The sequence below is a fragment of the Chryseobacterium caseinilyticum genome (assembly GCF_014837145.1).
In the GTDB taxonomy this organism is placed as follows: Bacteria; Bacteroidota; Bacteroidia; order Flavobacteriales; family Weeksellaceae; genus Chryseobacterium; species Chryseobacterium caseinilyticum.
Genome location: NZ_JACYFS010000003.1, coordinates 101,494 through 159,164, shown reverse-complemented (window position 1 = coordinate 159,164; position 57,671 = coordinate 101,494). Strand labels below are relative to the sequence as shown.

Genomic DNA, 57,671 nt, shown 5'->3' with positions numbered 1-57,671 from the left:
CTCAACAGAGTAAGGGAAAGAATTTCTTTTTGCAAATCGAAAATTTCTAATTTTTTTGAAATGCTATCCTCTTTTTGTCTGGCTTTTATCATTCTTGCTTCATCAGGATTTGCTTTCCACTGCATCATCGGAATTCGCGGGACTTTTGGATTTTTTTTTAAATCAATACCACAGACTTTCTGCCAATCTTTAACAAACTTATCAACAAAGCCTAGTTTTGACATCGCTGGATCTTTCCTTCTCTTTTCGTCGTTTAATTTTCTTTCACAATAGTATAAATGACCGTGAGAATTATGGGTAACTTCTCCGTCTTTGCCCCCATGAAAACAAAATGTGAAATCATGATTATTATTAAATTTCTCCCTAAGAAATTCTTCAATAACTTTTTCTTTTTTAACTTCTGGCCATTCATTAGGAAACATTAGAATTATTTTACTAAGAACCTTTCCATTTTTTCTCTTAGAAAATTCAAAGTTTTCAATTTTTTGCCATTTGTCCAGTAGAAAATTGACGTTACCATCTGTTCTATTTGTGAAACCTAAAGTGCTATCGTAAATACGATAACACTCTCTTTTTCTCGTACCATATTTGAGTGAATCTTTTGCAGCCATTTTGGTTTTGTTACTTTTTCTAAAAGTAGCCCGTGAAGTTTTATTGTGCAGCTTGCGAAACTTTAAAACTTCCTAAGGGCGTTATCTCTTTTTTTCAGTCTGTTAATTTTGTTTTATTTACAAATAGTTTTTCGTCAATAATAACCTCTATAGTATGCCAGCTTTTTTCATCAATTAAAATTTTGCGCAGTTCCTCCCAATTGTCTGAGAACATTTCTCCGCCAAAAGTATAGAAGGTATGAGATCTTTTTTTTCTAAGTTCATTAGAGTTCGATTTTTTCAATTTATTTTCAAGCGCTAAAAGCCTTTTTTTCTTTTCTTGTATTTCGGCTAGACGCTCTTCTTGTGTTTTTCTTTTTCTAGGTTTAGGATTTGGTTTATAATCTTCAGGGTTCATATTGTTTTAATTTTTTTTATTGAAACTAGGTAATCATTAAGGTCAATGTGTGGAAATATCTTCGAGGACTTATTTTTTGCATGAGGAAAAAATTTAAGTAGAGAATCTGTTCCTTTTAATCCTGCCTTATCGTTGTTGAGAAGAAGGATGTGTTCATTGTACTTTTGAAGATGTTGGATGGCCGTAGAAATAAGAGTGACAGAGTTTAATATAAGAATGTCATCAGTGAAGTTTCGGCTTAGCTCAATAAGGCTAAGGGCTTCTGTGAATCCTTCTACAACAAATACTTTTTTACTGCCATTATTGATAATGGTAATGTCTTTTTTAAAAATTGAACCTTTATAAAATGCATTACGAAGTTCCCAACCACCGCTAATATTCTGTTGTCCCACGGCGTATAGGGTTTTTGAATCTACAGTAAAGTTTATTTCTTTTACATATTGATATGTTCTGTCTGAAAGTCCTCTACCGGACATATATTTTTTCAGGTTTTTGTTTTCAATTGGTTTTATCGAATTAATTTTATAATTTGAATAAGTAAGGATTTCAGGAGAATGAAATTTTGAGAATTTTTTGTTGGTTGCCCAATTCAAGATTTCAGACACCGAATAAGAAAAATATTTTTTCATAAAGTCTATATTATTACCGCCAATTCCTTCTGAGTACAAATACCATATATTTTTTGTTCTGTTTACTTTAAATGAGCATTCCGACTCTTTTCCAAAAGGATTTAAAAACCAGACCTCTCTTTCGTTCTGTTTTTGTGGTTGATGACCAATAGATATTAGGAGTTCCTCGCAAGGAATCATTTTAAATTGAGCGCAATTCATTATTTTTTTTTTTTTTTGACTAGCAAAAAATTCTTTTAATAAAAAAAGAAACTTTTAAATAACTTTTATAATACCTTTTAATTGTAGCCTGGAAAGCCTTTCTGTAAAGGGTTTTCGGATGTTTTTCACGAGTGGAATACCGCAAGTAGCAGGAGCGGAATACCGCAATTGACAGGAGTGGAATACCGCAAAATCATCATTTTTGGCAGGAGCGGAATACCGCATCAGTAGATGAAATCTTAAGTTTGACTCTCAAAATCAGCTTTTTTTGTGGATAACTTTTTAAACAGGAGTGGAATACCGCAAAGTCTTCATCTAAAAACTTAGTTTTAACATTTTGTTAACTTCAGAGAGCGGAAAACCGCATTTGCAAGGAGTGGAATACCGCAAACTCAGGAGTGGAATATCGCAAAGCCTCTATAAAATAATTTGATATGCATTTGGTAATCTTTTTCCAGTTTCGGTATTCCTATGTAGTTGAATTATGATGCTTTGCATTTCTTGCAAAAAGTTAATCCCTTTAAATTGAGTTGATGAGTTGCCATTTGCACGATTGTTTTTCTTAAAAATAATATATGCTTTTTCAATCTCAATTCTTGTCGCAATGATTTCCTTATAGTTATAGGAAAACCTTTCAAGGTTGATACTCTCTAATGAGTATCTCTTTACAAAATATCTAAACCTTTGTATTATCAATCTCTTTTCATTTAATTTTTGACTCAAAACATCATCTTTTATGTTCTTAGTATTATAGCGAATGATAAAAATTAATTCTTTTTCGTATTTATAATTAAACGAAACCTGATTATAGATGTTTAGCTGTAACCTTATAGGTATTAAAAATTTGACACAGAAATCGTTCGCTTTCTTATAGTTAACACTGAATTTTTGGTTAAAGGTTTCTAGTTTTACATGTGTTCCAGCTTCTGGTATTTTAGCTAGCCAAATTGCAAATAATACGTGTTTATTATTTCTAATATTGTAAACCAGTTGATAGAGTAAATTGTTGTAATCTGATAAAACAACAAGTTTCTTAAGCCAAAAACTACTTACCAAAAAAGATGTGTAGCCTCTGTCCTCATAAGATGGTAAAGAAATTAGTCCTCCAAATGTTTTAATATCTTTCCCAGCCAGATTTTTTGATACATACCATCCCATTTTGAATGTTGCTAAATATTCATACGCCTCAACAACTTGTTTGCTGGATCTCTTTTCTGAAATTTTACTATTTCTAATTTTGAATGTGGCAAAAATATTATGATCTGTTTCATACTCTGCATCAAAAAGAGATAACTGCCTAGGTTGATTATCAGGCATAAACTGATGATTTCTGATGATTGAAATAATATTGAAAATAATTCTCAATGCATTAATTGGAATATCAGATGCAACATTATCTTGGAATAAAAAACTATCTACAAAATGATTGCTAATCCGAATAACTTCTGCAGATTCATTTTCATAATAATCTTTTTTCGCAATCTTCCTAGTTTGATTGTTAGGCATAAGTTTTAATTCTAGAGTGATTATTAACCTGCTTTATTTTGGTTGCGTTTTCTTCCGTAATCCAGTAGTTCCTTTTTCGAATAAAAATAACGACCACTAAAATTGTAGTGGGGTAAATCCTTATTTTTTCTGTGGTTAATAATTGTAGGAATTGACATGTGCAGAAATTTTGCTGCTGCAGTCTGCGTAATGAGGTCTTCAGTCTGGTCTTCCTCTTTTCTTTGAGGGAGTACAAAATTCTGAGCCTTGGCGAGAATGATCTCAACCATTTTTTCTAAATCACCCTTTGAGTGTGAATAAAGTTGTAATGACATTTTATTGAACTTTAATTGGTTTTTCTAAAGCCAAAGTTCTTTAAGATTGAAACGCAAAAATCAATTCCGTTAAAAAACGGGATTTTAAAAATAATTAAATTACTGATTATTAGATATTAAAATTTAGTGTAGAGAGTCGTTAGCGGACTAAGGAATTTAGCTTACTTTGCAAAGTTTGATCTAAATCAAACATTTTATCTCTATGGGCTTTATCTATGGAGGAATTAGTATATTCTTCAGGTTTTTCAGCAAAATTCGTCAGCAAATATTTTAAATTTGAAACCGAATAATCAAACTCTTGACCTTTATATTTTGAAAAAAAGCGCATAATGTACTTGATGTTTTCAACGGTTAGTTTATTAGTAGTTGGAAAATCTGTCTTTGAATCCTCAACTAGAAACATTATTAAAGCTTTAAAATCTTTTTTTAATTCTTTATTTCCGGACAAAACCGTGTCTATGAAACCATTGGGCAAAATAATGGCCTTGTTACAATTAATATTGATTTTAAGTAAATTTTTGTATTTATTGCCATTAATGAGCTTCTTTAAATCATTGTTCAAAGCATTATTTTCTTCTAGTTCAGCATTGTGTTTTATCATTTCCATATGGCCATGAAAACTCTCCAAAACTCTAATCCCAATATCAAAATAATATTTTTTATCATAGTCTTTTATAAACTGCAGATCAGGTAATTTAAAATCAACTGTAATACTGAAAAATGTAATATAGTATTGATAATCAAATTTATGATGTTTCCTCGGTTGAAAGAACTTTTCTAAATATATAAGCGCTTCATCATTATCATCTATATATAAAATCGCTCTCTGTCTGAAATCATAGAAGTTGTAACACTTGGTGTAGTTGCACTTAGTTCTTGAAAATATCTCTTCAAAAATCAAATAGAATTTGTTATTTATAACCTGAAAATACTCAATAATATTACTTCTATCTAAGCAGTTTAATTTATTAGAAATATATTTAAGGTGATTCTCCAATTCACTATTGCCCTTGAATAAAAATGGATAAAAATTTAGAAATTCAATATCATTAAAAGCGGTTTCATAATTTAAAACTTGTAATTTTCCATTATCGGAATGATCGTGATGTCTATTTAATACTCGCCGTATTGTTTTGTAAATTTCGATATTAAAAAATATGTCAATATAACATATTATGCTGTCAATATTTGTAAGATTATATTCAATATTTACCTCTTCAGGAAAGTACCGATTAATCGGAACAACTGAAACTCCGTCTTCAAAAACTTTATCATATATGGATGATGTTTCGTGACTGTAAGCATAAGTCTCTATCTGGAATAATAATCCCATTACTGATAAGAGATGTTCTGAATTTTTAGTTAAGATTTCCTGATTTCTGTTTATAAATTTTTCGTGCTCTTTAAATAAGAAAAAAAATTTTTCTGAAGGATTTAGGTATGAAATCTCTTCGTACTTTTCTAAAGCCGAAATGGTCTGTTTATCCTTTTCTAAATAGGAACGCAATATACTTGCAGAATCATCACTGATGTACTTCAGTATAGTAAAACCATTTATTTCCATGCCTTGTCCATTTGATCGTCAGTAAATGCCTCAGTAACCTTCATGTACTTATCTAAAACTACATCTTTCTTGATGTTTGCAATCTTCTTAATAGCCTTTGGTTCCATTCCCAATAGAAGAGAATTAGTTATAAATGTTTTCCTTGCCGTATGGCTAGTAATAAATTTGCATTTAGGTAGAGTTAAAGTTTCTTTCTTGTTGCCAACAAACCAATGAATTGTGAAAGGCTGGGTAATTTTAGCTAATTCGCAACATTCTTTGATGTAATCGTTAAATTTTTGCGATGAAATATGTGGCAAAGGCTCATAGATTGTGCCTTTGTATTTTGCTAGAATTTCTTTCGCATATTTTGTAAGTCTGATTGCGTGATTTTGTGTTTTGGTTTTTTGAATAGAAAGAACTATATGTTCTTCTGAAATATTCGCTAAATGTAATTTTGACAAATCGGAAAATCGAAGACCGGTAAAACAACCCATGCAATAAAAATCTCTTACATGACTTAATCTGTCAGTGTCAAATTTGTGATTGTACAGTTTCATCAATTCATCAAATGTGAGGTATACAATGTCGATATCGTGCTCTGCAGCAACAAACTTTTCATAATCCCGATTTGAATGAAAGCCTTTTTCTTCAGACCATTTTAGAAATGATTTTAAAACCTTAATAATCTTTGCAAAGTAGTTTTGTTTAACTTCTTTTTCTTTGTAAGCATATTCCATTAGTGTTTCAAAGAAAACCGAATTTATCTGTTCAAATGAAATTGAAATTCCGGAATCATTGCTAAAATTCTCAATAAAGTTTCTGACAGTTGTTTGCCCTTTGGTTGTGTTGGGAGTTTTAGTCAGCTTTCCTTTCTCAATATATTCATCAAAGCATTCAAAGAAATCAAATTTGTTTTCAATTAATTGCTCTTTCACATCGTAAAGCTCATTAAATTTTTCTCTAGTAAAAGCAATATCGTTAACTCTGAAATAAAGCAGTATTTTTTGAACTTTATCTTCTATTTTCTGCAAGTCGTCATTAATCAGCTGATAATTATTGCTGGATTCTTTTTTCAAATTTGGCTTTACTCTGTGACCTGTCCAATGATTTTCTAAAACGTTTAAACCTGTGTTTTTTCTTATTCTTTTGCCCTCAATCCTGATGGTGGCCTGAATTGGAATTAAACCATTTTTATTAATCTTTTCTTTTCTTAATTCGAAAACTAACTTCATTCTGTGTTTAAATTTTATAAAATAAAATAAAGGGTGGCTAAAAGGGTGGCTAATTTTAAATTTAAAATGGATTAAGGTTGAAAAATTAGCTCTGTCTAAATCATCTACATATCAAAGATATTGAATATAAACGAATTAAAAAGAAGAAAAATACATAAAATAAATATAGTACCCCCGTCTGGGGTACTTAAAAAGACTGTTAATCATTGATTAACAGTCTTTTTTTGTTTTTAGGGGTGGCTAAAAAGGTAACATATCCTTTTTGTTTTTTGAAGATTACTACCCCTTGAAAGATTCTCAATTAATCTTTATTATTATCTATTCAGCATAATTTTTTTTCCATTTCGAAATCGTGTTTCTGCTCATTTTAAAATCTCTCGCGACTTGAAGATTACTTAATTTATTTTTTTTCTGGTATTCAATAATCTGTTTGATGTCTGCCTGGCTGTAAGTCCGGTGTTTTTGATTGAAAATTTCTGCATCTTTCCCCGAATTACCAAAAATAATGGTGTTGAGCTTAATGATGTCAAGTGCGGAGAGATCATCTTTTTCCAGTAAGTTTTTGCAGGCAACTCTCTTGTCGGGATGTTTTAAGTCGATAATATCACTGAAAATCAGTTTGTAGTTTGGTCCTGGATTTTTCATAAATCTTTTGGTGCTAAAAATGAAACAACTTTGAATTCGGGATTTTTTCCCTCAAAATAATACACATTGATGAGCTCTTTCCAAAGAAAATATTTGCTTATGGAAATATCAACTACTTTATCATCTTCAAAAATAAATACGATCTCATCATTATAGAAACTTGGCTTAAATTTTCTGAAAAACCATACTTCACTGTCAGATTTTCTGGCCGGCCTTCCAAATGAAATTAAAATTTCATTTTTAGATTTATGAAGATAATTTGCAATCAGCTTTTTAAGTTTTCGTACTTGTTGATCCATTTGTATAACGTGGTTTTCGGTATTCTGTATTTTTCGACGGCACTGGCTTTCGTTATTTGCCCGCAACTGATCTGTTCAAGTATAAAACTGATCATCTCCTGCGTGTAGATATGCTTTCGGAAGACTGGCAGGGACGTTTTTGTTTTTGCACCCTCTGAGCTTTTGTCTGCAGATGAAGATGCAGCGGGAGAGTAGAGAATCAGATGCTGACTGTAAATTCTGAAGAAGTCATACTCCAAAAGTTTACACCATTTTAAGAGAACGTCAGAATTAAGGCTTGGCGATGAAAGCATTGTCTTGATTTCTTCCTCAGTACTTGCCATGAAACTGCAGATTCTTGAAAATTCTGTTTTATTTTCTCTTATTTTCTGCTCAATAAGAGAACCGATGTGAATATTTTTAAAGTCCAAAATTTGTGATTTATAATTTGAATTCAAAGAACGTTCAAACTATTGGAAAATAAAAAAACAGGGGGGTCTATTGTGATACTACTTTCGTTTAACTAATTGATAAACAATTTATTAAAATTATTTTTTAGCTAAATTTTTAAACCAGAGTTCAGTGCTTTCTTCTGCAGGAATATTGAGTTTTGTTCTCAGATTGTGCTTTCTGTTACGGACCGTGCTTAATGTCCGGAACGTAAAAGTTGCTATATCTTTGGTAGTGAACCCTAAAAAAATATAGGAACAGAGAGTAAGTTCTGAAACCCTGAGTTTAGAATCAATCTGTAAAAGTTTGCTGATTACTTCAGGATATATTTCCTGAAAACGGGTGAAAAATTCGGGGCTGTTACTTTTGGCGAGGAGAATAATTTCCTCGAAAGCTTCATTTACTTTTAGTTGCAGCTGAGAGTTTTCTTCTTCTTTAGAATACAGTTTTTCTTCATCCGCTCTGCTCTTTTTAGAGTATTTAATTTTCAGAAAGATAAAGATACCTGCTGATAAGAACAGAATTATGGCTATAATCAGATAAAGTTGAGTCTTTGATTTTTCTGAAACTTCTTCTTTTTCTTTAATAAGTTTTTTTACGGGGATTTCCTGTATTTGGGTGCTTACAGTTGCCAGACTGTCATTTAAAGAGGTGTATTTTTCGAGGTTTTCTATAGCTTCTGTGTTGTTTTGGGATGCTTTGTGAGCTTCGTATAAAAGTTTGTGAATATCCCGCACATCCTGTGGTTTTTTTAATTGCTTACAAATCTCCAATGCTTCTTCATAGCATTCAATTGCCTTTGCAAAATCTTTTCTTTCCATATAATACCTTCCAAAATTTCTCTGCAACACTGATTTTTGATAGACAGGAATTTTTTTGGTTTCATAGATTTTTTTGCCCAGATCCAAATAGTATTTTGCGGAATCAAGATCTTTGTTATATGAGATAAAATACTTTGCTATTCTGGAAGCAGTAAATGTGTTGGAGGACGCCTTGTGGGCGTTCTGAATATCCTTGTAGAAAGCTTTAATATTCTTATTCTCCTCGTGAATAACACTTCGTAGACCGTAAAAATACTGCAGGTGGCCGGCATTTGCTTTCGGATTTCCTTTCGCAATATCAATCGCGATACTGTAATTTTCTATTGCTTTTTCATTAAACCCCAAAGCATTATAATTTCTGCCGCATTCCCCGTAAATTCTGGCGTTAAGTGAGGGGTTGTCGAGATCTTTACACTTTTCGAGGGCAAGATCGAGATAGTGCATACTTTCTTTGATCCGGTAAAGATTGCTGCTGGTATTGGCGGCAAAAAGATATGCTTTTGCTGCATCCTCGTCTGCATTCAGGCTTTCATATTCGCGTATTACTTTTTTACAGAGTTCCAGAGACTCTTGTAGCTGTCCGTTTTTGAACAGACGTACCACATGATTGTCAAAAACAGAGTCTGTTGCTTTTTTAGTATAGATTTGAGCATCAGCAGAGATGAAACCGATGAAGAATATACAGATTGTAATAAATACAGTTTTAGTCACTTTGATTGAAGTTTTTTAAATTCCGGTAAAGCACATGCTTTCAGGAGATAAAAATTTTTAAGTCTCCAAGATGTTTAGGAATTTTACTGAATAAATTTAAGGAAAACTTCCTGATCATCTTCAGGAAAATAAAATAATGGCCGGCAAGCTGCGCGAAATCTTATCTCATCTCTCCCTCCGCGGGTTGAAATATCATTGTGTTTTTTAGCAGAAGAACAGGCCATTCTTCTTTTTTTGCGGAGGGATATGATGAGAATTCTGTATGAGAAATTTTCATTTTTCAGTTTCCATCAGATTGTGTTTTTGGGTTGGCAAAGAAATCTTAAATTTTCCTATTTAACATAATAATTGGTACCCTATTTAGTATCTATTTTGATTTAAATATTTGATTTTTAGATATATAAAATTTAATTTTAAATCTTAATCATTGATATCCTGTTATTTCCCTGCAGAGAATAAATTGAATTTGTACTGTTTTAGTTTTAATTATCACGCCGTAGATCAATAGATTTTTTTCCTTTTTAACAGCGAAAATGGGGAGAGTGAAATTATTGGAGATTAGAAATAAAAAAATAAACCCAGGAAGAACTCTGGGTTTAATTATTAATATGTGCTGTTTGTTTTTTTATAAAGCAAGGTGATGAGACTCTTATTTTCTCAACATTTCTGTGTGGGGAATCCCGTCTTCCAGATATTTTTTTCCGGTATCTTCAAAACCAAACTCACCATAAAATTTCAGCAGATAATCCTGAGCCGAAATTCTGATTTGTGAAGTTCCAAAACGGTTTTCAATTGTTTCAACAGCGTACTTTATAAGCTGTCTTGCCAGATTTTTACCTCTTGCTTTTTCTGTAGTTAAAACTCTGCCGATGGACGTTTCAGGATATTTAATTCCTCGGTTAAAGATTCTGCAGTTGGCTAAAACTTCCCCGTCTTCCTCAGCCCAAATGTGCACAGCTTTCTGATCGTAATCATCAAGATCAGGATAAGGACAGTTTTGCTCTATCACGAAAACATCTATCCGCGCTTTGAGCACAGCATAAAGTTCAGGAACGGTAAATTCTTCAAACGTTTTGATTTTCCAGATAATATTACTCATCGAAGGTCACGCTGTTGTTGATTAGAAATTCATTCGTAGTCTGGATGAAACTCAAAATTTCTGCACAGCCTTCTTTTTTTTCTGCAGAAGTCACGTAGATTTCCGGAAGATCAGCCCATGTCTTGTGCAGTTCGGTTTTGTAATCTTCAATATTTTTTATCACTGCGTTCGGCTTCAGTTTGTCTGCTTTTGTAAATACAATCGAAAACGGAACTCCACTCTCACCACACCACTGTATAAACTCGAGGTCAATTGTTTGTGGTTTGTGTCTGGAATCTACTAAGACAAAAAGGTTAACAAGATTTTTTCTGTTCAGAATGTAATTGGTAATCAGTTTTTCGAAGTCTTTTCTGATTGATTTTGAAACTTTTGCATAACCATAGCCTGGTAAATCTGTCAGATACCAGGTTTCGTTTACCAAAAAATGATTGATAAGCTGTGTCTTACCTGGAGTTCCCGAGGTTTTTGCCAAATCTTTATGATTCATCATTGCGTTGATGAGAGAAGATTTCCCAACGTTGGATCTGCCGATAAAAGCATATTCCGGCATATTGGGTTCGGGGCATTCCTGCCATTTTCCGCTGCTTTTTACAAAGGTGGCTGTTTTAATGACCATAATATATATTTTAGAAAAACAAACCATTAAGAAATTTCTTAATGGCTGTCTTATTTTTTATTAAACTTTATTTTTTAACCAGGCGTAAAGAATTTCATTAAATTCATCAGGCTTTTCCATCATTGCTGCGTGACCACATTTATCAATCCAGAATAATTCTGAGTTGGGGATAAATTTGTGCATATCGATGGCAACTTCAGGTGGTGTTACATTATCCTGTTTTCCCCAAATCAGACACGTAGGTCTTAAAATTTTTGGAAGATCATTCAACATATTGTGTTTGATGGCGCTTCTTGCCAGCATAACAGTTTTGATTCCTTTCATCCTGTCATTTACCACACTGAAAACTTCATTTACCAGTTCTTCAGTAGCTACCGCAGGATCATAAAAAACTTCTTCAGCTTTCTTTCTTATATACGAACGGTCGTTTTTTCTTGGAAAACTGTCCCCGAATGCTCTTTCATATAAACCTGAACTGCCGGTAAGTACAAGGTTTTGTACCAGATCAGGTCTTGCCAAGGTTAATATTAAACCCACATGACCGCCCATAGAATTACCGACAATGGTAACAGGTTTGCCAATATTCGTTTCAATAAATTTGATTACATATTTTGCAATCGTTGTAAGATTAGTACTGAGAACCGGCAGATCGTAAATAGGTAATTGAGGTACGTAAACCTTAAACCCTTTTTCTGAAAAAAAATTTATCATTTTATCAAAATTACTCAATCCACCCATCAGCCCGTGTAGCAGCACAAGCGGGTGGCCTTCACCAGCCTCTATAAACGTATATTTCTTCTCTTTTTTTGTAATAAATTTCATATCGCCTTTCTAAGCCTTGCAAAAATACAAATTAAACACCAAAAATATTTTGATGTAACTAATATAAACTAAAAATAATATATCCAGACTATTGTTGACAGATTATTTCATAGACTTTTTATTATGCATTGAATATTTAAATAATATTACGATTTCAGAAAACCATTTATCTTATTGATTTGCAATACCAAACGAAACTTATTAACATTAAGTCAAAAAGTGGGAAAAAGTGGGAGGATTTGGAAAAATATTTATAATTTTGTCCCAAATGAGAAATTTCATTGGAACATATGAGTGCAAAATAGACGACAAGGGTCGCCTGAAAGTGCCTTCGTCGCTGATAAAGCAGATGGAGAACTTTGAGGATAAAACCTTTGTGGTAAAGCGTTCCGTGTTTCAACCGTGTCTTGAAGTTTACCCTATGAAAGCATGGGATAAACTGATGGATAAGATTAATAAACTGAATAGATTCATCAAAAAAAATGCGGATTTTATCAGAATGTTTACTGCCGGAGTGAAGACTGTGGAGCTTGATAGCGCAGGAAGGATGCAAATTTCTAAAGATCTTACAGTTTTTGCCAATCTTCAAAAAGATATTGTGGTGACAAGTGCAGGAGAACTTTTTGAAATTTGGGATAAAGAAGCATACGAAAAAGTAATTGCGACCAATGAAGACGACTTTGCAAGTCTTGCAGAAGATGTAATGGGCGCTTTTGATGAAGAATAAATAAAGTATACACAAATGAGCATATATCACAACCCCGTTTTATTGAAGCAAAGTGTGGATGATTTGGTGACGAATCGTGACGGAATCTATGTGGACTGCACATTTGGCGGCGGTGGACATTCCAACGAAATATTGAGTAGACTTTCTGAGAAAGGAAAGTTATACGGATTTGATCAGGATTTGGATGCACTTAAAAATAATATTGAAGATCCGAAATTTACTTTAATCAATCAGAATTTCAGATTTCTTGAAAATTCACTTTTGATGTATGGGGTTTCTCAGGTGGATGGTATTCTGGCTGATCTCGGTGTTTCTTCTCATCAGTTTGATGAAGCTGTAAGAGGTTTTTCTACGAGAAGCAATGCTCCGCTGGATATGAGAATGAATGTGATGCAGAGTCTCGATGCAAAAAAAGTGATCAATGATTATGATGAAGAATCTTTGGCAGACATTTTTTTCTATTATGGAGAATTGAGAGAAGCGAGAAAATTAGCTCGCGACATCGTTCATCACAGAAAGAATAAAACTATTGAAACCACCGAAGATTTGAAAAAATTATTCAGTTTTCTTCCTCCACATAAAATCAATAAGTTTTATGCCCAATTGTTTCAGGCGATAAGAATTGAAGTCAATCAGGAGCTGGAAGTTTTAAAGGAAATGCTTGTGCAGTCCTACAAAATGCTAAAACCGGGAGGAAGATTGGTGGTGATTTCCTATCATTCTCTGGAAGATCGTCTGGTAAAAAGATTCTTGAAAAACGGAATGTTTGAAGGAGAACCACAGCGCGATATCTACGGAAATTACCAAAAAGCATTTGAGCTGGTAAAGAGCAAAGCAATTATTCCCGATGATCAGGAAATTGAAGAAAACTCCAGAGCAAGAAGTGCAAAAATGAGAACAGGAATAAAAATATAAGTAATAAGCAATGAGTAATAAGCAATGGAAATTACTCATTACCAATTACTCATTACCCATAAAAACGTGGCAAAGAGAACAACATATAAACCTCAGAAAAAACTCACTTTTATAGATATTGTAAAAGGGAATTTTCTGAACCGTGATGAGGTAAAAGCCCATTACAAATATTTTCTCCTGCTGTTTGTCTTGATGATGGCGATGATTTACACCAATCACCTTGTTGATCAGAAAATAAAAATCGTCAATGTATTAAAAGAAGAAACTGAAGAATATAAATCGAGGAACGCTTATGCTCAAAGCAAACTCATCAAAGTAAAAATGGAATCGGAATTGGGAAAAGAAGTCGCTCAGGACTCTCTGATGACGCTTGAAAACCATCCGCATAAATTATTAATAAAACTGGACAGTACTGATGCAAAAGCAAAATGATTACGACAACAAACGTAAGAAAACTTTACGTTGGGGCTACCTCTTTGCAGTGGTGGCTTTGTGCGTATTTGCACTTTTCTTCGGAAGAATCGTGATGCTTCAGAATACCAATGTTCAGGAAATTAAAGACGATTATATCAACAACAATTACCGTACGGCAACTTTAAAGGCTGCCCGTGGGAATCTTTTTGCTGCAGACGGCTCAATTCTCGCGACTACAGTAATGAGATATGATATCTATCTGGATTTCAAAACAATACGGGATACGGTTTATACCAACAATATTGGTGCTCTTACCGATTCACTCAGCAAAATGTTTGGCAAACCGAGAGCAGAATACCGCAAAAGATTTGACGAGCAGCGGAAGAAAGTAAATCAGTACTATTCTTTGGTAAAAGGTTTAGACTTCGATCAATACGACAGAATCAGAAAATTCCCAATTTTTAAAAGAGGGAAAAATAAAGGAGGTTTTATTGTAGACAGAAATTACAAACGCGAGCTGGCGACTTCAGAAATAGGTTCAGGAACAATAGGAATGGACAATGGACAGTACAGTTCAGGACTTGAAGGCGCGTTCTCAAAATATTTGAGAGGTACAGACGGAAAACGTCTCGAACAAAGAATCAATTCTTCGCAGTGGAAACCTATCGATTACTGGAAAGTGGAGGAACCTGTTGACGGACAGGATGTTTATACAACGATCGACCTCAGAATTCAGGATATTGCACATTCAGCATTAGAAAAACAACTGATCAATTTTGAAGCGAAACACGGTACGGTAATCGTCATGGAAGTGGAAACAGGTAAAGTTCGTGCTTTGGTTAACCTTCAGAAAGATGACGAAGGAGAGTATGTGGATTCTTACAACTATGCCATAAAAGATAATATCGAACCGGGATCTACTTTTAAAGTAATTTCACTTTTAGCTGCAATGGATGACGGTTTCATCGATGAAAAAACAACTGTCAACGTTGGAAACGGAATTTGGTCTTACGCAAAACAGAGAATTACAGACGGTCATGGTGGCGGAACTTACGATATCAGTGATGTTTTGGCAAAATCCAGCAATGTAGGAACAGCTAAACTGATCACTCAATATTATGCTGATAAGCCTCAGATATTTTTAGATCATTTAAAAAGATGGAAGCTTTTCGATAAAATGGATATCGAATTACCGGGAATCACAAAACCAAGAATTCTTACTCCAAAAAGTAAAAGTTGGAATGCGGCAACTCTGGCTTCAATTGGCTACGGATATGCCACCAATATTAATCTTCTGCAGCTTGCAACTTTCTATAATGGTGTTGCCAATAAAGGAAAAATGGTAAAACCGCTTTTCATTGATAAAATCATGCAGAATGGGAAACTCACCTTTGAAGCGCAGCCTCAGGTCATGGTAAAAAAGATGGCTTCAGAGAAAGCAATTCAGATGATGACAAGTGCTTTAACGAAAGCTGTTGAGAAAGGAACCGGAAGAAGTATTTTCACACCGAATCTAAAAATGGCAGGGAAAACCGGAACTGCAAGATTCGAGTACTGGTTGCCTGGCCCTATGAAATACAGAGCATCATTTGCAGGGTTTTATCCGGCAGATAATCCCAAATATACTTGCTACGTCATGATCAGCGAGCCAAATGTTTCAAAGGGGTTCTACGGAGGAACTGTTTCTGCGCCTGTATTTAAAGAAATCGCAGGGAAAACATTCCTGAAGACACCGCAGAATATTGAAAAAGAAATGTTGGTCGACAGAAAGGTTAATTTGAATAAAATGGTGGCTCCAAATGTGAAAGTTGCGGTCAATAACAAGCAGATGCCTGGCGTTGTAGGATTAATTGGAAAAAATGTCATTCCACAACTTGAAAATTTAGGTTACAGGGTGGAATTTAAAGGAGTAGGACGGATTAAAGAACAGTTTCCACTTGAAGGAACGATCATCAGCAAGAATCAGAGAATTTATTTGTCTCTGCAAAATTAAGATTTAAAATACTTTATACAGCGAAGCAACAGAGTTGAGACATGCTGACAATAAGTAAAAGATATTAAGAGGTGTGAAGCACCGGAATGTAGGTTTATGGAATTAAGCAAATTATTAGAAAGAATCCAAATTCTGGAAACAATAGGAAATCCTGAAAAAGAAGTTTCAGCTTTGGTATTCGACAGCAGAAAAGTGACCCAAAACTCTTTGTATATTGCAGTGAGAGGAACGGTTGCGGATGGTCATTCCTACATTGCATCATCTGTTGAAAAAGGAGCAACAGTTATTGTCTGCGAAGAGTTTCCGGAAAATTTAGATGAAAATATTACCTACATCAAAGTAAAAGACTCATCAAAAACTTTAGGCCATCTTGCTTCCAATTTTTACGGAAATCCGTCAGGAAAATTAAAGTTAATCGGGGTTACCGGTACCAACGGGAAAACCTCTGTTTCCACTTTGCTGTTTGATGTTTTTAAAAACTTAGGCTACGATTCAGCTTTACTTTCAACGGTAGAAATCAGAATTGGAGATGAAAAAATTCCTGCAACACACACTACACCTGATGTGATTACCATCAATCAGATTTTGGCAAAAGCAGTAGAAGCGGGTTGCGAATTTGCTTTTATGGAAGTCAGTTCACACGGTATTTCTCAAAACAGAATTGAGGGTTTAACCTTTAAAATCGCCGGTTTTACCAATCTTACACACGATCATTTAGATTATCATAAAACGTTTGACGAATATTTAAAAACGAAAAAAAGATTTTTTGATGAACTAAATAGCGAGGCGGTTGTCATTACGAATCTGGATGATAAAAACGGAAATGTGATGCTTCAGAACACAAGGGCTGCGAAGAAGTCTTATGCTTTGAAAACGATGGCAGATTACCACGGAAGAACTTTGGAAGTTGATTTCAGCGGAATGCTTCTCAATTTCAACGGAAAGGAATTCTGGACAACCTTAACAGGGAAGTTTAATGTTTACAATTTACTTTTGGTTTTCGGAATTGCTTCTGAATTAGGTTTTCAGCAGGATGAAATTCTTCAGGCCATCAGCATTTTGAAAAGAGTCAACGGAAGATTTGAAACTTTTAAATCCGACGGCGGAATTTTCTTCGTCGTAGACTATGCTCACACTCCTGACGCATTGGAAAATGTACTCGACAGCATCAACGAAATCAGAACCAAAAACGAAAGACTGATCACAGTTTTCGGTTGCGGAGGCGACAGAGATCATTCCAAAAGACCTGAAATGGGAAATATTGCCACTAAGAAATCAACTCTGGCAATCATCACTTCAGACAATCCGAGAACCGAGGATCCTGCAGCAATAATAAAAGAAATTGAAGCAGGCGTTGAACCTCAGAATTTCAGCAAATACACTTCAATTCCCGACAGAAGAGAAGCGATAAAAATGGCTATAAAATTTGCCGAGCCGAAAGACATCATCGTCGTAGCCGGAAAAGGCCACGAAAATTATCAGGAAATCAATGGTGTAAAGCATCATTTTGATGATAAGGAGGTCATCACTGAACTATGGCAATTAATGAGCAAATAAAATTAAATAAAAGCAATATGCTGTATTATCTATACGAATATCTAACGAGCCAGGGCATCCACATTCCAGGAATGGGAATGATGAAGTACATCTCTTTCCGTGCAGGAATGGCGGTGTTGCTGTCTTTGTTGATTGCTCTTATTTATGGTAAAAACATCATCAATTATCTGAGAGGAAAACAGATGGGCGAACTGGTGCGTGATTTGGGATTGGACGGACAAAAACAGAAAGAAGGAACTCCGACAATGGGAGGTTTGATTGTTATTATCGCGACTCTTATCCCTGTACTGCTGTTCACCAGAATTACCAATGTTTATATCGTTTTGCTGATTGTTTCGGTAGTCTGGATGGGCGCGATTGGTTTTATTGATGATTATTTAAAGAAAGTAAAGAAAAATAAAGACGGTCTCAGCGGGAAATTTAAAATCGTTGGACAGGTCGGTTTAGGACTGATTGTGGGCGTTACCATGTATTTTCACCCCGATATTACGGTAAAAAGAAAATATGCGGATGCTAAAGTAGTGAACAGAAATAATGTAGAACAGAATTTTTCACCAACTGAAAAAATCACCGTTTCCACAGTTCCGTTTACCAAAAACAATGAGTTCGATTACAGTGGAATTTTGTTCTGGATGGATGATGCAGAAGCTCATGAATGGGCTTGGATTGTTTTCATTCCAATAGTAATTTTCATAGTAACAGCTGTTTCCAACGGTGCCAATATCACCGACGGAATTGATGGTCTGGCGGCCGGAACGAGTACGATTATTCTACTCGCGCTGGCATTTTTTGCTTACGTTTCAGGGAACATCATTTTTGCAGATTATCTCAACATAATGTTCCTCCCCAACATGGGTGAAACGACAATTTTTGCTGTCGCCATGGTGGGTGCAGTGATTGGGTTTTTCTGGTACAATACGTATCCTGCTCAGGTTTTCATGGGAGATACCGGAAGTTTGATGCTTGGTGGTGTAATTGCTGTTTTGGCGATTATTTTAAGGAAAGAATTAATGATTCCTGTTTTGTGCGGAATCTTTTTAATAGAAAACATATCTGTAATGCTTCAGGTAGTGGTTTTCAAATACAGAAAAAGGAAATTTGGGTTGGAATATGCCCAAAATAACAGATTGTTTAAAATGTCTCCTCTGCATCATCATTATCAGAAAGACGGTTTTCACGAAAGTAAAATTGTTAACAGAATGATTATCATAGGGGTTATGATGGCAATTGTTTGTCTCATTACATTAAAAATGAGATAGAAAATAGCGGGAGTTGGAAGCAAGAAGCTAACAGCAAATAGCAAAAAGCAAGTTTATGAAAATAGTTGTTTTAGGAGGTGGAGAAAGCGGTTGTGGTGCTGCTTATTTGGCTAAAAAGAAGGGTCTGGAAGTGTTTCTTTCAGACAAAGGTGCCATTAAGGATAACTACAAGCAGTTTTTAACTGAAAATGAAATCGAATTTGAAGAGGAAAACCACGATGAAGAAAGAATTTTAAATGCAGACTGGATTGTAAAAAGCCCGGGAATTCCCAAGAAGGCTGACATGATCACTAAAATTCATGACAGAGATATCAGACTTTCTTCTGAAATTGAATTTGCCGCAGAATTCACAGATGCGAAGATCATTGCCATCACAGGAAGCAACGGAAAAACAACTACAACGTCGCTTATTTACCACATCCTTAAAAACGATGGATTAAATGTAGGTTTGGGCGGAAATATAGGCTACAGCTTTGCAAAACAGGTGGCCGACGAAAACCACGAATATTATGTTTTGGAAGTAAGCTCTTTCCAGCTCGATGATATTCAGAATTTCAGACCGTATATTTCTTTGTTGTTGAATCTGTCTAAAGATCACCTCGATCAGTACAATTACAACTACGAAGAATATGCTTTGGCAAAATTCAGAATAGCTGAAAATCAGGAGAATGATAATTTTTTCATCTACAATAAAGATGACGAAATGAGCAAAAATATTCTGGAAAAGTTTGAAATTAAGGCTAAAATGATCCCGTTTTCTACCAAAGAAAAATTGACTGAAGGTGGTTTTATTAACGGAGAAAATATTCAGATCAATTTGAAAGATCAGTTCACCATGAAAATTGATGAATTGTCTTTATTGGGAAATCATAATGTTGCCAACAGTCTTGCTGCGTCGATCGCCGGTAAAATATTGGAAATCAACAATGAAAGCATCAGGAATTCTCTGATGACCTTTCAGGCAGTTGAACACAGACTCGAAATGGTTACTGAAATTGATGGCGTAAAATACATCAACGACAGTAAGGCAACCAATGTTAACGCTACCTATTTTGCATTAGAAAGCATGAAAAATCCTACAATCTGGATTGTTGGAGGCGTGGATAAAGGAAATGATTATACAGAGGTAGAAGATTTAGTTAAAAGAAAAGTAAAAGCGATTGTCTGCTTAGGACTTGATAATCAGAAAATTATCGATTTCTTTAAAGGCAAGAAAGAGCTGATTTACAGCACTTCAAGCATGGAAGAAGCCGTGAAAGTTTCAAAATCTCTCGGGAAATCAGGAGATACGGTTTTACTTTCGCCATGTTGCGCAAGTTTTGACCTTTTCAATAATTATGAAGACAGAGGACATCAGTTTAAAGAACAGGTTTTAAAAGCCAATGGCAATTAGCCAGAAGCCAACAGCATAAAGTATGAACGAACAGATTACAGAGCAAAAATTTGAATTTCTGAAGGGCGATAAAGTTCTTTGGATGGTCATCATTTTGATTTCCATTTTTTCGATATTTCCGGTCTATTCTGCAAGTTCTAATCTGGAATACATAGTAAACAACGGTACGACAACCAGCCATGTTGTAAAACACATGTTTTTTGTGATTTTAGGATTTGGATTGATGAGAATGGTCGGAATGGTAAAATATGAGCACATTGGTAAAATAAGCATGGGATTACTTATTATCATGTGCGGATTGCTTGTATTAACGATGTTTACAGGTCAAACGATTGACGGAGCAAGTGCTTCGCGTTGGTTAAAAATTCCGGGAACGCCATTTTCATTCCAGCCATCGTCTTTCGCTTTTTTAATGTTGATTATTTACCTCTGCAGATATTTAACCAAAAAAATCATTAGAGAAAGAACAGTTGGAGAAAATATAGGCTTTATTTTCGGACCTATTTTATTGGTTTTCCTGTTGGTTGCCAAAGATAACGGATCTACCGCTTTGATGATATTAATGGTTTCGGTAATTGTTCTGGTTATCGGACAGCTTCATTGGAAGTATATTGCCGGATTTATATCAACTTCAGTTATTGCAATTATTTTGTTTTTACTGGTTGCTCTAAATACAAATATGATTGGTGGAAACCGTGTACATACCTGGATGAGCCGTATTGAAACATTTACCTCAAGCAAAGCCAAAACTGCTGATGTAGATGATGAAAGTGTAAAGGCTAAAAATTATCAGGTCATGCAGGCGAAAGCAGCAATAGTTCACGGTGGAGTTACCGGGATGGGGCCTGGAAAAAGTGCTTTAAAACAAATGTTACCCCAGTCGGCATCCGATTTTATTTTTGCCATCATCGTTGAAGAATATGGACTTTTCGGTTCAGCTTTTCTAATCATTCTGTATATGATTATGATTGTGAGAATTGTAATGATTGCCAGTAAAATGCCCGCATTTTTCGGATCGTTGCTGGTGCTGAGTATCGGTGTGATGATTTTTGTGCAGTTGGCGGTAAACATCGCCGTTGCTGTAAACTTGATTCCGGTTACAGGACAGCCGCTGCCATTGATCAGTTACGGTGGAACTTCAATGTTGGTTACCTATATTCAGCTTGGATTAGTTCTAAGTGTAAGCTCAAGAATACAGGTATATGATGAAGAAGGAATAGGCAGAAAACAAAGCATCGTCGAAATAAATGATATTGCTTAAAACAAAATAATATGGAAACAAGAAAAATTACTTTTACAGATATCAACGATTCGCAAATCAATGTAATTTTTGACAGAACCGAAGAAATCATCAGTTTTCTTGAAACTTTCAGGTTGGAAGTTGGTGAAGTGATAGAGCTTAACGATGCGATGTACACAGTGAAAGCTATTTCCAAAAAAGAAAATGATACTGAAAACGAAATTTTGGTAGATGTAGAATTTATTGATTTAATTGAAAATCAACCTACAGCATAATATTTTTAAAATGAACAGGACATTAAAAATTCTAATGAGCGGCGGCGGAACAGGAGGACACATCTTCCCGGCAATCGCTATTGCAGATGAAATCAAAAAAAGATTTCCTGATGCAGAATTTTTGTTCATCGGTGCCAACGGAAAAATGGAAATGGAGAAAGTTCCGCAGGCAGGTTATAAAATAGAAGGTTTAAACATCGCAGGTTTCGACAGGGGAAATCTGATGAAAAATATAGGATTACCATTCAAACTCATTTCAAGTCTGATAAGAGCAAGAAAAATTATTAAAGAATTTAAACCTGATTTTGCTGTGGGAACGGGAGGTTTTGCAAGCGGACCTGCCTTATTTATGGCAGCGAAAATGGGAATTTCCACTTTTATTCAGGAGCAGAATTCTTTACCTGGAAAGACCAATACGGCCAACAGTAAAAAGGCGAAAGCAATTTTTACAGCCTATCCAAATATGGAGAAGTTTTTCAATGGAACTAAAACTTACTTCCTTGGAAATCCTGTCCGTCACAATGTAATTTCGAATTTGACGGACTCTGCAAGTGCAAAGGAAAAATTAGGTTTAGACAAAAATAAATTAACGATTCTTTCAGTTGGAGGATCTCAGGGTTCAAGAACTCTAAACAATGGCTGGAAAGACAATTTAGAAAACCTGAAAGAAAAAGGTTATCAATTGATTTGGCAAACTGGGAAATTGGACTTTGCGGAGATAACTTCCAGCCTCCAGCCTCCAGCTTCCATCCAAATTAAGGAGTTTATCTCAGATATGGCAACCGCCTATTCTGCAGCAGACGTGATCGTTTCCAGAGCAGGAGCAATTGCGATTTCAGAACTGGCGATGGCAAAAAAGCCCGTGATATTGCTTCCGTTACCAACTGCCGCAGAAGATCATCAAACTAAAAATGCGATGAATCTTGTTGAAAAAAACGCAGCACGAATGGTTAAAGATGTTGAAATGAAAGATAAATTTTGGAATACGCTTTCAGAAATCTGCGAAAACGAAAATGTAAGAAAAGAAATGTCAGACAATCTTAAATATTTTGCCAAACCCAATGCGGCGAAAGAGATTGTGGATGAGATATTTAAAATAATAAAGTAATGATAAAAGGACTTTCAACATATCGAAAATTCATTTATGAAGATGATGCTTTAGAATTAATGGAAATTCTGAAACAGAACCATATTACTTACGAATTGGTTAATAATTCGTCTCAGTTAGATTCTAATTTTGGAGGAGACATAAATACAAAACAGTTTGAGCTAAAAATTCACAGAGAAGATTTTGTTATAGCTGAAAATCTGGAAGAAGAGCTACTTAAAAATGAAATAGAAAATGTAGCGGAAGATTATCATTTGTTTGATTATTCTGATGAAGAATTGGTTGAGATCGTTACAAAAAAAGAAGAGTGGAACAAATTTGATTATTTACTAGCTCAAAAAATATTAAAGCAACGGGGGAAAGAAATTAATCCGGAGCTTTTAAAGATCATTAATAAGCAAAGAATTGAAAACCTTGCAACAGAAGAAGTAAGCCCTACATGGCTGATTATCATTGGATATGTATGTGCAATTCTTGGTGGACTTTTTGGGGTTTTTATTGGTGCTTATTTAATGTACTACAAAAAAGCAATGCCAAATGGTGGTAGAATGTACGGTTTTAGTAGAAAAGACAGAAGCCATGGACAAAATATTCTGATTATTTCAGGTATAGCGTTTTTATTTTGGATAGTAGTCAGACTTTTCAATTATAAAAATTATTAATAAAAATAATTATAAACGAATTAAACGTGTTGTTCTGATTAAATTGAGCAATTGAAGAATCTAAGTTGAGATTCCTCGTTCCTCGGAATGACAAAATGATGTTTAAAAATAGTAAAATATAAGAGACAGAATAAGAGAAGGTTAAGCAATTTAAAATCTCAAAATTCAAATCTCAAATTAAAAAAAATGAACAAATTAGAAACATATCAGAATTTTTACTTCGTCGGTATCGGAGGTATCGGGATGAGTGCTTTGGCGCGCTACTTCCATGCTTCGGGGAAGAATGTTTTGGGTTATGATAAAACGAACACAAAACTGACGCAGTTGCTGATGAGCGAAGGAATTGATATTGTTTTTGAAGATGTGATTGATGAAAAAATTACGTCACTTCAGAAAGAAAATACATTGGTGATCTATACTCCGGCAATCAAAAAGCTGGGGATTTTAGATTATTTTAATGAAAATGATTTTAAAGTAAAAAAGAGAGCAAAAGTTTTAGGTTTAATTACCGAAAACACCGACTGCATCGCTGTTGCAGGAACTCACGGAAAGACAACAACGTCAACCCTGGTTTCGCATTTGTGCAAGGAAGCAGATTTGCCGTTTTCATGTTTCTTAGGTGGAATTTCTGAGAATTTTAAATCGAATTTCCTGTTTAACGGAACAGAATTTTCTGTGGTGGAGGCCGATGAATACGACAGAAGTTTCCTGAACCTTTCTCCGGACTGGGCGGTAATTACTTCCACTGATGCAGATCATTTGGATATTTACGGAGACAAAAATACCATCGAAGAGGGTTTCAGACAGTTTGCGGCATTGGTCCCGGATGACCAACAGCTTTTTATTAGAAAAGGAATTGAGATCGGCAGAGCACACAAAACATATGCCGTCAACGAAGAAGCTGACTATTACTCAGACAATCTCCGAATGGATTATGATAAAATCTATTTCGATTTTCATGCACCAGCAAACGATGGTCACTCTGAGCTTATCGAAGAGTTTGTCTGGGACGTTCCTGGAATTCACAATGTAGAAAATGCAACGGTTGCTTTGGCAATTCTGCATAATCTGGGAGTTGATTTTGAAACGTTGAAGAAGGCGATTGCCAGTTTTAAAGGTATAAAAAGAAGATATACAAAACATATTTATCCGAGCGGTAAAATTTATATTGACGATTACGCGCACCATCCGACAGAGATCAATGCTGTCGTAGGTTCAATAAAAACGTTTTATCCTGATAAAAAATTATTGGTGGTTTTTCAGCCACATTTATTCAGCAGAACGAGAGATTTTGTGGATGGATTTGCTGAAAGTCTAAGCAATTCTGAAGAGTTGATTTTGCTCGACATCTATCCGGCAAGAGAGCTTCAGGAAAATTTTGAAGGAATTACTTCAGATTGGTTATTAGAAAAAGTGACTTTAGATAAAAAGGAAATTTCAAATTTATCCGAAGCCTTTGATAAAATTAAAGATAAAGAATTTGACATCTTGCTTACGGTGGGTGCGGGAAATATTGATACGCTGTACGACCCGATTTGTGAATGGTTGAGTAAAAATTAAAATAAAACAGTATGAAGTCCCTTTTGGGGATTTAGGGGATTATGAAAAACAAATACAGAATTTTAAAAATTGCCATCACAGTAATCATTCTTGGTTTCCTGCTGAGTTTCTCTTTGAAGAAATTTAGCGGTCAGAAGATTACAGATGAGAAAATTTCTGTAAAAATGAATGAGAAAACGCCGGTTTATTTTATTGATGAGAAAGATATTAAACAGATTGTCATTAAAGAAAACCCGTCTGGCAAAGTGGGAGATTTGAATATTCCTGAACTGGAAAAGAAAATCAACGCCCTTCCTGCTGTAGACAGCGCCAATGTATATTTAAATTTAAACGGAAAACTTCATTTGGATATCAAACAGAGAGTTCCAGTTTTCAGGTTAAATTACAATGGAAAAGATTTCTATGTGGACGAAAAAGGAACTGAATTTCCAATTTCAAAAACGTATTCCCATTCATGCATGTTGGTTACCGGAGATGTAAAAAAAGAGGAATATGAAAAACTGGGTGAGTTGGTTTCCAAAATTGATAAAGACGATTTCAGTAAAAAATATTTTATTGGGATTTCAAAAAATAAAGACAGCTACAATCTTCTGACGAGCGAAGGAATTTATAAAGTTGAAATTGGAGATTTAGACAATATTGAATTTAAAGTGAAAGGATTTAAAACCTTCGTGGAAAAATTTCTGGTGTTTCAGGACTCGCAGAAGTACAGTATGGTGTCCGTAAAATATGATAATCAGATTGTAACAACTCTGAATCCCTATTTTAAAGAAAACGACAGTATACTGAAAGCTGGGCATAAAGATTTGGCTAAAACTCCGGTTGCAGCAGCTCCAATAAAAAAAGAGGAAGTAAAAGCTAAAACAGCTGAGAAAAAAACAGTTTCAGCAAAACCTAAAGAGTCGGTGAAGCCAAAAACTGCTGTAAAACCAAAGGAGAAAAAGAAAACTCCCGAAAAGAAACCGTCAGTAAGGCCGAAAACAAAAGCAAAAGTAAAAATAGAATAAACAGAAGGTTGCACCTTTTAAATTAAATAAGTAATAAAATCAAATCGATATAACACAATGGAAAATCAAGAGTATTCAGTAGGTCTTGACATTGGGACAACCAAGATTGTCGCCATTGTAGGACGCAGGAATGCCCACGGGAAAATAGAAATTCTCGGAGTGGGGAAGGCTAAAAGTCTTGGTGTACACAAAGGTATTGTGAATAACATTTCGCAGACTATTAATTCAATCAAAGCAGCTGTGTCTGAGGCACAGTCGAGTGCAGGAGTGCCTATCCGCAAAGTTACGGTGGGGATTGCGGGTAAACACATCCGTTCGCTTCAGCATTCAGATTATATTATGCGTGAACATCCGGACAAATTCATCACAGATGATGATATTGAAGCATTAAAAGATCAGGTGAAAAAACTGGTAATGCTTCCGGGAGAAGAAATTATCCACGTACTTCCTCAGGAATACAAAGTGGATTCTGAAGGTGAAATTCAGGAACCTATTGGTATGCACGGAAGCCGTCTGGAAGCCAAATTCCACGTTGTTGTGGGGCAGATGGGAAGCATCAGAAACATCGCAAGATGCGTTCGTGAAGCAGGTCTTGAAATGGAGGCGCTAACTTTGGAACCTTTGGCATCTTCTGAAGCCGTTTTAACGAAGGAAGAAAAAGAGGCAGGCGTTGCCATTGTAGACATCGGTGGTGGTACTACAGATATTGCAATCTTCAAAGACAGCATTATCCGTCATACCTGCGTTATTCCTTACGGTGGCGGAATTATCACTGAAGACATCAAAGAAGGATGTTCAATTATTGAAAAACATGCCGAGCAGCTGAAAGTGAAATTCGGTTCTGCAGTGCCTGAGCTTGAAAAAGACAGTACTTATGTTACGATTCCGGGACTTCACGGAAGACCGGATAAAGAAATTTCTCTCAAAACATTAGCACAGATCATCAATGCAAGAGTGGAAGAAATTTTGGATCTTGTAAATACAGAATTAAAGGCTTACGGCGCATTCGATCAGAAGAAAAAACTGATCGCAGGAATTGTTCTGACAGGTGGTGGTTCAAACCTGAAACACCTTCGTCAGTTAGCCAATTATACCACAGGTTTCGACAGCAGAATTGGTTTTGCAAATGAGTATGTGGCAAACGATAAAAATCAGTATCTTAAAGGACCGGAATTTGCAACCTCGATCGGTTTGCTGATGGAAAGTTTAAAGATCAGGGATAAAAAATCCAATCTTCCCGAAGAGGAAATTATTGTTGAAGAACCAAAAGCAAAAGTGCAGAACGATACGGTTGCAGCAGCTGATAACGAAGCGAACAATGCTCCTGTACAAACAGAGCAGCCAATGTATCTTCCGCCATCTGAGATAGAATCTCCAACTGCAAAAAGACTTGCTAAGCCCACTTTCGGACAGTCTTTAATGGAAAAGGTTAAAAAATTCTTTGAGGAAGTAGAGTAAAAAAAATATAAATGATGAATGATCGGCGATAAATGATGTATCCGGGATCATTAATCAAAAATCAATTGTTAAAAATATAGATATGGAAAATATAGGAACACAGGGATTTTCATTTGATTTACCAAAGGGAAATTCGTCAATCATAAAAGTAATCGGTGTAGGTGGCGGCGGTAACAATGCCCTGAAGCACATGTACGAGAAAGGAATTCACGGTGTAGATTTCGTGATCTGCAATACCGATGCTCAGACTTTGGATAACAATCCTGTAGCCAACAAAGTACAGTTGGGAACTACCATCACAGAAGGTCTTGGTGCGGGTGCAGATCCTGAAGTAGGAGAAAAATCTGCAATTGAAAGCATTGAAGACATCAAAGCTGCAATGGGTCAGAATACCAAAATGGTCTTCATCACTGCCGGAATGGGCGGTGGTACGGGTACCGGTGCAGCTCCTGTTATTGCAAAAGTGGCAAAAGACATGGGAATCCTTACCGTAGGAATCGTAACCGTGCCTTTCAGCTTTGAAGGAAAAAGAAGACTGGATCAGGCAGAACTGGGTCTTGAAAAATTAAGAAATAACGTTGATTCACTTATTGTCATCAACAATGATAAATTAAGACAGCAGTTCGGAAATTTAGGTTTCAAACAGGGATTCTCAAAAGCCGATGAAGTGTTAACCAACGCTGCAAAAGGGATGGCAGAAGTTATTACAGGTTATTTTGATGTAAACATTGACTTCCGTGATGCTAAATCTGTACTTCAGAATTCAGGTACAGCTTTGATGTCTACCGGTATGGCTTCAGGCGAAAACAAAGCTGAGGAAGCTGTGAAAAAAGCTTTAGACTCTCCGCTATTGAACGACAACAAAATTACAGGTGCAAGAAACGTGTTATTGTTGATCAGAAGTGGTGTGGAAGAAGCTACAATGGACGAAATCGGAATCATCATGGATTATATCCAGAAAGAAGCGGGTCACACAGCCGATATCATCTTCGGTGTTGGTGCAGATGAAGAATTGGGCGATGCAGTAAGTGTATTGGTGATTGCTACAGGTTTTTCCAACGACAACCAAAAATTTTCCGGACCAACTGAGAAAATCAGAATCGGTTTGAATGATACTTTGGAAACACCTAAAGCTTCTCCATTTAAAACTAAGGAAGAGAGAGAAACTACGCCAGAACAGGGTTATGATTTTGGAGGAAAAAATCTTTTCAGATTGGATGATGAAGAGCAGGATTTGCCGCAATTTAAATTGCTGTCTTCTGAAAAAAAAATGATTATTGAGGAGGATGAAGTGGAAACTGCAATCAAATTCTCTGACAGAGAGGAAGATACGGCAGATGGTTTTACACACAGCTGGAAAAACGATGAGCCGGCACGCGATGAAAGCGTAAATCTGTTTACTTTCGAAGAAGATCCAAATGATTTGGAAATTCAGTCTTTCTCATTTGATTTTGAAAATAAAAAAGAGGAACCGAAACACGATAACTTCAGCAACAGTTTTACTCAGGAAAAGCCTGTAGAATTTAATTTTACTGTGAACGAACCTGTTTCTGAGCCAAAATATGATTTCGGACAACCGAAAAATGAAGTTGAAGTTTCAGTAATTGAGAAAACAACAGAAGAAACAACACACAAAGTTGAGACTTTTTATCACACTCCAGAGCAGCCAAAAACTGAAGAGCAGCAGGTTTTTGAAAAAAGAGTGGAAACAGAAACAACAAGACATACAGAATCTGAATTTTCTTTTGTAAATAAACCTGCAGACCAGGAAAAAGTATTGGAAAGAAGAAACAAGCTGAAAGAATTCAATTCCCGCTACCAAAGTTTTGATAAGCAGGATGATTTTGAAACAATACCGGCTTTCAAAAGAAAAAATATCTCAATCGACGGTGCCAACGCATCAGACCAGAACATCCACAGTTTTATGTCTGAAAACAACGAAGGCTCTATCCAGATCAGAGAAAACAGATTTTTAAATAAAGATGTAGATTAAATTAATGTAACAATGTAGAAATGTACCAATGTAACAATCTCGAATTGTCATGCTGAGCTCGCCGAAGCACTTCATCGGTAAACTGTTACATTGATACATTGTTAAATTTAAAGATATGAGTTTAGAACTTACCATCAGCGAAGCGATAAAAACAGCCATGAGAGCCAAAGACAGAGTTGCTTTGGATTCTTTGAGAGCTGTGAAATCGCAGATATTATTACTGAAAACAGAAGCTTTGGGAGCCGAAGTTTCTCCGGAGCAGGAAATTGCTATTCTTCAGAGAATGGTGAAACAGCGTAAGGATTCTTACGATCAGTTCATGGCTCAGGGCAGAAACGATCTTGCCGAAGTGGAAGATGCTCAGATGAAAGTAATCGAGCAGTATTTGCCAAAACAGTTATCTAATGAAGAACTGGAAGCTGAAATAAAGGCAATCATTGCCGAAACAGGCGCTGAATCTATGAAAGATTTAGGAAAAGTAATGGGAACAGCCTCAAAAAATCTCGCCGGAAAATCAGACGGAAAAAGCATTTCCGAGATGGCGAAGAAGCTGCTTTCTTAAACATGACTGATTAGTGATAATTGATGTTTGATATCATTCATCAATCACAGATCATCATTTATATTATTGGATATTCAACCTTTGCATATCGATTTGATTAAAGAAGCCCGGAAATTTATTTTCGGGCTTCATTTTGTTTGAAACTAAAACTTCAAATGTAATAGTTAGAGGGAAGTTTATTATTTGAAATATAGTTTACGTGAATAAATAATTCTCAAGAATCAATTTTCTTTCATGTAAAATCGGTTTTAGAATCTGTTCAAATTTAACAAAAATTTATGAATAAACAAATTGTATTGATTTTTTATCAATATTGTTTTTTGTCAAGTATTGAAATAGTTTTTATAAATCAATTAAAAAATATAATTATCGTAAATTTGGGTCGAATTTAAAAATGAATTAATATGTATCCACAGGATTTAGTAATGCCGATGAAGGCAGAGCTTACAGATAAAGGCTTTGAAAATTTAGATACACCTACAGCAGTAGAAACTGCGCTGAAGCAGTCAGGAACTACACTTTTGGTAATCAATTCTGTTTGTGGCTGTGCAGCTGGTGCTGCAAGACCTGGAGTTGTGTACTCTTTAACAGGAGAAAAAAAGCCGGATCATTTAACTACTGTTTTTGCAGGTTTTGATGTAGATGCAGTATCAGAAGCCAGAAAACATCTGGCACCATTCCCTCCAAGCTCACCTTGCGTAGCACTTTTCAAAGATGGAGAATTGGTACACATGCTTGAAAGACACCACATCGAAGGAAATCCTGCGGGAGCCATCGCTGCCAATCTTCAGGCTGCTTACGACGAGTATTGTTAGTAATATTTTTAATAATCTCAAGACCGCTGTACTTTTGTGCAGCGGTTTTTTTATACCCAACTATTTCCTGCATATCAAAGAATTGTTATATTTGTTGTAATGGCAACGAAAGCACTTTTCAATACGGTGGTCAATTGGTTTATCAAGCAGAGGATAGACCAGATACAGCATTTCATCGATCATCCGATAGATACTCAGAAAGGGATTCTCTTCTCGCAGCTTTTTCACGCGGAAGACACCGAGTACGGGAAAAAATATGGCTTCAACTCCATTTCCAGTTATCAGGATTTTAAAAATAAAGTGCCGGTGGTTTGTTATGAAGATTTTGAACCTTACATTGAAAAGGCAAGGCAGGGACAGAAAGACGTCAGCTGGCCCGGCTACATCAAGCATTTTGCAAAATCTTCGGGAACGACAAATGCGAAAAGCAAATTCATCCCGATCTCAGCAGAAAGTCTTGAATATTGCCACATGAAAGCAGGAAAAGACATGGTTTCCATCTACGCCAACAACCATCCGGAAAACCAGCTTTTTACCAATAAAAATCTTAGACTGGGTGGCAGTTCTGAACTGTATGCTGACTTTAATACCAAGTTCGGTGATCTTTCAGCCATAATCATCGATAATCTGCCTTTTTGGGTAGAAATTACAACTATTCCCAATAAAAAAGTTTCTCTGATGTCTGAATGGGAATCCAAACTTCAGGCAATCGTTTCTCAGGTGAAAAATGAAGATGTCGGAAGTATTCTTGGAGTTCCAAGCTGGATGATGGTACTTCTGCAAAGGGTTTTAAAAGAAACTGAAGCAGGAAGTATTTCTCAGCTCTGGCCCAACCTTGAAGTGTTTTTCCATGGTGGAATTAGTTTTAAACCTTACCGTGAGCAGTATCAGGGAATTATTGGTAAAAAAATAAATTACTACGAAATTTACAACGCTTCTGAAGGTTTTTTCGGCATTCAGGACAGATCAGACAGCGACGAAATGCTTCTGATGCTCGATTACGGGATTTTTTACGAGTTTATCCCGATGGATCAGTTTCATCTTTCCAACCCGAAAGTCGTTTGTCTGGAAGAAGTTGAGAAAGGAAAGAATTACGCGATGGTCATCACTACCAATGGCGGTCTGTGGCGTTATCTGATCGGTGATACCGTGGTTTTTACATCTACGGATCCTTTCAGAATAAAAATTACGGGTAGAACCAAACATTACATCAATGCCTTTGGCGAAGAGTTAATGATCAATAATGTAGATGCTGCTCTGGCAAAAGCATGTGAGTGTACGCAGGCAAGTATTGCGGAATTTACGGGCGCTCCGGTTTTTATGAAAGAAAACGAAAGCGGTGCCCATGAGTGGATTTTTGAGTTCAACAAACATCCTGAAAATCTGGATGCGTTTGTGGATCATTTTGATCAGCACCTAAAATCTGTAAACTCCGATTACGAGGCAAAAAGATACAATAACATCACCCTGAAACGGCCTGTGGTTCACATTGCCAAACCCAATCTTTTCTATCTTTGGTTAGAGTCTAAAGGAAAACTTGGCGGACAGAACAAAGTCCCGCGACTCAGCAACGACCGTGAATATATTGATGTCCTTTTAGAATTAAATAAATAAAAAAAACCGCAGGAAATCATTTCTGCGGTTTCATTTTTTAGGATTTGATTTGTTATTTATTCAAATCTTCCTTCAGTTTTTTTGCGCCTTCTTCAATTTTTCCGGCACCTTTTGCTGCTGCTTCTTTAATGTCTTTACCGGCTTCGTTCAAATCTTTTTTTGTTTTTTCAGCGGTCGCGTCAATTTTCTGTTTTGCTGCGTCAGCTTTAGTGTCGATTTCGCTCGTTGCTTTATCAATCTTGCTGTTGATGTCGTTTTTAGCTTTGTTTACATCTGAACTGTCAACGATTCCTGAAGTGTTGGTAGTTGTGGTAACCGTAGTTGTAGAACCGTCCGGATTTTCAATGGTTTCTGTTTTCGATGTTGATTTTTCACAGGCAGTCATTAAACCTAAACATGCTGCTGCAATAATGATATTCTTTTTCATAAGTTGATTTTATTGATTTTTTTGTTCTTTGTCTTTATTGTTTTCAGAAGATTTTTTCTTTTCTTCTTCGGCTTTCTTTTTATTTTCTTTTTCCAGTTCTTCAGTGATTTTTTTCTCCTGCTCCTGAAGTTTGACTGCTGCTTTTACAGAATCCTGATACCTTTGAGAAGACATTCTGATCTGTCGCATAACATCCACTGAAGTAGCACCAGCAGAAAAAGAATCTATCGCAGTAGTGTCATAAGTTGCTCTGCTTTCGTCAACTGCGGCCACTGCGGAGTTATCAGGCTTTTTACTGCAAGACAGTCCTGTTATAGACAGGCAGACAATTCCAAAGATAAAATTTTTCATAGAGATTCTTTTTTGAGAAGCAATTTATTTGCCACAATTTCAATTTAATTTGAAAATTTTAAGACAGCCGAAACAGGATAATGATCTGAAATTTTAACGGAATGATCCACCTGATAAGAAACAGGCTCTACCGATTCTGATGAAAAAATATAGTCTAAACGCAGCGGATATTTGTAATCATGAAAACTGGTAGCACTTCCTTTTCCCACTTTTACAAAGGCATCCTGAAGGTTTTTGCCTAAATGATAATATTCGTATGAATTGGGAACTGCATTAAAATCTCCAGTCATAATGACGGGGTAGGGCGAGCTATCTACATATTTTCGGATCATGTCAATCTGATCCTGATGCATTTTGAAAGTAGGGACAAGTTTTTTTACGATATTTTTTACTTTAGTCTCATCTTCAGCGCTGTTGCCGTTAAGCTTTACCATGCTTTTGTTGAACTTAAAAGGCTGAAGGTAAACATTCATCACTCGCACTGTTTTACTGTCGATTTTAAGATCTGTGTAATCAGCGAATGCATTGAAATCTTCACTGTAGAGACCTTCAAAAATCTCTTTGTAGCCTACAATTTCATATTTTGAATAGAGCGAACTGAGCGGTCTTTCTTTAGCTTTTTTTAAACCTGTAAACTGATAATCAAGATTGCCGTCTTCCTGCAGTAAAACTATATCTGCACCTTTTGCGTTGACGTAGTCTTCAATTTCTTTTTTACCAAATTTTCCTCCTTTTGTATTAAAAGTGATAATTTTCAAATCACCTTTTTCCTTTTTAGAACTGTAATTAACCCATCTTTGAGTGGCAGAAAAGAAAAACAGTCCGAAAATCATAAAAACAAACGCCCTTTTTTTCCACATAAAAATCCAGACTACAGTCAGTAAACAGTAAACTGAAATAAGGACCGGAAATGCCAGAGATAAAATATTAAACCAGGGAAAAATCCTCGGCGGAATGTACGCATTCAGCAGAACGCCAAATAGCAGACAAAGAATCCCAAGATGAACGATCAGCAGAACAATCCTTACAATTTTCATAATTTTTTAATTGAAACGGTAAAGATGTTTTTTCCAGATTTTAGCCAAAATAAAACCTACAATTGCACCGCCAACGTGAGCTAAATGAGCGATACCGCCACCACTTCCAGTGACACCTAAATAAATTGAACCAATCACAACAATTGGAAGAACGTATTTTACTTTTACGGGGATTGGAATAAACATAATGCCTATTTTCGCATCAGGGTAGAGCGTTGCAAAAGCAGCAATAACCCCAAAGATTGCGCCGGAAGCTCCCAACATTGGATTCGAAACTATAGATTTTAGTTTTTCAAGCAATTCTTTCTGTTCAAAAACGAGAGCTGAATCGCCTTTAATTTGTACTGAATTTCCATTGAGATAACTGTTAACATCAAAACCGAAGTTTTCGAGACCAGATTTTATTTGTTCAACCTCAATAAAGTTCCAAAGATTAAATAAGAAAAATGCACCAAGCCCGCTTAAAAAATAAAGAATCAGATATTTTTTATCTCCTAAACTTTGTTCTAAAATAGGACCGAAGCTGAATAAAGTAAACATGTTAAATAAAATGTGTAAAAAACCAGACCCTTCAAGAGGCGCATGCATGAACATATGCGTTACAATTTGCCATGATCTGAAGTTGGGAGAACTCGGATAAAATGCTGACAATGAGTTGTATAATTCAGGATTTTCTAAACCATACAAAAAGAAATTTGTCACCACATAAATCACAATATTTAAAATAATCAGATTTCGTGTAATCGGCGGTATATTGTTAAACATCTATTTAAAATTTATTTTTAAAATCATTAAACGGAACCTCAAAAAAACAACGCTTCCCATTAGGCAGATACTCCGGGAAACCTAATGCGGTAAAATCTTTGATAAGCTGTTCCGCATCTTTTTTGTAAATAAAATCAAAGCGGGATTTCGACTGCATTTTAGACCATTGATTCTGGTAAAACTGCATAAATTCTTCTTCGCTTTTGTATTCTAGAATTTCAAAAAGGTTTTCCAGAAATTTCATCACCTGAGTTTCCTTCAGGCCTTCGGGTACGCTGTCTATTCTCAGCACGCTTTCATGAGCAATTTTCATGTCAAAGCCGAGTTCCGGGAGATATTTTTTTATTGAGCGGTATTTATTCTTCTCAATTTCATTCATGTGGTATTCCAGAGAGAATAAAAGTGAGTGGCTTGTAGAATTTATTTTCCGTTCAGATTTACTGTTTTCGGAGATCACAAGTCGGTGCATCCTTCCCAAATCCAGCATCAGTGTTCTGTCGCCTTTGTTAAATAGCCAATAACCGTTGGGAAGTCTCATCAGATCTTCATCAAAATCTTCATCTTCAAAAAGGTTAATTTTTGAAGGCTCGGCAGAAATATTCTGATGATACATTTCTGCAAGATTCTGCATTTCTGCTTTGGTCACCTGCTTTTCTTCAGCAAAAGGATTGTAGTCGCGGTCTACCGTAATTTCAGGCATCTTCACAGAAACATTTGCTTTGCTCGGGAAGCTTTTCTGCATCATCTGGTCAAGATGTGGATCTCTTTCAAAATCCAGACTCGGTGCGATGTTGTAAATTCCTAAAGATTTTTTGATGGTAGACCTCATTAAAGCAAAAATAAGATGCTCGTCTTCAAATTTTACCTCAGTTTTTTGAGGGTGAATATTGACATCAATTTTCTCAGGATCAATTTCAAGATAAAGAAAAAACGTCGGAATAAAACCAGGCAACAGAAGTCCGTCAAAGGCTTCCTGTACTGCTTTGTTGAAGTAGGCACTTTTAAAAAATCTTCCGTTGACGAAAAGAAACTGTTCGCCTCTTGTTTTTTTTGCTCCTTCAGGTTTAGCTACAAAACCATGAAGTTTACACCAGATAATATCTTCTTTGATGGGTATCAGTTGTGGCTGTAGTTTTCGGCCGAAAATATCAACAATTCTCTGCATCTGACTGCCTTTTCTCAACCTGAAAATGGCTTCGTCATCCTGAAAAAATGAGAACTCAAGATTTTCATGAGCCAGGGCAACTCTCTGGAACTCATCAATTACATGACGGAATTCTATATTGTTGTTTTTAAGAAACTTTCTTCTCGCAGGAACGTTGTAAAAAAGGTTTTTAACCGAAAAATTAGAACCTTCAGCGGTCTGAGTCGGTTCCTGAAACTGAAATGTTCCCCCTTCAATGTAGATGTTGGTTCCCAAAGCGGCGTCTTTCAACTTAGTTTTTAGTTCAACCTGTGCTACCGCTGCAATAGAAGCCAAAGCTTCACCGCGAAATCCTTTGGTCGCAATTTTAAAAATATCTTCGGTGCCACGGATTTTTGAAGTAGCGTGTCTTTCAAAAGCCATTCGGGCGTCGGTTTCAGACATTCCTTTGCCGTCATCCACCACCTGAATAAGATTTTTTCCGGCTTCACGGATGATAAGCTCTATTTTGGAAGCACCGGCGTCGATAGAATTTTCCAGCAGTTCCTTTACAATGGAGGCTGGCCGCTGCACGACTTCGCCTGCTGCAATCTGATTGGCTACGTGATCCGGTAAAAGCTGAATAATATCTGACATAAAATAGGAAAATCAACTTACAAAAATACTCAATCGAAATAAGAATTGAGAGTTTTAGACTTTAAATTAAGATTTAATTTTCCACAAATAAACAAAGGTCATTCCTGTTTTTGATTTTAAAAACGAAAAGATGAAAGTGAGCTTGCGAAGATTTTTTGAGATTAAAATAATTAAATTGAAATTCCATTAAAACTATTTTTTAACAAACTTAGAGTTATATATTGATTTGTCTTTTGACTCTAGTTTTATCATGTATGCGCCGTTTGGGAGGTTTGAGACGTCTATAACATTCTCTGGACTGTTTTTAGATAAAATCTTTCTCCAGCTCATATCATAAATGGTAACTTTTTCAATTGGAATGTTCAGTGCCCAGGATATTTTATCAACTGTCGGATTAGGATACAACACAATATTTGAGAAGTCTTTGTCATTTTCAGAAGTTGATAAACTGCATTGAAATACCAAAACAGGTGTTGAAGTGTGGGTATCAATTCCATTGTTCCACAGTGCCCCGTAAGCTCCCCACGCCCAAAGGGTATTGTTTGATTTTAATGCAAATACGGCACAGTTTCCTGCTGCCACTTTTACCCAGTCGGTTTCAGTACTCATTTGGATAGGAGCCAGGGATGAAACTGGGACTGAAGTTCCCGCTGATGGAACTGTGCAGGATTTTCCCCATCCCCAAAGTGTTCCGTCGCTTTTGATTCCTGCCGCATAATTTTCTCCTGCCGCAACATCTTTCCATGTGCTGATTCCGACTTGTATAGTGGGAACAATGAGCGCTCCTGATCCTGTTCCGGTGGCACCTTCCACATTGTCTCCCCATCCCCAAAGTGTATTGTTGGTTTTTAACGCCAATGTAAAGTTTCCGCTGGCAGAAGTGGAAACTTTTTTCCAGTCGCTGAAACTTCCTATTTGTGTTAATGTAGAGACGCATGCTCCTTCACCAATGTTTGGGATTCCTATAGAATATTTATTATTTTTTCCTCTTGCCCAAAGTGTTCCGTTGTTTTTTATTGCGAAGGTTTTATTTGAGCCTGCTGCTATGTCTTTCCAGTCATTATCAGGACTTAACTGAATCGGCTGAGTATAGTAATTGTTAGGGGAGGGATTGGCTGCGGTCTGACTAAGCTCGCAAGCGTTGTTGTTTCCCCATCCCCACAACGTTCCATTGGTTTTTAGTGCTAAAGTATGGGCGCTACCACTTTTAACGGCTTTCCAATCGCTGTCTGTTCCTATTTGAATTGGGGTGTAAACTGCTGTAGTTGATCCATTTCCTACTTCTCCGGAAAAAATTTCTTCCCCACGCATATATTTTTCCGTTGTTGGCTAAGGCGGTAGAATGATTTACAGAATGAGAAAGTGATGTGAAATTTGGTACTGAAGGACGAAGCCATGGTGAGTTTTGAATCTGAGTATTTCCGTTTCCCACGTGGCCGTAATGGTTTTGTCCCCATGTGTAAATATTTCCGTCGGTTGTAAAAATAGAAACGGTTGTATAATCGAATGAAATATCACTTACACAATAATTATTTTGAGAACTGGCCAAATGCCATATAATGAAAGCGAAAAAAAGATAAATTTTATTCATAAGATGTTGATTTAGTCAAATATACAAAATAAATAGTAGATTTTGAAGAGGGGTATTTGGTTTCAATTGGAGGTAAAAAAAGTTTAATAAAAAACTCCCGCCTTCAAAAATGAGGGCAGGAGTTCCAAACTAAGTATATACAATTAATGTGTTTTTGAAAATATTACATCAATTTTTCTTCAAGAACAAGTTTAGACTTTTCTTTTCTTTTTCTTGGTTTTTCTACTGCTGCACTGCCGTGCAATGCGTCATACAGTTCAGACATCAGGTTAGGGCTTTTGTAAATTTTTGAATATCTGTAATTGGTTCTGAAGTGTCTGATATTTATTTTGTAAAAATCATATCCAATCACCACAGCAAGACATGCGCTGATGACATAAAACACTCTGAATTCCAAAATATAATAGGTTAATCCGGAAAATACGGCTCCACAGACGTAGGCTAGCATAATGCTCCAGAGAAGTTTGGCCTTAGCAACCATCTCAGGGTTTTTTCTGAATCTTTTCTGTGTGAACATTGAAGTCAGGATTCCCAAATCAGTGGTAGTACCTGTAAGGTGTGTTGTTTTCACTGAAAAATTTGAGATACTTGCCGTCAGACCATTTTGTAAACCGGTTGCGAAAAGCATTATTCCGACTAACACTTCCGCTTCCTCAAGTGTCTTCTGATAATACAGCTGTCCGTAAATTCCGACTGCCATTAAACAGATTATTTCCAGAATCAATGGGATGGAATGCGCCAGATACTTGCTTTTTCTGTGAAGGTTGATCACCGAAAGATTGGATACAAAACTTCCAAAAAAGAACATGAAAATCCACAGTCCGGCTATCAGAACCTGAGACCAGTTGCCTTTACTTATTTCAGCCGCAAAGACGGCATAGTGACCCGTTACGTTGGAGGTAAACGATAGGAATATTAACAGAGAGGCAATGTTTATAGTACCTGCCACAAAGGCAGTCAGCGTTCCTAACTGTATATTTTCCTTGAGCGTTCGGCTGCTGCTATAATTCCTTAACATTTTTTAATTCTTTTAATAATTAAACCTTCATTTAAACTTCTACAAAAACTTCTGCAATTTTTCCTTTTTCAGGCATGAAGTCCGGTGTAATAACTTTGATTTCCTTTGCTTCAATTAAATCTGTCTTTTTCAGAAAAGGAACAATATCAAACTTTCCGCTGTGATTGATTTCCTTTAACGATTCAGAGTAGTAGGCTTCCTCCACATCAGCCGCTTTGAGGTACTGATCGAATGTTCTCTGGAAGTATCCTGTAAAAATGTCGCACGTAATCTTGCTTACCAGATCAGGATATTTATTTTTGATGATGCTTAAAGCTTCGCAAAACTCCGCAGATCTGATTTTGCTTAAAATTTTGCCTTTATTGTTAAACAGCAAATCTCTGATGGAATCTCCGGCGTCGTAACCTGATACCAATAAGATTTTAAACTGTCCGCTGTCGTGTGAAGAATTTTTTTCTCTTAAAACTTTCTTCATTATATTTAAAGACTCCAGCGAAAAATCGGTGGCTATTAAAATGGTCTTGCTCATAATCTGTAGATTTAGTTAGTAAAAGATTTATTTACTCTACAAAATTATGATCATGTTATTAGAAGCCTTTTGGAAAGGAATTAAAATGTAGTTAAAAGGATTAAAATGGGATTAGAATTTCAAAGAAATTTGCTAAATCTGTGTTTCCTCATTCTTTAAAGTGGTGTATAACGTAGGGAATCTAAGCTGAACTGTCGTTCCCTGATTTTCGAACGAACTCACAATCAATTCGCCGTTGTGCATTCTCACAATGTTTCTTGCCAGAGGCAATCCTATGCCGTAGCCTTCGTAATTTTTTGTATTGGATGCACGGAAAAAGGGGTCGTAGATTTTATGCATTTCAGATTCGGGAATACCGATTCCGATATCTTTGATTATGATGTAAACATCTGTATCAGTAGCTCCCAACGATACTTTTACCTGCTGGAAATTGGAATATTTACAGCCGTTATTGATAATATTGGTCACTGCAAGATGCAGCAGCTGCTCGTTACCGGAAATTTTAAGTTTTTTGGGATTGTCCGGCAGCATGCTGATGTCGAGATAAATATTGTTTCGCGCATCCATTCTTCTGATGGTTTCGATGGCATCCCAAATCAGCTGATCTATTCTTACTTTATCAATTTTCTGAATTTTACCGTCGAATCCGGTTTGGGCAATAAGAAGAAGAGCTTTTATTTTTTTGTCTAATTTTTCAGCTTCGTCCAGAATAATTTCTAAAGTTTCCTTGTACTCCTGAGCACTTCTGCTGATCGATAAAGCCACATCTGCCTCGCCCATAATCGAAGTTAGTGGCGTTCTGAGTTCATGGGAAACATTTCCAATCAAATGGTTTTGAGTTTCAAAAGAAGTTTCAAGCCTTGTGAGCATCGTGTTGAAAGTATCTACAAGTTCATTCAGTTCTTTGTTTCCCGCTTGAGGTTCGAGTCTTAAATGTAAATTTTCGGAGCTGATTTCTTTTACTTTTCCTGTGATTTTTAAGATGGGTTTAAATAAAGTTTTAGACAGATAAAACGAAAAAATCATGCTGAAAAACATTGACAGAACCATGCAGGTAATTAAAGTTCGCTTCAAGAATCCTAAATAATAAACGACGTAATGGTTTTTTGCCGATGCGATCGCAATATAACTTCTGTTGTTGTATTTAAAACTCTGCCCGATGTAATAAAACTCGTTGTCGTTGTAGTTTGCCTCACCTTTTCTGATGATATTCTTAAAAAAAGTATCAGGAATATGTACTTCAGAAGATATTTTTTTAAAATTTGAATCCTCCGGAACAGAAAAGACATAATCTCTTTCCATCGGAAGTTCTTCGTCATTCAGGCTGTTGAGAATATGATTTTCGGGAATGTCAAGTTGTTTTTTGCTCTTTTCAATCTGAACAATCGTAGTGGTTCTTATTTTTAGTAATTCGTAAAATCTTTGATGAGAAAAATTAACAATGGAATAATATACCAAACCACCAAACAGAAAAATAATGGTTGTAAAAACGACCATCAGAAGAATCATTGTTTTGGTTTGATTATTTATTACTTTGTTGAACATTTTTTTAAGCTTTTTTTAAAACATATCCCATCCCGATCACCGTGTGAATAAGTTTGTTGTCTTCCTGAGTGTCTACTTTTTTGCGGAGATAATTTACGTACACATCCACAACATTGGTTCCCATTTCGTAATTAACGCCCCAGACGGCATCGAGAATTTCTGCACGGGAAATTACTTTTTCAGGATTATTCAGAAAATAGAGGAGCAATTTGAATTCAGTAGAAGTAAGCGAAACTTCTTCTCCTGCACGGACTACTTTTTTGGTATAATCATTCAGACTGAGATCCGAAAACTGGTAAATATGTCCGTTTTGCACATCATCTTCCTCTGAATCTGACGACGAACCTTTGTTACTTCTTCTCAGAAGTGATTTTATCCTCGCAACCAGTTCGATAAATTTAAATGGTTTTACCAGATAATCGTCTCCGCCGCTTTCAAGACCGAGAACGATATTTTCAGATGTTCCGAGTGCCGTTAAAAATAATATCGGAACATGCTTATTGGTTTTTCTGATCTCTTTGCAAACTTCCAACCCATTCATTTCAGGAAGCATAATGTCTAAAATGACAAGGTCAAAATCGTTTTCCTTCACGAGTTTAGCTCCGGTGAGGCCGTCAAATGCCACCGAAATTTCGTATCCGTTTTCCTGAAGTCCTTTTTTAATGAAAGAAACTACGCTGGTTTCGTCTTCAATCAGAATTATTTTTTTCATAGAGGTTCCTGTTTCACAAAAATAGGAAATTCATTTTAGTGTTCATGCTGTGAAATAAAAAAGCACCGATGTTTTTCGGTGCCTTACTGTTTGATTTGTTAAACTTTTTATGACTGAGATTTCTCAGCAGACTTTTTAGTCTTTTGGCTTTTGCCTTCCAATCCGTCTTTACCTTCATTTACATCCAAAGTAACTGTTTCGCCTTCAGATAATTGCTTGTTTACCAACATTTCTGCCAATAAGTCTTCAATGTATTTCTGAATTGCTCTCTTCAATGGTCTTGCACCAAAATCTTTGTCCCAACCTTTTTCTGAAATGAAATCTTTGGCTTCGGTAGTTAAATCTACTTTATAACCTAATTTTTCAAGTCTTGAATACAATTTAGCCAATTCGATGTCGATAATTTTAGAAATATCAGTTCTTTCAAGAGAGTTGAAGATAACGATATCGTCAATTCTGTTCAGGAATTCAGGAGCGAATGCCTTTTTAAGCGCATTCTCAATTGTACTTCTTGTTCTTGAATCTGAATTTGTTTTCTTCGCATTCGTTCCAAATCCTACACCATCACCAAAGTCTTTGATATCTCTGGTTCCGATGTTTGAAGTAAGAATGATAATTGTATTTCTAAAGTCAATTTTTCTTCCTAAACTGTCAGTTACATGACCTTCATCTAAAATTTGTAACAGGATATTGAATACATCTGGGTGTGCCTTTTCAATCTCATCCAAAAGAACAACTGCATAAGGCTTTCTTCTTACCGCTTCCGTTAATTGTCCACCTTCCTCGTATCCAACGTATCCCGGAGGCGCACCAACCAATCTTGAAACAGCAAATTTCTCCATGTATTCACTCATGTCAATTCTAATCAATGCTTCGTCAGAATCGAAAAGTTCTCTGGCCATTACTTTTGCCAGCTCGGTCTTACCAACACCGGTTGTTCCAAGGAAAATGAAGGTTCCGATTGGTCTGTTTGGATCTTTCAGTCCGGCTCTGTTTCTTTGAATAGCTTTCACTACCTTTTTCACAGCGTCTTCCTGTCCGATTACTTTTCCGTTCAGGTTACTGTCCATTCCGGCCAGTTTATCCAATTCGTTTTTACCCACTTTCGTTACGGGAACGCCACTCATCATAGAAACAACTTCGGCAACGCTCTCTTCAGAAACAACTTCTTTTTTCTCTTTAACGTCTTTATCCCATTGATCCTGAGCAGAATTCAGTTCCATCTGCAAACGCTCTTCTTCATCCTTCAGTTTTCTGGCTTCCAGATAATCCTGCGCTTTTACCGCTTTCTGCTTCATTTCTTTGATGTCTTCGATTTTCTTTTCAAAATCAATGATTTCGGTAGGAACTTTCATGTTTTTAATATAAACACGGGATCCTGCTTCATCCATCGCATCAATCGCTTTATCCGGTAAAAATCGGTCTGTAATATATCTTGAGGTCAGGTTTACACACGCAAGAATTGCTTCGTCGGTGTACACAACATTGTGATGATCCTCATATTTATCTTTAATCTGATTTAGAATCTGAATAGTTTCCTCCACATTCGTAGGTTCTACCATTACTTTCTGGAATCTTCTTTCCAAAGCACCATCTTTCTCAATATACTGACGGTACTCGTCAAGAGTGGTCGCACCAATACATTGAATTTCGCCTCTTGCCAAAGCAGGCTTAAACATATTGGAAGCATCAAGACTTCCCGTAGAACTTCCTGCGCCTACGATTGTGTGCAGCTCGTCAATAAATAAAATCACATCACGGTTTTTTTCCAGTTCCGTCATGATGGCTTTCATTCTTTCTTCAAACTGACCACGGTATTTTGTACCGGCAACTAAACTCGCAAGGTCCAGAGTGATTACCCTTTTACCAAAGAGAACTCTGGAAACTTTCTTCTGCTGAATTCTTAAGGCTAAACCTTCAGCGATGGCAGATTTACCAACACCAGGCTCACCAATCAGCAAAGGATTATTTTTCTTTCTTCTCGATAAAATCTGAGAAACCCTTTCAATTTCTTTCTCACGACCGATTACCGGATCTAATTTTCCGTCTCTTGCCAATGATGTTAAATCTCTTCCGAAATTATCCAGTGTTGGTGTTTTGCTTTTACCTGTACCCAGATTTCCGGTTGGCTTTCTCATCTGCTCGAAGTCTTCTCTCTCTTCATCATCGTCATAAGCACTCATTTGCGGTGCCTGCCCTGAATTCTTCAGCATTGTCTGATATTCTTTAGAAACACCCTCATAGTCGATTTCGTGAGCTCCCAGAACATTTGATGTAGGATCTTCATATTTATAAAGAATACCTAAAAGAAGATGAACGGTATTAATTTCATTGCTTTTGTATTGTCTGCACTCCAGCTCGGCACGTTTTACTGCGTGGTCGGCCATCTTTGTAAACGAAATATTGGGAACTTCCTCAGACAGAGGATTGATACCTGAAGCATTTAAAGTTTCAATTTTTCTTCTTATTTGTGTGAGATCCGCATTGAGGTTTTGAAGGATTTCTTTCGCAGAGTTTTCTGTTTTTAATATCCCCAAAAGGAGATGTTCTGTATTTAGAAATTCACTTTTCAGCCTTCTCGCTTCGCTCTTGCTTTGTTTGAACACCTGGCTCAAACCTTGTGAAAACTTGTAATCCATAATATAACTCATTAGAATAAATGCACCATTGCCATTTATTCAATATCTAAGTTACAAATATTTTACCAAAAAACAATGTCTGACTTTATGGCAGAAATTAGTTTTTTATCTTATTGAAAATGACTAAGTTTGTTTTTCTTAATTTTCCTCATGAGCCCAGAATTAGCATCTTACATAGGCTATGCCGCTTCTTTTTTCATTGTTTTAAGCTTCATTCTTAAAGATCTTACTAAAATAAGAATCGTCAATCTGATTGGCTGCATCTGTTTTGTGATCTATGGAATCTTTAGCGGAATGCTTTGGCCTGTGATCATTCCCAATGGTATTATTTGTTTTGTGCAGATTTATTACCTTATCATCGGGAAAAAGAAATAGCATGAAAAAGAAAATCATCATTTCAGCTTTCAGCAACTTATATACTGATCAGAGGATTGAAAAAATCTGCAAAACATTACACGAAAATGGTTACGAAATTGAACTGATAGGGAATGACTGGAACGGTGCCGAAAAAATGACAAGACTATATCCTTTTGTCAGAATTCCTTTGATTTCTAAAAGCCTGAAAACTGCTTATTTTGAATTTAACTGGAAATTACACCGTCTTTTAAAACAAAAAGCAGACAGTCATACTCTTTTATATGCCAATGATCTTGATGCTCTGCTTCCGAATTATTTAATTTCAAAAAAATTAAACGTCCCACTGATTTTTGACAGTCATGAAATATTCTCTGAAATGCCTGCAATTAAAGGTAAGGCTTCACAAAAACTTTGGCGCTTTTTAGAAAAGAAACTGGTTCCGAAGATAAAACTGATGATTACGGCAAGCGGAAGTTACGCCAATTGGTTCAGCAAAAAATATGGCGTCAAACCTGTCGTTGTGCAAAATGCACCGAGAAAAATCAATTTTAATTTTGAAATTCCGGAAAACAATCCCAAAATTCTTTTGTATCAGGGAGCAATCAATCCTTTTCGAGGAATTGATAAGGCGATTTTGGCGATGCGCCATTTAGATGATGTTATTTTTAAAATTGCCGGCGATGGACCACGGAAAAAAGAATATGAAGAGCTCGTAATCAAAGAAAATCTGTATGATAAAGTTCAGTTTTTAGGAAAACTTCATCCCGATGATCTTAGAAAAATAACTTTGGCAGCTGATTGCGGAATGAGTATCGAAGAAAACGGCGGCGAAAGTTATTTTTATTCGCTTCCCAACAAGGTCTTAGACTGTATTCAGGCAAGGGTTCCTTTAATTATGTCTGGTTTGCCTGAATTGGAAGGCATTAAAAACCAGTTTAATGTTGGCGAAATCATCGAAAATCATGAACCTGAAAACATTGCATTTGCCATTACAAAAGTTTTGAATATGGGACGAAACAATTATCAGTCTGAACTGAACAAAGCTGCAGATATTCTTTGCTGGGAAAAAGAAGAAATCAAACTGTTAAATGTTGTTGAAAACGCGCTTCTTTTCTAAATTTAGTATCTTTGCATAAAGAAAGTATAGAATGACCATTAAAGAAAAACAGCAGGAAATCATTGATGAATTTGCTTTTCTGGAAGATTGGGAGCAAAAATATGAATACATTATCGATCTCGGAAAAGAACTGAAAGGTCTTGCGGAAGATAAAAAAAGAGATGATAATCTTATTAAAGGCTGCCAAAGCAAAGTGTGGATCGATGCAGAATTTAAAGATGGAAAACTGTTCTTTAATGCAGATTCAGACGGTATTTTGCCGAAAGGAATTGTATCTCTTTTAGTGAGTATTTACAGTGGCCATTCCACGAAGGAAATTTTGGATTCAGATTTTGAATTTATTTCAGAGATTGGTCTTCAGGAATTTCTTTCGCCATCCAGAGCCAATGGTTTAATGGCAATGACCAAACAAATTAAATTTTACGCAGTAGCTTATCAGTTGAAATCTTAGTTGTGACCAGAATTTTAGCATACCGTTTTTCCGCATTTGGAGATGTTGCCATGACGGTTCCTGTATTCAGAGAATTTCTTGAGCAGAATCCTGATGTTGAAATTGTAATGGTTTCCCGAAGTAATTTTGAGAGTTTGTTTTCTGATATTCAGAATGTTAAATTCAAAGGAGTAGATCTTGATGATTATAAAGGCTTTTTCGGATTGAGACGGTTGGCGAACGAACTTCAGCGAGAGTTTCAGCCAGACTTTATCGCTAATCTGCATGATGTCATCCGTACAAAAATCCTTGACAAAATATATAAACGAAGGGGTCTAAAAGTCTTTAAAATCAACAAAGGAAAAGAAGAGAAAGAACATCTTACAGACGTCTGGAATCTCAATAAAAAGCAGTTGAAATTAACGGTTGAAAGATATGCAGATGTCTTTAGGGAAATGGGTTTTAAGCTCGAACTTTCACATCAGTTAAGACCTCTAACCACCGAAAAATCGGGAATAGGATTTGCCCCTTTTGCACAGCATCAGGGAAAAATGATGCCTCTTGAAAAATCTTTTGAGCTGGTAAAAATTCTTGCCCAAAAGTATAAAATCTACTTTTTTGGAGGCGGTCAAAGTGAAACAGAAACCTTAAAATCATGGGAAAGCCAGATTCCCAATACAGAAAGTCTTGCCGGAAAACTGAGTCTTTCGGAAGAATTAAAAAAAATATCCGAACTCGAACTGATGATTTCCATGGATTCTGCCAACATGCATCTGGCAAGCGTTGTAGGTACACGGTGTATCTCAATCTGGGGTTCTACACATCCTTTGGCGGGATTTTTAGGCTTCGGACAAAGTGAAAATGATGTCGTTCAGGTTTCGGATTTATCTTGCCGCCCGTGCTCTGTTTTTGGTGACAAAGAATGCTACCGCGGTGACTGGGCTTGTCTGGAAGAGCTCAAAGTAATGCGGATTGTGGAAAAGATTTAAAAATAATGATAAAACTTTCGGTCTGTATTCCTGTTTATAATTTTGATGTTCGTGAATTGGTTTACGGATTGAAAAACGAAATCGAAAGCCAAAACCTCTCTGCCGAAATTATTTTAATTGATGATTTTTCTGACAGGCAATTTTTTAGTTTAAATTCTGAAATTCAAAATGTTGTAAATGTGTTTGTTCCACTTGATGAAAATGTGGGAAGGTCAAAAATCAGGAATCTTTTTTTGAATTATGTTCAGGGAGAATATCTTCTTTTTTTAGACTGTGACGGGAAATTAATTCAGGAAAATTTTCTCAGAAATTACATCAATTTTCTTTCACAAAATTCTCTTACCGACGCTTTGTATGGCGGAAGAAAAGTTCCCACAGAAATTCCTGATCAGAAACATCTTTTACGCTGGAAATTTGCTGTAGAAAGGGAAAATCTTTCGGTTGAGGAAAGAAAATCTCATCCTTATTTAAGTTTTCAGACCAATAATTTTGTGATCAGAAAGAAAGTTTTAGACAAAATACCTTTTAATGTTTCTTACAGCAATTACGGTTATGAAGACTTACTTTTTGCGATGGATTTGAAATCTGAAAACATTAATATTCATCACATTGAAAATCCGGTTTTAAATAACGATGTTGAAGCCAACGAGGTATATTTAGAAAAAGTAAAAGAATCTGTAGCCAGTGTTTCTGCGATGTTGAAAACCGATGCTGTAAAAAACAGAATATCAGGTATTAAACTTGTAAAAGCATTCGAAAAATTAAACTTTTTCCCTTTTAATAATTTAGTAATTTTCTTTTTTAAAATTTCCACAAACTTATTAGAGAAAAATCTTCTGAAAGGCAACAAAAGCCTTCGTTATCTCGATTTATACAAACTTGGACTGCTTTTTAAACTGATGAAATCTTAAAATTTTATTTAAACTTATTTCTAGGCAAACCAATTTCATGCTCCTGCGGATAAGGCTTTCTTGAGGTCATACTTACATCTTCCCGCACCAATCTGTGAGCGTCATACCGTTTTCGGTTGTCATACGCATATCTGGGATCAGGAATCATCGGCATTTTTGCCATTTTGTGAATCGTAATCGTAGGAAAATGATAATCTACTTCCACTGTTCCGAGTAAAAGATAGCAGCCGCCACCCTGAAAATCATATTGTTTCAAGCTGTCTGGGAAATGCGCAGTGTCAAAATAGTCGCCGTTGACATCGATCCATGTTCCAAAGAACATTGTTCCTTTTTTAGTAGGGACATGCTTTCTTGAAATAAGATAGGCGAGCATTTTAACCTGTTTTTTGTGATTTTTCAAAAGATCTTTCACGAAAACCGAGCCTCTGTATTTGGTTTCAAGCAAATCAAAAGGAGTGGAAGAAACCGGAAATCCAATAATTTCGAGTTCGTCAAATGCATCTTCAAAAGGATCTCTTTTAAGTTCGGGAAGTCTGTATTCCTGTGGAGGTTCCTCAATCAGCATTAAACCTCTGTTTTCTGGTTTAAAATTAATGAGCAATAATCTGGCTTCCACCAAAAGTTCGTTTTTCCCTTTTCCTGTAAACCGGAATGCACCGATGAAAATAAGTGTTTGCACAGATTCTATCCCGATTGCAATTCTGCGGATAAAATCTTCAAGCGATATGTAATCGCCATTCTGCTGACGTTCCGAAACGATTTCGTGAGCTACTTTGGTTTCCAGATTTTGGAGTAACATTAACCCTAAATAAATGTTTTTTTCATGTAAACTGGTTTCAAAATCACTTGAATTGACGCAGGGTGGCTGAATATTTCCGCCGGACATTTTGGCTTCATGGATGTAGACTTCAGTACGGTAAAACCCACCCTGATTATTGATTACCGAAACCATGAATTCTAAAGGATAATAAACTTTTAAATATAAACTCTGATAACTTTCCACCGCATAAGAAGCCGAGTGAGCCTTGCAGAAAGAATATCCCGCAAAAGATTCAATTTGGCGGTAAGCTTCAGTCGTAAGTTCAATAGAATGTCCTTTTGCTATACAAGATTTAAAGAAATGCGTTTTCACTTTCTGAAGTGCAGAGAGAGATCTTCCTTTTCCACTCATCGCTCTTCGCAGAATATCACCATCACCTAAACTCAGTCCACCAAAATATTGTGCAATTTTAAGAACATCTTCCTGATATACCATAATTCCATACGTATCACTGAGGTGCTCTTCAAAAATAGGGTGAAAATATTCAAACTGATCGGGATGATTGTGCCGGAAAATATACTCCCGCATCATTCCGCTTTGTGCAACGCCAGGACGGATAATGGATGATGCCGCAACCAGTGTGATATAATCTTCACATTTTAATCTTCGCAAAAGGCCACGCATTGCAGGAGATTCTATATAAAAACAGCCAATCGTTTTCCCGACAGCTAAAAATTCATTGCAGACCGATTCATTTTTTGAGAGCGTCGTATCCCGAATATCAACATCAATCCCTTGTGTTTCTTTAATGAGTTTTACGGTGTCATTAATAGTTCCGAGGCCTCTTTGGGAAAGGATATCAAATTTTTCCAAACCAATATCTTCCGCCACGTACATATCAAACTGAACGATTGGAAATCCTTTTGGCGGCATTTCAAGAGCGGTATAATTAGTGATGGGCTCCTCAGAAATCAAAATTCCACAGGCATGCATGCTTCGCTGATTGGGATATTTTTCTAACAACTTTCCGTATTCATAAACCTGTTTTACAATTTTATCCGAATGATGCTCGTTCACTGATTTTGTGGCAAGAATATCTAGTTCTTCTTTCGGCAAGCCAAAAGCTTTCCCAACCTCACGAAAAATTGATTTGTATTTAAACTCTACATTGGTTCCGCAGAAAGCCACATATTCTTTACCATACTTTGTAAAAATATATTCGAGCATTGCATCACGGTCCTGCCAACTCCAGTCGAGGTCGAAATCGGGAGGTGCGGTGCGGTTAAGATTTAAAAACCGTTCAAAGTATAAATCCAACTCGAGCGGGCAAATATCTGTAATCCCGAGACAATAGCTTACAATGGAGTTGGCACCGCTTCCTCTGCCTACATGCATAAAACCCATTTTATTGCTGTGTTGAACAATATCCCAAGTGATGAGAAAATAGGCTGAAAAATTGAGATCACCGATAACTTTCAGCTCTTTTTCAACTCTTTTTCTGGCAATCTCATCTTCCAAGCCATATCGTTTTTCTAATCCCTCATAAGCAAGCGCATTTAAAAGCGTTATATCTTCTTCCCGAGATTTTAAATAATATTTTTTGTTTTTATTTTCTGTGCTTCCCCGTTCCTTATAGGTGAATTCAAAATGACATTCTGCGAGAATTTCTGTTGTGTTATTAATAATTTCAGGATAGTGTACGAATGATTTTATTAAATTTAATTCAGAAGTGAAATACTCAGATTTCCGGCAGATATCATCTTCATTAAGTTTTGAAAGAATCGTGTTATTATCGATGGCTCTCAAAATTCTGTGCAGATTGTACTCTTTTTTGGTGCTGAAAGTTACCGGATGCAACACCACCATTTTGGGAATCAGTTTTTTAAGCTCCGGACGGATCAGAAGATTTAATTCTTCTTCTCTGATGCCTACAAATTCATTTTCTTTTAAATTTTCCGGAAGATTGCTTAAAGGATAAATGACAAAAACCTGCTTGAATTCAGGAGCCATTTCAGACAATTCAATGCCATCGCAATTGTGAGCGGTGAGTGTTTTATTGACTTCACCAATGCCACTGAATTCTTTGGCAATGGCGATGTACAGAAGTTTGTTCTCTTTTCTTACTTCAATTCCGGCGATGGGTTTTATCCCAACATTTTTACATTCTTTTTTAAAATCATAAATAGCTGTGACTGTATTGATGTCTGTAATCACCAATTCTTTAATTCCCAGTTCATTAGCCTGCCTTACCAGTTCCTGTACCGATAAAGTGCCGTAGCGAAGACTGTGATATGAATGACAGTTGAGAAACATTGTATTTTAAAATTTAATTATTGACCAAAATCAAAACCTGAAGCTCTGCCCACGGCATCCGTTCCAAAGCGGTTTTTGAGATAGTCCATCGTCTGATAGAGATTCATCTGTTCTTCGGTATCTTCAAAAAGATTCATCTGATGATTTCCGTGAACGAGGTCTGTAAACCGCAATCCGATCAGGCGAATTCTCATTCTCCGCGTGTACAGCTTGTCGAAAAGTTCCAGTGCAACTCTTGATAAAGTGTGGTCTGCGGCCGTGTAGGCTACGCGGCTTTGCTTTGTTTCCGTATCAAAATTGGCGTAGCGTATTTTCACCATGATCGTTGAGGTAATCCATTTTTCCTGTCTTAGTTGAAATGCGAGTTTTTCTGCCATTCCGCTGAGAATTCTTTTTAATTCCAAAACATCAATCGTATCAGTCGCAAAAGTTCTTTCTGTGGAAACCGATTTTCGTTCAGAGTAGGGGACTACGGGGTTTTCGTCGATACCATTGGCTTTTTTCCAGAGTTCTTTTCCGTTTTTCCCGATCATTTGCTGAAGAACTAAAACGGGCATTTCTGATAAGGTATGGATGGTTCGGATTCCTATTCGTGACAAGAGCTGAAACGTTTTATCGCCAACCATTGGGATTTTCTTTACCGAAAGAGGATTTAAAAAAGATTTCACTTCCATTTCTTTAATCTCCAGTCTTCCGACAGGTTTAGATTCTCCGGTTCCTATTTTCGACACCGTTTTATTCGTTGAAAGGGCAAAACTGATGGGAAGGCCGGCTTCTTTATTCACAGCTTCGGCAATTTCCTTGGTCCATTGATAGCAACCGTAGAATTTATCCATCCCCGAGAGATCAAGATAAAATTCATCGATGCTTGCCTTTTCCATTACCGGAACTTTCTCCTGAATAATTTCTGTAACCTTGTGCGATAGATTTGAATACAGTTCGTAATCCCCTTTAATGATTTTCGCATCTGGACAAAGTCTCAGAGCCATGCGGATCGGCATTGCAGAGCGTACACCAAATTTTCGTGCTTCGTAGGAGCATGATGCTACAACACCGCGGTCGCCGCCTCCGATGATAAGAGGTATACCCTTGAGTTCTCTATTTTGTAGTCTTTCACAAGACACAAAAAAGGTATCCATATCCATGTGTACAATTGCACGATTCATGGTGTAAAATTAGTTACGTTTTTAAACAAATAACGTATATTTGTTGTTACAAATTATAACAATGTCAATTTTTTCAGATAACATCAAGGTTTTGAGAGGTAAAAAAATGATAACCCAACAGGAGTTGGCAGAAACATTAATTATTACCAGATCACGATACGTTTCTTACGAGGACGGTCGTTCTGAGCCGCCGTATGAGGTATTAATTAAAATTTCAAAGTATTTTAATTTAAGTATTGACCTACTTCTCACAGTAGATATCAGGAAATATCCTCTCGAAGAAATGTTGAAACTTCCTGATAACCGGATTGTGCTTCCGGTTGTGGTGGATAAAATAGGAAACGGAAGTATTGAAATTATTCCTCAAAAGGCTTCTATGGGTTATCTGAACGGATATGCCGATCCGGAATATATAGAAGGACTGCAAAGGATTTCCTTACCATTTCTTACTAATGGAAAATACAGAGCTTTTCCTGCGGATGGTGATTCTATGCCGCCTTTTAAAGATGGTTCTTACATTATCGGGAAGTATGTGGAAAATCTGAACGATCTGAAAACTGACCGAAGCTATGTTTTTGTAACGCTCAACAACGGTATTACTTACAAAAGGTTTAAAGCTAAAAAAGAAAATGCAGTCTCAGTATATGCAGACAATGCTTTCTATGAGCCTTATGACATTCCGTTTGATGAAATTGTAGAAATCTGGCAATATGCATCGGGGATATTTCCTGAGGAATTTGAGCCTTTTCTGGGGGATTCAAAAAATATTCAGATGATGTTCTCGGAGTTAAAGAAAGATATTAAAAAGCTGGATGACAGGTTTTCTGAGTTGAAATGATATCCAAGTGGATAAAAATTTAGATTAGAAGATTTCATTGAATTTTAAACATAAAAACCTGCAGAATTTAAAAAACGCTGCAGGTTATTATTTAATCAAAGTTCTAAAGTTATCTTACTTGCTGGAAAGTGTTTCCCTGCTTAATATCTCCGGAGTTATAACCTTTCATAAACCACTCTTTACGCTGTGCAGATGAACCGTGCGTAAAACTCTCCTGATTTACATATCCCTGAGATCTTTTCTGGATATTATCGTCGCCCACTGCTTCTGCAGCCTCTACGGCAGACTCAAGATCACCAGGTTCCAAGAAACTTTCTCTTTCGTTGGAGTATCTCGCCCACAATCCGGCATAAAAATCGGCCTGAAGTTCTGTGGCTACAGAAATTTTATTGAGCTCAGATTCAGAATAGCGGCCACTCTGTCTGGCGTTGTGGGTTTCGTTTAAAACACCTAATAGATTTTGTACGTGATGTCCCATTTCATGAGCCATAACGTATGCAATCGTAAATTCTGTGACTTTGGCTCCGAACTTTGTCTGTAGTTCTTTAAAGAAACTCATATCCATATAAACCGACTGGTCTGCCGGGCAGTAAAAAGGTCCCATGGCAGCCTGTGCCGTTCCACAGCCGGATGAAGTTGCACTCTCAAACAACACTACTTTTGCAGGTTTATACTGCATATTGTTTTCGGCGAAAATCTCCGTCCAGGTTTGCTCGTTCTCTTTGGTAATCATCTGAATGAAGCTCCTTACATTAAGTTCTTCTTTTGAAAGTTCTCTCTGTTCAGTTTGCTGCGTAGAGCCTCCTCCAGAAGAAAGAATCGCGGAAGGATCGCCTCCCAGGAAGAAAACAATCGCTGCAATGATAATGGTTCCGAGACCACCTCCTACTGCCATTCCGCCGCCGCCGAGGCCTCTCCGGTCGTCTACATTGTCACTTCTGTCGTTCGTCCATTTCATATCTGTAATTTTTTGGGTAAATTTAGAATTTTAAATAATATTTTTGTAGAAAAATATAACTAAAGTGAGAAAATTTAAATTATGTCTTTTAATTTTTGGTTTGATGACTGTCACGGCTTGTGATGAAACTGAAGAAAAAGAAGATGAGGTACAAAATGTAGACAAAAAATCTTCTGTGGAAACTGAACTTTCTGTACAGCATATCGATACCGCTGATGTTCTGATTACCAAACACAAAATCTGGAAAGACAATAAACTCTTCAGAGAAATTATTAAAAGAGATACAATTCCTGCGCTGGGAGACTCTCTGCAGGTTGTAGAAGATGAAAACGGAAATGAGCACAGCACAAAAGTGAAAAAGGATTACGAATTTTATATCACCGTACAGTAATGAAGAAATCGAAATCTATAAAGCTGCTTTTCGTTACCGGAATTCTTGCCGCCTGCTCGCAGGAACCACCAAAAGGACAGGCGCAAAATGAGAAAAAAGTCTATATGCGGTCAGATACCACAGCTTCCTATTCTCCGACGCATGGTTTTATGACAGGATTTTTGCTGTATCACGCCTTCCGTCCGTATGGAGCTTACAGCAACGGAGCTTATCAAAGGTCAGGATATTACAGCGATGCCATCAGCTCAAAATCGAATATCGGGAGAAGCACGCACAAAGGAAATGTAGTAAGAGGCGGACTGGGCAGAAGCGGTTTCCGTGCATCATCTTAGAATTTAAAAATGAAAAGAATTGCCTCGCCCTTCAGGAAAAACTGGGAACATAAGCTTGAAAACCTTGGTTTTGGCTATCATTCTATGGAAGATCTCTATTGGGATGAGAGTCATTACTATGAATTTTCAATGGATGAAATCAATGCAATTGAACGGGCAACTGCAGAATTGTGGCAGATGTGTCTTGAAGCTGTAGATTATGTGATTGATAAAAACCTTTGGGACCGGTTTAATATTCCTGAATATTTCAGAAAATATATCGTGACGAGCTGGGAAGAAGATCATCCGTCGATCTACGGAAGATTTGACTTTGGCTTTGACGGAAAAAACTTAAAACTACTTGAGTTCAATGCCGATACACCGACTTCTCTGTATGAAGGTTCGGTGATTCAGTGGTATTGGCTTCAGGAAATGTTTCCGGGAAAAGATCAGTTTAATTCAATCCATGAAAAACTGGTGGATTACTGGACGTATCTTAAAAAGTACATGAATCCGCATTATATTTATTTTGCTTCCCTGACAAATATTGAAGACGTTACCAATGTGGAATACCTGCGCGACTGTGCTACACAAGCCGGTTTTGAAACAGAGTTTATTCCCGTTCAGGACATCGGCTGGGCAGAAGATGTCGGAGAATTCATCGCAGCCGACAGAAGTGTAATGGAATATATTTTTAAACTTTATCCTTACGAATGGATTCTGGATGATGGTTTTGGCGAAAAACTGGTTAAAAATAATTTCAGATCTCAATGGATGGAGCCGGCGTGGAAAATTCTTCTTTCCTCTAAAGCTATTTTGCCGATTCTCTGGGAAATGTATCCAAATCATCCTTATCTTCTGGAGTGTTATTTTGAACAGAGAACTCTGACGGATTTCGTTAAAAAACCAATTTATTCCAGAGAAGGAGCGAATGTAAGCCTGCACAAAAACAGTGTTTTGGTAGAGAAAAATGAAGGCGATTATGCCAAAAACGGTTTCATCTATCAGCAGTTGTTTGAACTTCCCAATTTTGAAGGAAATTATCCTGTCATCGGAAGCTGGGTCATCGGTCAGGAATCTGCCGGAATTGGAATCAGGGAGAGTGTCAATTTAATTACCAACAATCAAAGCCGGTTTGTGCCGCATTTAATTGATCACAATAAATTGTTTATAAAAGAAAAGGAGCTGTAAAAGCTCCTTTGTTAGTCAAATATATTCCGTTTTATTTCCCAAAACCTATATCTCCTTTTTTCTCTGAAAGATTCTTTTTAAAATCAATCATTCTTAAAGCCGTCACTGCCGCTTCCACACCTTTGTTACCAAGATCGCCGCCACTTCTTGCGATCGATTGCTCCTTGGTATCGTCAGTTAAAACGCAGAAAATTGTTGGAGTGTCGGTCAGGATATTGCAGTCTTTAATTCCCTGTGCTACAGCCGAACAAACGAAATCAAAATGAGGCGTTTCCCCACGGATAACGCATCCGATGGAGATCACAGCATCAAACTTACGTTCCTTGCAAAGCTGCATGCTCGCATAATTCAGTTCAAAAGCTCCGGGAACTGAGTATAGTTTTATGTTTTCTTTTTTTACGCCTTCTTTCTCAAGAATTTCAAGCGCTGCATCACGGAGGTTGTAGGTTACAAAGTCATTCCACTCAGAAAAAACAATGCCGATAGAAAAATCTTCGGCATTGGATATATGAAGTGGCTTGTAATCTGAAAGATTAACTGTTGCCATGTTTTAGTTTAAATATTTAGACATTTCAATGTAAGAATCCGACATTCCGTTGTCGTAATCCTGATATTTTTCGTCAATTGTAGTAAAATATTTTTTAGCCTCTGCATTTTTCTTTAAACCTAAAGCCAAAATACCTGCTTTTCTTGTAAAATAATACGTTGTATAAGGGTCATTTGATGCAGAAACTGCTTTGTCTAAAAGGCTTAAAGCTTCAGTGTTTTTGTTCAGACCAGACTGTGCATCTGCCATTACACCATATTTCATTGCCTCTAAAGTCTTGTTGTCTGAAGAAAATTTGTCCATCAGATCGTAAGCTTCCTGAAATTTTCCTTCCTTGAATTTTAAAAGAGCCGCGTTGTAACCAGCCAGTTTACCTACTTTAGTAGAAGAATACTCGTTGTAAGTACCTAAAAATCCCGGATTTGCTGCAGATTTTCCACCTAAAGCTTCTTTATCTTTACCTTCTGTAAGATTTTTCTGTGCAGAAAGATAAGTTTTTACTGCCTCAGCATTTTTTGGAGCTACCACAAACTGCTGGTATCCGAAAAATCCTAATACGCCTAAAATA

General features: G+C 36.4%; 58 protein-coding genes (1 of these 58 running past the window's edge). 27 read left to right on the top strand and 31 right to left on the bottom strand.

Annotated elements, in window-relative coordinates; all coding sequences use genetic code 11:
• The 14 genes from IC610_RS11340 to IC610_RS11275 form a co-directional block, all read right to left on the bottom strand.
• Nucleotides 1-611 carry the 5' portion of a MobA/MobL family protein gene (locus tag IC610_RS11340; protein WP_191736958.1) on the bottom strand. The gene continues 325 nt to the left of window position 1, outside the view, so the window shows 611 of its 936 coding nt (coding positions 1-611); it begins with the start codon at nt 609-611; its stop codon lies off the left edge, out of view.
• A gap of 94 nt (nt 612-705) precedes the next feature.
• Entirely contained in the window at nt 706-1,008 is a 303-nt protein-coding gene (locus IC610_RS11335; RefSeq protein WP_191736957.1) for a hypothetical protein, read from the bottom strand.
• Nucleotides 1,005-1,838 carry a toprim domain-containing protein gene (locus IC610_RS11330; RefSeq protein ID WP_191736956.1) on the bottom strand — a complete coding sequence of 278 codons (834 nt, stop codon included), beginning with the start codon at nt 1,836-1,838 and terminating at the stop codon, nt 1,005-1,007. The genes IC610_RS11335 and IC610_RS11330 overlap by 4 nt, the downstream gene beginning before the upstream one ends.
• Nucleotides 1,839-2,255: 417 nt before the next feature.
• Nucleotides 2,256-3,344 carry a hypothetical protein gene (locus IC610_RS11325; RefSeq protein ID WP_191736955.1) on the bottom strand — a complete coding sequence of 363 codons (1,089 nt, stop codon included), beginning with the start codon at nt 3,342-3,344 and terminating at the stop codon, nt 2,256-2,258.
• Nucleotides 3,345-3,367: 23 nt separating this feature from the next.
• A complete protein-coding gene (locus IC610_RS11320) occupies nt 3,368-3,658 on the bottom strand; it encodes a helix-turn-helix domain-containing protein (protein WP_191736954.1) in 291 nt (96 codons plus the stop codon).
• A 139-nt stretch (nt 3,659-3,797) separates the two neighbouring features.
• Entirely contained in the window at nt 3,798-5,222 is a 1,425-nt protein-coding gene (locus IC610_RS11315; RefSeq protein ID WP_191736953.1) for a hypothetical protein, read from the bottom strand.
• Nucleotides 5,213-6,436: a site-specific integrase gene (locus IC610_RS11310; protein WP_191736952.1), complete on the bottom strand. Its 1,224-nt coding sequence runs from the start codon at nt 6,434-6,436 to the stop codon at nt 5,213-5,215. Before IC610_RS11310 ends, IC610_RS11315 begins: the two co-directional genes overlap by 10 nt.
• A gap of 318 nt (nt 6,437-6,754) precedes the next feature.
• The gene (locus tag IC610_RS11305) at nt 6,755-7,081 is read right to left on the bottom strand and encodes a helix-turn-helix domain-containing protein (protein WP_191736951.1); all 327 of its coding nucleotides are present in this window, start codon (nt 7,079-7,081) and stop codon (nt 6,755-6,757) included.
• The gene (locus IC610_RS11300; RefSeq protein WP_056082937.1) at nt 7,078-7,380 is read right to left on the bottom strand and encodes a hypothetical protein; all 303 of its coding nucleotides are present in this window, start codon (nt 7,378-7,380) and stop codon (nt 7,078-7,080) included. Before IC610_RS11300 ends, IC610_RS11305 begins: the two co-directional genes overlap by 4 nt.
• Entirely contained in the window at nt 7,347-7,790 is a 444-nt protein-coding gene (locus IC610_RS11295) for a transposase (RefSeq protein WP_191736950.1), read from the bottom strand. Before IC610_RS11295 ends, IC610_RS11300 begins: the two co-directional genes overlap by 34 nt.
• Before the next feature lie 117 nt (nt 7,791-7,907).
• The gene (locus IC610_RS11290; RefSeq protein WP_191736949.1) at nt 7,908-9,341 is read right to left on the bottom strand and encodes a tetratricopeptide repeat protein; all 1,434 of its coding nucleotides are present in this window, start codon (nt 9,339-9,341) and stop codon (nt 7,908-7,910) included.
• Between the two features lie 649 nt (nt 9,342-9,990).
• Nucleotides 9,991-10,440, bottom strand: coding sequence for a GNAT family N-acetyltransferase (locus IC610_RS11285; protein WP_191736948.1), 450 nt, complete (start codon nt 10,438-10,440; stop codon nt 9,991-9,993).
• Entirely contained in the window at nt 10,433-11,056 is a 624-nt protein-coding gene (yihA, locus tag IC610_RS11280) for a ribosome biogenesis GTP-binding protein YihA/YsxC (RefSeq protein ID WP_056082930.1), read from the bottom strand. Before yihA ends, IC610_RS11285 begins: the two co-directional genes overlap by 8 nt.
• A gap of 60 nt (nt 11,057-11,116) precedes the next feature.
• Nucleotides 11,117-11,878: an alpha/beta fold hydrolase gene (locus IC610_RS11275; protein WP_191736947.1), complete on the bottom strand. Its 762-nt coding sequence runs from the start codon at nt 11,876-11,878 to the stop codon at nt 11,117-11,119.
• A gap of 268 nt (nt 11,879-12,146) precedes the next feature.
• Here IC610_RS11275 and mraZ point away from each other — a divergent pair, with 268 nt between their 5' ends.
• The 18 genes from mraZ to IC610_RS11185 all read left to right on the top strand — a co-directional run bounded on the left by mraZ (nt 12,147) and on the right by IC610_RS11185 (nt 32,430).
• The gene (gene mraZ / locus IC610_RS11270; protein WP_191736946.1) at nt 12,147-12,605 is read left to right on the top strand and encodes a division/cell wall cluster transcriptional repressor MraZ; all 459 of its coding nucleotides are present in this window, start codon (nt 12,147-12,149) and stop codon (nt 12,603-12,605) included.
• 21 nt (nt 12,606-12,626) lie between these two features.
• A complete protein-coding gene (rsmH, locus tag IC610_RS11265; protein WP_191737242.1) occupies nt 12,627-13,520 on the top strand; it encodes a 16S rRNA (cytosine(1402)-N(4))-methyltransferase RsmH in 894 nt (297 codons plus the stop codon).
• A gap of 66 nt (nt 13,521-13,586) precedes the next feature.
• Entirely contained in the window at nt 13,587-13,952 is a 366-nt protein-coding gene (locus IC610_RS11260) for an FtsL-like putative cell division protein (protein WP_191737241.1), read from the top strand.
• Nucleotides 13,936-15,927 carry a penicillin-binding transpeptidase domain-containing protein gene (locus tag IC610_RS11255; protein ID WP_191736945.1) on the top strand — a complete coding sequence of 664 codons (1,992 nt, stop codon included), beginning with the start codon at nt 13,936-13,938 and terminating at the stop codon, nt 15,925-15,927. The genes IC610_RS11260 and IC610_RS11255 overlap by 17 nt, the downstream gene beginning before the upstream one ends.
• A 96-nt stretch (nt 15,928-16,023) precedes the next feature.
• Nucleotides 16,024-17,484 (top strand): UDP-N-acetylmuramoyl-L-alanyl-D-glutamate--2,6-diaminopimelate ligase, encoded by a 1,461-nt coding sequence (locus tag IC610_RS11250; RefSeq protein ID WP_191736944.1) that lies wholly within the window; start codon nt 16,024-16,026, stop codon nt 17,482-17,484.
• A 17-nt stretch (nt 17,485-17,501) separates the two neighbouring features.
• Nucleotides 17,502-18,743: a phospho-N-acetylmuramoyl-pentapeptide-transferase gene (mraY, locus tag IC610_RS11245; RefSeq protein WP_056082907.1), complete on the top strand. Its 1,242-nt coding sequence runs from the start codon at nt 17,502-17,504 to the stop codon at nt 18,741-18,743.
• Between the two features lie 55 nt (nt 18,744-18,798).
• On the top strand, nt 18,799-20,136 hold the full coding sequence (gene murD, locus IC610_RS11240) for a UDP-N-acetylmuramoyl-L-alanine--D-glutamate ligase (RefSeq protein ID WP_191736943.1): 1,338 nt from the start codon (nt 18,799-18,801) through the stop codon (nt 20,134-20,136).
• Nucleotides 20,137-20,158: 22 nt separating this feature from the next.
• Complete coding sequence (locus tag IC610_RS11235; RefSeq protein WP_191736942.1) at nt 20,159-21,397, top strand: FtsW/RodA/SpoVE family cell cycle protein; 1,239 nt, start codon at nt 20,159-20,161, stop codon at nt 21,395-21,397.
• Between the two features lie 11 nt (nt 21,398-21,408).
• The gene (locus IC610_RS11230; RefSeq protein ID WP_191736941.1) at nt 21,409-21,651 is read left to right on the top strand and encodes a hypothetical protein; all 243 of its coding nucleotides are present in this window, start codon (nt 21,409-21,411) and stop codon (nt 21,649-21,651) included.
• Between the two features lie 10 nt (nt 21,652-21,661).
• On the top strand, nt 21,662-22,759 hold the full coding sequence (gene murG / locus IC610_RS11225) for an undecaprenyldiphospho-muramoylpentapeptide beta-N-acetylglucosaminyltransferase (protein WP_191736940.1): 1,098 nt from the start codon (nt 21,662-21,664) through the stop codon (nt 22,757-22,759).
• The gene (locus IC610_RS11220) at nt 22,759-23,421 is read left to right on the top strand and encodes a hypothetical protein (protein WP_191736939.1); all 663 of its coding nucleotides are present in this window, start codon (nt 22,759-22,761) and stop codon (nt 23,419-23,421) included. The genes murG and IC610_RS11220 overlap by 1 nt, the downstream gene beginning before the upstream one ends.
• Before the next feature lie 186 nt (nt 23,422-23,607).
• Nucleotides 23,608-24,981, top strand: a complete 1,374-nt coding sequence (murC, locus tag IC610_RS11215) for a UDP-N-acetylmuramate--L-alanine ligase (RefSeq protein WP_191736938.1) — start codon at nt 23,608-23,610, stop codon at nt 24,979-24,981.
• A gap of 41 nt (nt 24,982-25,022) precedes the next feature.
• Entirely contained in the window at nt 25,023-25,988 is a 966-nt protein-coding gene (locus tag IC610_RS11210) for a cell division protein FtsQ/DivIB (protein ID WP_191736937.1), read from the top strand.
• A 57-nt stretch (nt 25,989-26,045) separates the two neighbouring features.
• Nucleotides 26,046-27,446, top strand: coding sequence for a cell division protein FtsA (ftsA, locus tag IC610_RS11205; protein WP_191736936.1), 1,401 nt, complete (start codon nt 26,046-26,048; stop codon nt 27,444-27,446).
• A gap of 82 nt (nt 27,447-27,528) precedes the next feature.
• The gene (ftsZ, locus tag IC610_RS11200; RefSeq protein ID WP_191736935.1) at nt 27,529-29,439 is read left to right on the top strand and encodes a cell division protein FtsZ; all 1,911 of its coding nucleotides are present in this window, start codon (nt 27,529-27,531) and stop codon (nt 29,437-29,439) included.
• Between the two features lie 115 nt (nt 29,440-29,554).
• Nucleotides 29,555-30,001, top strand: a complete 447-nt coding sequence (locus IC610_RS11195) for a GatB/YqeY domain-containing protein (protein ID WP_191736934.1) — start codon at nt 29,555-29,557, stop codon at nt 29,999-30,001.
• A 404-nt stretch (nt 30,002-30,405) separates the two neighbouring features.
• Entirely contained in the window at nt 30,406-30,816 is a 411-nt protein-coding gene (locus tag IC610_RS11190; RefSeq protein ID WP_056082874.1) for a BrxA/BrxB family bacilliredoxin, read from the top strand.
• 99 nt (nt 30,817-30,915) lie between these two features.
• Nucleotides 30,916-32,430, top strand: coding sequence for a GH3 auxin-responsive promoter family protein (locus IC610_RS11185; protein ID WP_056082866.1), 1,515 nt, complete (start codon nt 30,916-30,918; stop codon nt 32,428-32,430).
• A gap of 52 nt (nt 32,431-32,482) precedes the next feature.
• Here IC610_RS11185 and IC610_RS11180 read toward each other — a convergent pair whose 3' ends face one another.
• The 12 genes from IC610_RS11180 to IC610_RS11125 form a co-directional block, all read right to left on the bottom strand.
• Nucleotides 32,483-32,857, bottom strand: coding sequence for a hypothetical protein (locus IC610_RS11180; RefSeq protein WP_056082862.1), 375 nt, complete (start codon nt 32,855-32,857; stop codon nt 32,483-32,485).
• 9 nt (nt 32,858-32,866) lie between these two features.
• Nucleotides 32,867-33,208 carry a hypothetical protein gene (locus IC610_RS11175; RefSeq protein ID WP_191736933.1) on the bottom strand — a complete coding sequence of 114 codons (342 nt, stop codon included), beginning with the start codon at nt 33,206-33,208 and terminating at the stop codon, nt 32,867-32,869.
• Between the two features lie 44 nt (nt 33,209-33,252).
• Nucleotides 33,253-34,245, bottom strand: a complete 993-nt coding sequence (locus IC610_RS11170; protein WP_191736932.1) for an endonuclease/exonuclease/phosphatase family protein — start codon at nt 34,243-34,245, stop codon at nt 33,253-33,255.
• Between the two features lie 6 nt (nt 34,246-34,251).
• Nucleotides 34,252-35,010, bottom strand: a complete 759-nt coding sequence (locus IC610_RS11165) for a rhomboid family intramembrane serine protease (RefSeq protein ID WP_191736931.1) — start codon at nt 35,008-35,010, stop codon at nt 34,252-34,254.
• A 4-nt stretch (nt 35,011-35,014) separates the two neighbouring features.
• Entirely contained in the window at nt 35,015-36,790 is a 1,776-nt protein-coding gene (gene mutL, locus IC610_RS11160) for a DNA mismatch repair endonuclease MutL (protein WP_191736930.1), read from the bottom strand.
• A gap of 192 nt (nt 36,791-36,982) precedes the next feature.
• Complete coding sequence (locus tag IC610_RS11155) at nt 36,983-38,101, bottom strand: T9SS type A sorting domain-containing protein (RefSeq protein WP_191736929.1); 1,119 nt, start codon at nt 38,099-38,101, stop codon at nt 36,983-36,985.
• Nucleotides 37,998-38,381, bottom strand: a complete 384-nt coding sequence (locus IC610_RS11150) for a hypothetical protein (protein ID WP_191736928.1) — start codon at nt 38,379-38,381, stop codon at nt 37,998-38,000. The genes IC610_RS11155 and IC610_RS11150 overlap by 104 nt, the downstream gene beginning before the upstream one ends.
• Nucleotides 38,382-38,544: 163 nt before the next feature.
• Nucleotides 38,545-39,399: a YoaK family protein gene (locus IC610_RS11145; protein WP_056082843.1), complete on the bottom strand. Its 855-nt coding sequence runs from the start codon at nt 39,397-39,399 to the stop codon at nt 38,545-38,547.
• Nucleotides 39,400-39,430: 31 nt separating this feature from the next.
• Complete coding sequence (locus IC610_RS11140) at nt 39,431-39,928, bottom strand: hypothetical protein (RefSeq protein ID WP_191736927.1); 498 nt, start codon at nt 39,926-39,928, stop codon at nt 39,431-39,433.
• 132 nt (nt 39,929-40,060) lie between these two features.
• Nucleotides 40,061-41,473, bottom strand: coding sequence for a HAMP domain-containing sensor histidine kinase (locus tag IC610_RS11135; RefSeq protein ID WP_191736926.1), 1,413 nt, complete (start codon nt 41,471-41,473; stop codon nt 40,061-40,063).
• A gap of 4 nt (nt 41,474-41,477) precedes the next feature.
• A complete protein-coding gene (locus IC610_RS11130) occupies nt 41,478-42,185 on the bottom strand; it encodes a response regulator transcription factor (RefSeq protein ID WP_191736925.1) in 708 nt (235 codons plus the stop codon).
• A 107-nt stretch (nt 42,186-42,292) separates the two neighbouring features.
• On the bottom strand, nt 42,293-44,824 hold the full coding sequence (locus tag IC610_RS11125; RefSeq protein WP_191736924.1) for an ATP-dependent Clp protease ATP-binding subunit: 2,532 nt from the start codon (nt 44,822-44,824) through the stop codon (nt 42,293-42,295).
• A 150-nt stretch (nt 44,825-44,974) separates the two neighbouring features.
• Here IC610_RS11125 and IC610_RS11120 point away from each other — a divergent pair, with 150 nt between their 5' ends.
• From IC610_RS11120 to IC610_RS11100, 5 genes are read left to right on the top strand one after another with little or no spacing between them, the layout of a single operon-like run.
• Nucleotides 44,975-45,199, top strand: coding sequence for a uroporphyrinogen decarboxylase (locus tag IC610_RS11120; RefSeq protein WP_191736923.1), 225 nt, complete (start codon nt 44,975-44,977; stop codon nt 45,197-45,199).
• Between the two features lies 1 nt (nt 45,200).
• Nucleotides 45,201-46,298 carry a glycosyltransferase gene (locus IC610_RS11115; RefSeq protein WP_191736922.1) on the top strand — a complete coding sequence of 366 codons (1,098 nt, stop codon included), beginning with the start codon at nt 45,201-45,203 and terminating at the stop codon, nt 46,296-46,298.
• A 31-nt stretch (nt 46,299-46,329) separates the two neighbouring features.
• On the top strand, nt 46,330-46,749 hold the full coding sequence (locus tag IC610_RS11110; RefSeq protein WP_191736921.1) for a SufE family protein: 420 nt from the start codon (nt 46,330-46,332) through the stop codon (nt 46,747-46,749).
• A 2-nt stretch (nt 46,750-46,751) separates the two neighbouring features.
• Nucleotides 46,752-47,717, top strand: a complete 966-nt coding sequence (locus IC610_RS11105; protein ID WP_317173408.1) for a glycosyltransferase family 9 protein — start codon at nt 46,752-46,754, stop codon at nt 47,715-47,717.
• A 5-nt stretch (nt 47,718-47,722) separates the two neighbouring features.
• A complete protein-coding gene (locus IC610_RS11100) occupies nt 47,723-48,628 on the top strand; it encodes a glycosyltransferase family 2 protein (RefSeq protein WP_194698917.1) in 906 nt (301 codons plus the stop codon).
• Between the two features lie 4 nt (nt 48,629-48,632).
• On the opposite strand, the gene IC610_RS11095 is transcribed toward IC610_RS11100, so the two are convergent.
• Both IC610_RS11095 and dinB read right to left on the bottom strand, forming a co-directional pair.
• Nucleotides 48,633-51,701 carry a DNA polymerase III subunit alpha gene (locus IC610_RS11095; protein WP_191736920.1) on the bottom strand — a complete coding sequence of 1,023 codons (3,069 nt, stop codon included), beginning with the start codon at nt 51,699-51,701 and terminating at the stop codon, nt 48,633-48,635.
• A 17-nt stretch (nt 51,702-51,718) separates the two neighbouring features.
• On the bottom strand, nt 51,719-52,867 hold the full coding sequence (gene dinB / locus IC610_RS11090; protein WP_191736919.1) for a DNA polymerase IV: 1,149 nt from the start codon (nt 52,865-52,867) through the stop codon (nt 51,719-51,721).
• A gap of 61 nt (nt 52,868-52,928) precedes the next feature.
• On the opposite strand from dinB, the gene IC610_RS11085 reads away from it, so the two are divergent.
• Nucleotides 52,929-53,705: an XRE family transcriptional regulator gene (locus IC610_RS11085; RefSeq protein WP_191736918.1), complete on the top strand. Its 777-nt coding sequence runs from the start codon at nt 52,929-52,931 to the stop codon at nt 53,703-53,705.
• Nucleotides 53,706-53,814: 109 nt separating this feature from the next.
• Here IC610_RS11085 and ypfJ read toward each other — a convergent pair whose 3' ends face one another.
• The gene (gene ypfJ / locus IC610_RS11080; protein WP_191736917.1) at nt 53,815-54,663 is read right to left on the bottom strand and encodes a KPN_02809 family neutral zinc metallopeptidase; all 849 of its coding nucleotides are present in this window, start codon (nt 54,661-54,663) and stop codon (nt 53,815-53,817) included.
• Between the two features lie 64 nt (nt 54,664-54,727).
• Here ypfJ and IC610_RS11075 point away from each other — a divergent pair, with 64 nt between their 5' ends.
• Genes IC610_RS11075 through IC610_RS11065 form a run of 3 tightly spaced genes read left to right on the top strand, consistent with a single transcriptional unit; the run spans nt 54,728 to nt 56,556 of the window.
• A complete protein-coding gene (locus IC610_RS11075; RefSeq protein ID WP_191736916.1) occupies nt 54,728-55,054 on the top strand; it encodes a hypothetical protein in 327 nt (108 codons plus the stop codon).
• Nucleotides 55,054-55,386: a hypothetical protein gene (locus tag IC610_RS11070; protein ID WP_191736915.1), complete on the top strand. Its 333-nt coding sequence runs from the start codon at nt 55,054-55,056 to the stop codon at nt 55,384-55,386. The genes IC610_RS11075 and IC610_RS11070 overlap by 1 nt, the downstream gene beginning before the upstream one ends.
• A 9-nt stretch (nt 55,387-55,395) precedes the next feature.
• A complete protein-coding gene (locus IC610_RS11065) occupies nt 55,396-56,556 on the top strand; it encodes a glutathionylspermidine synthase family protein (RefSeq protein WP_191736914.1) in 1,161 nt (386 codons plus the stop codon).
• A 31-nt stretch (nt 56,557-56,587) separates the two neighbouring features.
• Here the strand turns inward: IC610_RS11065 and ribH are convergent, their stop codons facing one another.
• The gene (gene ribH, locus IC610_RS11060) at nt 56,588-57,103 is read right to left on the bottom strand and encodes a 6,7-dimethyl-8-ribityllumazine synthase (protein ID WP_191736913.1); all 516 of its coding nucleotides are present in this window, start codon (nt 57,101-57,103) and stop codon (nt 56,588-56,590) included.
• A 3-nt stretch (nt 57,104-57,106) separates the two neighbouring features.
• A partial coding sequence (locus IC610_RS11055) for a YfgM family protein (RefSeq protein WP_191736912.1) occupies nt 57,107-57,671 on the bottom strand: 565 nt, incomplete at its 5' end.

Excerpts from the sequence above, each read along its gene's own strand:
- IC610_RS11335 (WP_191736957.1), bottom strand. The coding sequence starts at position 1,008 with ATGAACCCTGAAGATTATAAACCAAATCCTAAACCTAGAAAAAGAAAA.
- IC610_RS11330 (WP_191736956.1), bottom strand. The coding sequence starts at position 1,838 with ATGAATTGCGCTCAATTTAAAATGATTCCTTGCGAGGAACTCCTAATA.
- IC610_RS11325 (WP_191736955.1), bottom strand. The coding sequence starts at position 3,344 with ATGCCTAACAATCAAACTAGGAAGATTGCGAAAAAAGATTATTATGAA.
- IC610_RS11320 (WP_191736954.1), bottom strand. The coding sequence starts at position 3,658 with ATGTCATTACAACTTTATTCACACTCAAAGGGTGATTTAGAAAAAATG.
- IC610_RS11315 (WP_191736953.1), bottom strand. The coding sequence starts at position 5,222 with ATGGAAATAAATGGTTTTACTATACTGAAGTACATCAGTGATGATTCT.
- IC610_RS11310 (WP_191736952.1), bottom strand. The coding sequence starts at position 6,436 with ATGAAGTTAGTTTTCGAATTAAGAAAAGAAAAGATTAATAAAAATGGT.
- IC610_RS11305 (WP_191736951.1), bottom strand. The coding sequence starts at position 7,081 with ATGAAAAATCCAGGACCAAACTACAAACTGATTTTCAGTGATATTATC.
- IC610_RS11300 (WP_056082937.1), bottom strand. The coding sequence starts at position 7,380 with ATGGATCAACAAGTACGAAAACTTAAAAAGCTGATTGCAAATTATCTT.
- IC610_RS11285 (WP_191736948.1), bottom strand. The coding sequence starts at position 10,440 with ATGAGTAATATTATCTGGAAAATCAAAACGTTTGAAGAATTTACCGTT.
- yihA (WP_056082930.1), bottom strand. The coding sequence starts at position 11,056 with ATGGTCATTAAAACAGCCACCTTTGTAAAAAGCAGCGGAAAATGGCAG.
- IC610_RS11275 (WP_191736947.1), bottom strand. The coding sequence starts at position 11,878 with ATGAAATTTATTACAAAAAAAGAGAAGAAATATACGTTTATAGAGGCT.
- mraZ (WP_191736946.1), top strand. The coding sequence starts at position 12,147 with ATGAGAAATTTCATTGGAACATATGAGTGCAAAATAGACGACAAGGGT.
- IC610_RS11255 (WP_191736945.1), top strand. The coding sequence starts at position 13,936 with ATGCAAAAGCAAAATGATTACGACAACAAACGTAAGAAAACTTTACGT.
- IC610_RS11250 (WP_191736944.1), top strand. The coding sequence starts at position 16,024 with ATGGAATTAAGCAAATTATTAGAAAGAATCCAAATTCTGGAAACAATA.
- mraY (WP_056082907.1), top strand. The coding sequence starts at position 17,502 with ATGCTGTATTATCTATACGAATATCTAACGAGCCAGGGCATCCACATT.
- murD (WP_191736943.1), top strand. The coding sequence starts at position 18,799 with ATGAAAATAGTTGTTTTAGGAGGTGGAGAAAGCGGTTGTGGTGCTGCT.
- IC610_RS11235 (WP_191736942.1), top strand. The coding sequence starts at position 20,159 with ATGAACGAACAGATTACAGAGCAAAAATTTGAATTTCTGAAGGGCGAT.
- IC610_RS11230 (WP_191736941.1), top strand. The coding sequence starts at position 21,409 with ATGGAAACAAGAAAAATTACTTTTACAGATATCAACGATTCGCAAATC.
- murG (WP_191736940.1), top strand. The coding sequence starts at position 21,662 with ATGAACAGGACATTAAAAATTCTAATGAGCGGCGGCGGAACAGGAGGA.
- IC610_RS11220 (WP_191736939.1), top strand. The coding sequence starts at position 22,759 with ATGATAAAAGGACTTTCAACATATCGAAAATTCATTTATGAAGATGAT.
- murC (WP_191736938.1), top strand. The coding sequence starts at position 23,608 with ATGAACAAATTAGAAACATATCAGAATTTTTACTTCGTCGGTATCGGA.
- IC610_RS11210 (WP_191736937.1), top strand. The coding sequence starts at position 25,023 with ATGAAAAACAAATACAGAATTTTAAAAATTGCCATCACAGTAATCATT.
- ftsA (WP_191736936.1), top strand. The coding sequence starts at position 26,046 with ATGGAAAATCAAGAGTATTCAGTAGGTCTTGACATTGGGACAACCAAG.
- ftsZ (WP_191736935.1), top strand. The coding sequence starts at position 27,529 with ATGGAAAATATAGGAACACAGGGATTTTCATTTGATTTACCAAAGGGA.
- IC610_RS11195 (WP_191736934.1), top strand. The coding sequence starts at position 29,555 with ATGAGTTTAGAACTTACCATCAGCGAAGCGATAAAAACAGCCATGAGA.
- IC610_RS11190 (WP_056082874.1), top strand. The coding sequence starts at position 30,406 with ATGTATCCACAGGATTTAGTAATGCCGATGAAGGCAGAGCTTACAGAT.
- IC610_RS11185 (WP_056082866.1), top strand. The coding sequence starts at position 30,916 with ATGGCAACGAAAGCACTTTTCAATACGGTGGTCAATTGGTTTATCAAG.
- IC610_RS11180 (WP_056082862.1), bottom strand. The coding sequence starts at position 32,857 with ATGAAAAAGAATATCATTATTGCAGCAGCATGTTTAGGTTTAATGACT.
- IC610_RS11175 (WP_191736933.1), bottom strand. The coding sequence starts at position 33,208 with ATGAAAAATTTTATCTTTGGAATTGTCTGCCTGTCTATAACAGGACTG.
- IC610_RS11170 (WP_191736932.1), bottom strand. The coding sequence starts at position 34,245 with ATGAAAATTGTAAGGATTGTTCTGCTGATCGTTCATCTTGGGATTCTT.
- IC610_RS11165 (WP_191736931.1), bottom strand. The coding sequence starts at position 35,010 with ATGTTTAACAATATACCGCCGATTACACGAAATCTGATTATTTTAAAT.
- mutL (WP_191736930.1), bottom strand. The coding sequence starts at position 36,790 with ATGTCAGATATTATTCAGCTTTTACCGGATCACGTAGCCAATCAGATT.
- IC610_RS11155 (WP_191736929.1), bottom strand. The coding sequence starts at position 38,101 with ATGCGTGGGGAAGAAATTTTTTCCGGAGAAGTAGGAAATGGATCAACT.
- IC610_RS11150 (WP_191736928.1), bottom strand. The coding sequence starts at position 38,381 with ATGAATAAAATTTATCTTTTTTTCGCTTTCATTATATGGCATTTGGCC.
- IC610_RS11145 (WP_056082843.1), bottom strand. The coding sequence starts at position 39,399 with ATGTTAAGGAATTATAGCAGCAGCCGAACGCTCAAGGAAAATATACAG.
- IC610_RS11140 (WP_191736927.1), bottom strand. The coding sequence starts at position 39,928 with ATGAGCAAGACCATTTTAATAGCCACCGATTTTTCGCTGGAGTCTTTA.
- IC610_RS11135 (WP_191736926.1), bottom strand. The coding sequence starts at position 41,473 with ATGTTCAACAAAGTAATAAATAATCAAACCAAAACAATGATTCTTCTG.
- IC610_RS11130 (WP_191736925.1), bottom strand. The coding sequence starts at position 42,185 with ATGAAAAAAATAATTCTGATTGAAGACGAAACCAGCGTAGTTTCTTTC.
- IC610_RS11125 (WP_191736924.1), bottom strand. The coding sequence starts at position 44,824 with ATGGATTACAAGTTTTCACAAGGTTTGAGCCAGGTGTTCAAACAAAGC.
- IC610_RS11120 (WP_191736923.1), top strand. The coding sequence starts at position 44,975 with ATGAGCCCAGAATTAGCATCTTACATAGGCTATGCCGCTTCTTTTTTC.
- IC610_RS11115 (WP_191736922.1), top strand. The coding sequence starts at position 45,201 with ATGAAAAAGAAAATCATCATTTCAGCTTTCAGCAACTTATATACTGAT.
- IC610_RS11110 (WP_191736921.1), top strand. The coding sequence starts at position 46,330 with ATGACCATTAAAGAAAAACAGCAGGAAATCATTGATGAATTTGCTTTT.
- IC610_RS11100 (WP_194698917.1), top strand. The coding sequence starts at position 47,723 with ATGATAAAACTTTCGGTCTGTATTCCTGTTTATAATTTTGATGTTCGT.
- IC610_RS11095 (WP_191736920.1), bottom strand. The coding sequence starts at position 51,701 with ATGTTTCTCAACTGTCATTCATATCACAGTCTTCGCTACGGCACTTTA.
- dinB (WP_191736919.1), bottom strand. The coding sequence starts at position 52,867 with ATGAATCGTGCAATTGTACACATGGATATGGATACCTTTTTTGTGTCT.
- IC610_RS11085 (WP_191736918.1), top strand. The coding sequence starts at position 52,929 with ATGTCAATTTTTTCAGATAACATCAAGGTTTTGAGAGGTAAAAAAATG.
- ypfJ (WP_191736917.1), bottom strand. The coding sequence starts at position 54,663 with ATGAAATGGACGAACGACAGAAGTGACAATGTAGACGACCGGAGAGGC.
- IC610_RS11070 (WP_191736915.1), top strand. The coding sequence starts at position 55,054 with ATGAAGAAATCGAAATCTATAAAGCTGCTTTTCGTTACCGGAATTCTT.
- IC610_RS11065 (WP_191736914.1), top strand. The coding sequence starts at position 55,396 with ATGAAAAGAATTGCCTCGCCCTTCAGGAAAAACTGGGAACATAAGCTT.
- ribH (WP_191736913.1), bottom strand. The coding sequence starts at position 57,103 with ATGGCAACAGTTAATCTTTCAGATTACAAGCCACTTCATATATCCAAT.